General features: G+C 42.0%; 52 protein-coding genes (1 of these 52 running past the window's edge). 33 read left to right on the top strand and 19 right to left on the bottom strand.

Annotation, left to right across the window (positions count from 1 at the left end):
- Nucleotides 1-320: type VI secretion system tube protein TssD (gene tssD, locus BUC20_RS19360; protein WP_073232753.1), on the bottom strand; the 320-nt coding region annotated here is incomplete at its 3' end.
- A gap of 399 nt (nucleotides 321-719) precedes the next feature.
- Between tssD and BUC20_RS19365 the strand changes: the two genes are divergently transcribed.
- The gene (locus BUC20_RS19365) at nucleotides 720-1,298 is read left to right on the top strand and encodes a histidine phosphatase family protein (RefSeq protein WP_073232754.1); all 579 of its coding nucleotides are present in this window, start codon (nucleotides 720-722) and stop codon (nucleotides 1,296-1,298) included.
- Here BUC20_RS19365 and BUC20_RS19370 read toward each other — a convergent pair.
- Both BUC20_RS19370 and BUC20_RS19375 read right to left on the bottom strand, forming a co-directional pair.
- On the bottom strand, nucleotides 1,240-2,802 hold the full coding sequence (locus tag BUC20_RS19370) for an alpha-L-fucosidase (RefSeq protein WP_234994559.1): 1,563 nt from the start codon (nucleotides 2,800-2,802) through the stop codon (nucleotides 1,240-1,242). The two genes, BUC20_RS19365 and BUC20_RS19370, sit on opposite strands and share 59 nt — an antisense overlap.
- 232 nt (nucleotides 2,803-3,034) lie before the next feature.
- Nucleotides 3,035-3,664 carry a sterol desaturase family protein gene (locus tag BUC20_RS19375; RefSeq protein WP_073232756.1) on the bottom strand — a complete coding sequence of 210 codons (630 nt, stop codon included), beginning with the start codon at nucleotides 3,662-3,664 and terminating at the stop codon, nucleotides 3,035-3,037.
- 178 nt (nucleotides 3,665-3,842) lie between these two features.
- Between BUC20_RS19375 and BUC20_RS19380 the strand changes: the two genes are divergently transcribed.
- From BUC20_RS19380 to BUC20_RS19460, 17 genes are all read left to right on the top strand, one after another.
- A complete protein-coding gene (locus tag BUC20_RS19380; protein ID WP_073232757.1) occupies nucleotides 3,843-4,778 on the top strand; it encodes a ring-cleaving dioxygenase in 936 nt (311 codons plus the stop codon).
- Between the two features lies 1 nt (nucleotide 4,779).
- A complete protein-coding gene (locus BUC20_RS19385; RefSeq protein WP_073232758.1) occupies nucleotides 4,780-5,406 on the top strand; it encodes an alpha/beta hydrolase in 627 nt (208 codons plus the stop codon).
- Between the two features lie 21 nt (nucleotides 5,407-5,427).
- Nucleotides 5,428-6,144 carry a pirin family protein gene (locus BUC20_RS19390; RefSeq protein WP_073232759.1) on the top strand — a complete coding sequence of 239 codons (717 nt, stop codon included), beginning with the start codon at nucleotides 5,428-5,430 and terminating at the stop codon, nucleotides 6,142-6,144.
- 4 nt (nucleotides 6,145-6,148) lie between these two features.
- Nucleotides 6,149-6,454: a hypothetical protein gene (locus tag BUC20_RS19395; RefSeq protein WP_073232760.1), complete on the top strand. Its 306-nt coding sequence runs from the start codon at nucleotides 6,149-6,151 to the stop codon at nucleotides 6,452-6,454.
- 169 nt (nucleotides 6,455-6,623) lie between these two features.
- On the top strand, nucleotides 6,624-7,376 hold the full coding sequence (locus tag BUC20_RS19400) for an ROK family protein (RefSeq protein ID WP_073232761.1): 753 nt from the start codon (nucleotides 6,624-6,626) through the stop codon (nucleotides 7,374-7,376).
- A 10-nt stretch (nucleotides 7,377-7,386) separates the two neighbouring features.
- Nucleotides 7,387-8,799, top strand: a complete 1,413-nt coding sequence (gene gndA, locus BUC20_RS19405; protein ID WP_073232762.1) for an NADP-dependent phosphogluconate dehydrogenase — start codon at nucleotides 7,387-7,389, stop codon at nucleotides 8,797-8,799.
- Nucleotides 8,800-8,835: 36 nt separating this feature from the next.
- Nucleotides 8,836-10,347, top strand: coding sequence for a glucose-6-phosphate dehydrogenase (zwf, locus tag BUC20_RS19410; protein ID WP_073232763.1), 1,512 nt, complete (start codon nucleotides 8,836-8,838; stop codon nucleotides 10,345-10,347).
- Nucleotides 10,348-10,434: 87 nt separating this feature from the next.
- A complete protein-coding gene (pgl, locus tag BUC20_RS19415; RefSeq protein ID WP_073232764.1) occupies nucleotides 10,435-11,160 on the top strand; it encodes a 6-phosphogluconolactonase in 726 nt (241 codons plus the stop codon).
- A 254-nt stretch (nucleotides 11,161-11,414) separates the two neighbouring features.
- Nucleotides 11,415-13,013 carry a S8 family serine peptidase gene (locus BUC20_RS19420; protein ID WP_073232765.1) on the top strand — a complete coding sequence of 533 codons (1,599 nt, stop codon included), beginning with the start codon at nucleotides 11,415-11,417 and terminating at the stop codon, nucleotides 13,011-13,013.
- 49 nt (nucleotides 13,014-13,062) lie between these two features.
- Nucleotides 13,063-15,369 (top strand): S9 family peptidase, encoded by a 2,307-nt coding sequence (locus BUC20_RS19425; protein WP_084529081.1) that lies wholly within the window; start codon nucleotides 13,063-13,065, stop codon nucleotides 15,367-15,369.
- A 13-nt stretch (nucleotides 15,370-15,382) separates the two neighbouring features.
- Entirely contained in the window at nucleotides 15,383-18,763 is a 3,381-nt protein-coding gene (locus BUC20_RS19430; protein ID WP_200800978.1) for a SusC/RagA family TonB-linked outer membrane protein, read from the top strand.
- Nucleotides 18,764-18,772: 9 nt separating this feature from the next.
- Nucleotides 18,773-20,140, top strand: a complete 1,368-nt coding sequence (locus tag BUC20_RS19435; protein ID WP_073232767.1) for a RagB/SusD family nutrient uptake outer membrane protein — start codon at nucleotides 18,773-18,775, stop codon at nucleotides 20,138-20,140.
- Nucleotides 20,141-20,156: 16 nt separating this feature from the next.
- Nucleotides 20,157-20,348 (top strand): hypothetical protein, encoded by a 192-nt coding sequence (locus BUC20_RS19440; protein ID WP_143166857.1) that lies wholly within the window; start codon nucleotides 20,157-20,159, stop codon nucleotides 20,346-20,348.
- Nucleotides 20,349-20,355: 7 nt separating this feature from the next.
- Nucleotides 20,356-21,633, top strand: a complete 1,278-nt coding sequence (locus tag BUC20_RS19445; protein ID WP_143166858.1) for a hypothetical protein — start codon at nucleotides 20,356-20,358, stop codon at nucleotides 21,631-21,633.
- Nucleotides 21,634-22,017: 384 nt separating this feature from the next.
- A complete protein-coding gene (locus BUC20_RS19450; protein WP_143166859.1) occupies nucleotides 22,018-24,036 on the top strand; it encodes an Ig-like domain-containing protein in 2,019 nt (672 codons plus the stop codon).
- 28 nt (nucleotides 24,037-24,064) lie between these two features.
- On the top strand, nucleotides 24,065-24,832 hold the full coding sequence (locus BUC20_RS19455) for a hypothetical protein (RefSeq protein WP_073232771.1): 768 nt from the start codon (nucleotides 24,065-24,067) through the stop codon (nucleotides 24,830-24,832).
- An 18-nt stretch (nucleotides 24,833-24,850) separates the two neighbouring features.
- Nucleotides 24,851-25,792 carry a T9SS type B sorting domain-containing protein gene (locus tag BUC20_RS19460; RefSeq protein WP_073232772.1) on the top strand — a complete coding sequence of 314 codons (942 nt, stop codon included), beginning with the start codon at nucleotides 24,851-24,853 and terminating at the stop codon, nucleotides 25,790-25,792.
- Between the two features lie 69 nt (nucleotides 25,793-25,861).
- Here BUC20_RS19460 and BUC20_RS19465 read toward each other — a convergent pair whose 3' ends face one another.
- Together BUC20_RS19465 and BUC20_RS19470 are read right to left on the bottom strand one after the other, a co-directional pair.
- Entirely contained in the window at nucleotides 25,862-27,286 is a 1,425-nt protein-coding gene (locus BUC20_RS19465) for a RagB/SusD family nutrient uptake outer membrane protein (RefSeq protein ID WP_084529083.1), read from the bottom strand.
- Nucleotides 27,287-27,311: 25 nt separating this feature from the next.
- The gene (locus BUC20_RS19470) at nucleotides 27,312-30,368 is read right to left on the bottom strand and encodes a SusC/RagA family TonB-linked outer membrane protein (RefSeq protein ID WP_073232774.1); all 3,057 of its coding nucleotides are present in this window, start codon (nucleotides 30,366-30,368) and stop codon (nucleotides 27,312-27,314) included.
- A gap of 282 nt (nucleotides 30,369-30,650) precedes the next feature.
- On the opposite strand from BUC20_RS19470, the gene BUC20_RS19475 reads away from it, so the two are divergent.
- Genes BUC20_RS19475 through BUC20_RS19505 form a run of 7 tightly spaced genes read left to right on the top strand, consistent with a single transcriptional unit; the run spans nucleotide 30,651 to nucleotide 36,052 of the window.
- On the top strand, nucleotides 30,651-31,781 hold the full coding sequence (locus tag BUC20_RS19475) for an NAD(P)/FAD-dependent oxidoreductase (RefSeq protein WP_073233863.1): 1,131 nt from the start codon (nucleotides 30,651-30,653) through the stop codon (nucleotides 31,779-31,781).
- Nucleotides 31,781-32,491 carry a methyltransferase domain-containing protein gene (locus tag BUC20_RS19480; protein ID WP_073232775.1) on the top strand — a complete coding sequence of 237 codons (711 nt, stop codon included), beginning with the start codon at nucleotides 31,781-31,783 and terminating at the stop codon, nucleotides 32,489-32,491. Before BUC20_RS19475 ends, BUC20_RS19480 begins: the two co-directional genes overlap by 1 nt.
- The gene (locus BUC20_RS19485) at nucleotides 32,488-33,540 is read left to right on the top strand and encodes a type III polyketide synthase (protein ID WP_073232776.1); all 1,053 of its coding nucleotides are present in this window, start codon (nucleotides 32,488-32,490) and stop codon (nucleotides 33,538-33,540) included. Before BUC20_RS19480 ends, BUC20_RS19485 begins: the two co-directional genes overlap by 4 nt.
- 26 nt (nucleotides 33,541-33,566) lie before the next feature.
- Nucleotides 33,567-34,013 carry a 3-hydroxyacyl-ACP dehydratase FabZ family protein gene (locus tag BUC20_RS19490; protein ID WP_073232777.1) on the top strand — a complete coding sequence of 149 codons (447 nt, stop codon included), beginning with the start codon at nucleotides 33,567-33,569 and terminating at the stop codon, nucleotides 34,011-34,013.
- Nucleotides 34,006-35,283 carry a beta-ketoacyl-[acyl-carrier-protein] synthase family protein gene (locus BUC20_RS19495; protein WP_073232778.1) on the top strand — a complete coding sequence of 426 codons (1,278 nt, stop codon included), beginning with the start codon at nucleotides 34,006-34,008 and terminating at the stop codon, nucleotides 35,281-35,283. Before BUC20_RS19490 ends, BUC20_RS19495 begins: the two co-directional genes overlap by 8 nt.
- 51 nt (nucleotides 35,284-35,334) lie before the next feature.
- Nucleotides 35,335-35,598: an acyl carrier protein gene (locus BUC20_RS19500; RefSeq protein ID WP_073232779.1), complete on the top strand. Its 264-nt coding sequence runs from the start codon at nucleotides 35,335-35,337 to the stop codon at nucleotides 35,596-35,598.
- Nucleotides 35,585-36,052: a 4'-phosphopantetheinyl transferase family protein gene (locus tag BUC20_RS19505; RefSeq protein ID WP_073232780.1), complete on the top strand. Its 468-nt coding sequence runs from the start codon at nucleotides 35,585-35,587 to the stop codon at nucleotides 36,050-36,052. Before BUC20_RS19500 ends, BUC20_RS19505 begins: the two co-directional genes overlap by 14 nt.
- On the opposite strand, the gene BUC20_RS19510 is transcribed toward BUC20_RS19505, so the two are convergent.
- The 3 genes from BUC20_RS19510 to BUC20_RS33945 all read right to left on the bottom strand — a co-directional run bounded on the left by BUC20_RS19510 (nucleotide 36,043) and on the right by BUC20_RS33945 (nucleotide 39,908).
- Nucleotides 36,043-36,939, bottom strand: a complete 897-nt coding sequence (locus BUC20_RS19510) for a Ppx/GppA phosphatase family protein (protein ID WP_073232781.1) — start codon at nucleotides 36,937-36,939, stop codon at nucleotides 36,043-36,045. The two genes, BUC20_RS19505 and BUC20_RS19510, sit on opposite strands and share 10 nt — an antisense overlap.
- A gap of 5 nt (nucleotides 36,940-36,944) precedes the next feature.
- On the bottom strand, nucleotides 36,945-39,002 hold the full coding sequence (gene ppk1, locus BUC20_RS19515) for a polyphosphate kinase 1 (protein ID WP_073233865.1): 2,058 nt from the start codon (nucleotides 39,000-39,002) through the stop codon (nucleotides 36,945-36,947).
- A 111-nt stretch (nucleotides 39,003-39,113) separates the two neighbouring features.
- The gene (locus tag BUC20_RS33945; RefSeq protein ID WP_084529085.1) at nucleotides 39,114-39,908 is read right to left on the bottom strand and encodes a hypothetical protein; all 795 of its coding nucleotides are present in this window, start codon (nucleotides 39,906-39,908) and stop codon (nucleotides 39,114-39,116) included.
- A 127-nt stretch (nucleotides 39,909-40,035) separates the two neighbouring features.
- On the opposite strand from BUC20_RS33945, the gene BUC20_RS19525 reads away from it, so the two are divergent.
- Both BUC20_RS19525 and BUC20_RS19530 read left to right on the top strand, forming a co-directional pair.
- Nucleotides 40,036-40,527 carry a YajQ family cyclic di-GMP-binding protein gene (locus BUC20_RS19525; protein ID WP_073232782.1) on the top strand — a complete coding sequence of 164 codons (492 nt, stop codon included), beginning with the start codon at nucleotides 40,036-40,038 and terminating at the stop codon, nucleotides 40,525-40,527.
- A 77-nt stretch (nucleotides 40,528-40,604) separates the two neighbouring features.
- On the top strand, nucleotides 40,605-41,039 hold the full coding sequence (locus BUC20_RS19530; RefSeq protein WP_073232783.1) for a GNAT family N-acetyltransferase: 435 nt from the start codon (nucleotides 40,605-40,607) through the stop codon (nucleotides 41,037-41,039).
- On the opposite strand, the gene BUC20_RS19535 is transcribed toward BUC20_RS19530, so the two are convergent.
- Complete coding sequence (locus BUC20_RS19535; RefSeq protein WP_073232784.1) at nucleotides 41,036-42,349, bottom strand: nicotinamide mononucleotide adenylyltransferase; 1,314 nt, start codon at nucleotides 42,347-42,349, stop codon at nucleotides 41,036-41,038. The two genes, BUC20_RS19530 and BUC20_RS19535, sit on opposite strands and share 4 nt — an antisense overlap.
- Before the next feature lie 96 nt (nucleotides 42,350-42,445).
- Between BUC20_RS19535 and BUC20_RS19540 the strand changes: the two genes are divergently transcribed.
- A complete protein-coding gene (locus tag BUC20_RS19540; RefSeq protein WP_073232785.1) occupies nucleotides 42,446-44,155 on the top strand; it encodes an ABC transporter ATP-binding protein in 1,710 nt (569 codons plus the stop codon).
- On the opposite strand, the gene BUC20_RS19545 is transcribed toward BUC20_RS19540, so the two are convergent.
- Together BUC20_RS19545 and BUC20_RS19550 are read right to left on the bottom strand one after the other, a co-directional pair.
- Entirely contained in the window at nucleotides 44,152-45,039 is an 888-nt protein-coding gene (locus tag BUC20_RS19545) for a mechanosensitive ion channel family protein (protein ID WP_073232786.1), read from the bottom strand. The genes BUC20_RS19540 and BUC20_RS19545 overlap by 4 nt on opposite strands.
- A gap of 113 nt (nucleotides 45,040-45,152) precedes the next feature.
- Complete coding sequence (locus BUC20_RS19550; protein WP_073232787.1) at nucleotides 45,153-45,905, bottom strand: SDR family NAD(P)-dependent oxidoreductase; 753 nt, start codon at nucleotides 45,903-45,905, stop codon at nucleotides 45,153-45,155.
- A 141-nt stretch (nucleotides 45,906-46,046) separates the two neighbouring features.
- On the opposite strand from BUC20_RS19550, the gene BUC20_RS19555 reads away from it, so the two are divergent.
- The gene (locus tag BUC20_RS19555) at nucleotides 46,047-46,424 is read left to right on the top strand and encodes a winged helix-turn-helix transcriptional regulator (RefSeq protein WP_073232788.1); all 378 of its coding nucleotides are present in this window, start codon (nucleotides 46,047-46,049) and stop codon (nucleotides 46,422-46,424) included.
- A 28-nt stretch (nucleotides 46,425-46,452) separates the two neighbouring features.
- Here BUC20_RS19555 and BUC20_RS19560 read toward each other — a convergent pair whose 3' ends face one another.
- The 3 genes from BUC20_RS19560 to BUC20_RS19570 form a co-directional block, all read right to left on the bottom strand.
- On the bottom strand, nucleotides 46,453-48,822 hold the full coding sequence (locus BUC20_RS19560) for a TonB-dependent receptor domain-containing protein (protein ID WP_073232789.1): 2,370 nt from the start codon (nucleotides 48,820-48,822) through the stop codon (nucleotides 46,453-46,455).
- A gap of 117 nt (nucleotides 48,823-48,939) precedes the next feature.
- On the bottom strand, nucleotides 48,940-49,266 hold the full coding sequence (locus tag BUC20_RS19565; protein ID WP_073232790.1) for a LytR/AlgR family response regulator transcription factor: 327 nt from the start codon (nucleotides 49,264-49,266) through the stop codon (nucleotides 48,940-48,942).
- 113 nt (nucleotides 49,267-49,379) lie between these two features.
- Nucleotides 49,380-49,913: a GNAT family N-acetyltransferase gene (locus BUC20_RS19570; RefSeq protein ID WP_073232791.1), complete on the bottom strand. Its 534-nt coding sequence runs from the start codon at nucleotides 49,911-49,913 to the stop codon at nucleotides 49,380-49,382.
- Between the two features lie 123 nt (nucleotides 49,914-50,036).
- Here BUC20_RS19570 and BUC20_RS19575 point away from each other — a divergent pair, with 123 nt between their 5' ends.
- The 3 genes from BUC20_RS19575 to BUC20_RS19585 all read left to right on the top strand — a co-directional run bounded on the left by BUC20_RS19575 (nucleotide 50,037) and on the right by BUC20_RS19585 (nucleotide 53,649).
- Nucleotides 50,037-50,441, top strand: coding sequence for a VOC family protein (locus tag BUC20_RS19575; RefSeq protein ID WP_073232792.1), 405 nt, complete (start codon nucleotides 50,037-50,039; stop codon nucleotides 50,439-50,441).
- A gap of 71 nt (nucleotides 50,442-50,512) precedes the next feature.
- A complete protein-coding gene (gene rnr / locus BUC20_RS19580; RefSeq protein WP_073232793.1) occupies nucleotides 50,513-52,642 on the top strand; it encodes a ribonuclease R in 2,130 nt (709 codons plus the stop codon).
- Between the two features lie 38 nt (nucleotides 52,643-52,680).
- Nucleotides 52,681-53,649, top strand: coding sequence for a polyprenyl synthetase family protein (locus tag BUC20_RS19585; protein WP_073232794.1), 969 nt, complete (start codon nucleotides 52,681-52,683; stop codon nucleotides 53,647-53,649).
- Nucleotides 53,650-53,700: 51 nt separating this feature from the next.
- Here the strand turns inward: BUC20_RS19585 and BUC20_RS33585 are convergent, their stop codons facing one another.
- Nucleotides 53,701-54,663, bottom strand: coding sequence for a response regulator (locus BUC20_RS33585; RefSeq protein WP_084529087.1), 963 nt, complete (start codon nucleotides 54,661-54,663; stop codon nucleotides 53,701-53,703).
- 208 nt (nucleotides 54,664-54,871) lie between these two features.
- Between BUC20_RS33585 and BUC20_RS19595 the strand changes: the two genes are divergently transcribed.
- A complete protein-coding gene (locus BUC20_RS19595) occupies nucleotides 54,872-55,237 on the top strand; it encodes a helix-turn-helix domain-containing protein (protein WP_073232795.1) in 366 nt (121 codons plus the stop codon).
- Between the two features lie 57 nt (nucleotides 55,238-55,294).
- Here BUC20_RS19595 and rpmA read toward each other — a convergent pair whose 3' ends face one another.
- The 4 genes from rpmA to BUC20_RS19615 form a co-directional block, all read right to left on the bottom strand.
- A complete protein-coding gene (gene rpmA, locus BUC20_RS19600; RefSeq protein ID WP_073232796.1) occupies nucleotides 55,295-55,717 on the bottom strand; it encodes a 50S ribosomal protein L27 in 423 nt (140 codons plus the stop codon).
- Nucleotides 55,718-55,776: 59 nt separating this feature from the next.
- Nucleotides 55,777-56,088 carry a 50S ribosomal protein L21 gene (gene rplU / locus BUC20_RS19605; RefSeq protein ID WP_069377509.1) on the bottom strand — a complete coding sequence of 104 codons (312 nt, stop codon included), beginning with the start codon at nucleotides 56,086-56,088 and terminating at the stop codon, nucleotides 55,777-55,779.
- An 84-nt stretch (nucleotides 56,089-56,172) separates the two neighbouring features.
- Nucleotides 56,173-56,685 carry a hypothetical protein gene (locus BUC20_RS19610; protein WP_084529089.1) on the bottom strand — a complete coding sequence of 171 codons (513 nt, stop codon included), beginning with the start codon at nucleotides 56,683-56,685 and terminating at the stop codon, nucleotides 56,173-56,175.
- 37 nt (nucleotides 56,686-56,722) lie between these two features.
- A protein-coding gene (locus BUC20_RS19615) for a dicarboxylate/amino acid:cation symporter (RefSeq protein WP_073232797.1) crosses the window boundary here: on the bottom strand, nucleotides 56,723-57,671 show its 3' portion. 437 nt of this gene lie beyond the right edge of the window; the window shows 949 of its 1,386 coding nt (coding positions 438-1,386); the start codon falls outside the window, past its right edge — the gene reads right to left on this strand; the stop codon is at nucleotides 56,723-56,725.

Here is a 57,671-nt window from a genome sequence, read left to right on the forward strand (position 1 = left end):
GTCATTGGGTTATCGCCAACGATATTGATTCCTTCGGAATATTTCACAATATATCCGTCTTCAAAATGAACTTCCTTCATCTTGGCATCTTCTTCTGATTTTTTGATCAGTAAAGTACCGGTTAAAGGTTTGTACTGGTTGTTTACCATCGCTTCGATGACAGAGGTATCTTCAGTTGATTCGATCTCAATATCGATCGTTCCACCATACACTCCGGAAGAAGGTCTTCCTTTTGCATCTACATCACGGTTTAGGGAATAGGCACAGTGAAGTACATCGTACTCCTTGCCCGAAAAGTCTAATCTTGCTTTGAAAGCCATAACTTTTGGTTTAAAGGTTGAAATTTAATTATCCAGAAATCAAGCCACAAAAAGTTTGCCATTTTTACGTCACAATAAATACAGTATACGTTAAGAAGAAAAACCCTCAGAACACGCATTCAGCAAGATTAGTTTTTAAATTAAAGCTAATTTATTCACCTGAGTAATCACTCAGGTGTAGGGATTAATAAACAAAGCTATCACCGCGCAAAAGGGCAAATAAAGAATAAAAAAAGCCAATTCCAGTTTGTCCGTTTCTTTTTTAAGACATAAAAACCAGGCAATGTCTCATTTAGAAAACGATTTACTAGCTAAACGAATTTTCCTTCCTGATGCATTGCTGAGAAAACCTCAGGGTGTATCTTTTTTTTCAAAGCGCTATCAATTACCTTTGCAGATATGAAAATCACATTCATCAGGCACTCAAAAGTTGATTTTAACTGGAAAACATTTTATGATTCAGAATCTTTTGATCTGGCCTGCAGGGATTATGATAACGCTCCTGTGCTCGTCTCAGGAAGTAAAGCGCTGAGCCAAAGAAGGACCTACATCAGTGGACTGAAAAGAGCTGAAGAAACTGCTCATGGTTTTCTGACCGGAGAAAAAGCGCTGATTAAGACTACATTATTAGATGAAATCCCGCTCCACTCCTTTACAAGTACAAAAGTGAAATTACCCACCTTATTCTGGATGATTGCCGGCAGGTTGCAGTGGTATTTTAATTCTTCCAGACAAGCAGAAAGCCGTAAGCGATCCAAAGTCCGGATCAATCAATTTCTTGACCTGCTGGAAGAGACCCAAATGGATTGTACCATTATTGGACATGGCTTTTATTTCACACAAATGACAGGCGAAATGAAGAAAAGAGGCATCATCGGAGCCACAAAAAAAAGACTGCGCAATGAGGAGTGCAGGATCTTTATTTCAAATTCCCTTCCGGACGCAGGTACAGGCCAATCTCCGCAATCGCAGGGTTAAGCCTGGAAGAAAGTATTTTCAACCTGATTTCTCTTGCTGTTACTTCAGGAAAACGCAACAAACGTTTATAACCAATTGTAGTTCCGTCAATGATTTTTTTCCAGGTTGCTCCGTCTTTATATTCCAGAACAAATTGTTCTACCCTTTGTCCGATCTGTAAATTCTCCTGAAGCAGTAACAGGTTAAACTTCCCGGCTTTATCCATTTTGAATTCCATGACCAGATCCTCTCCTTCTTTCTTTACGCTCTTCCAGTAGGAACTGTCTTTTCCATCCAGCAATACCGCGGTTTTACCGGCATTACTTCCTTTAAGCACCGCTGATTTCAACAGGTTATGCTCAAATGTTTCGTCCAGGTGTTTTCGGAATCCTTTTAAAGCATTCACATCGCTATCACTGATTAATCCTCTTTTATCAGGAGGAATATTCAGCAATAACACCCCGTTTCTACCTACTGAACTATAATAGATGTCCATCAATTTTTCCGGTGTTTTCACCTGAGTATCTTCTGCCGGATGATGGAACCATCCCGGACGGATAGACACATCGATTTCTGCAGGATACCAGACCAGGCTTTTTGCTTTGGCTATTTTGGCCCTGCTGCCCAGGTCATTTGCCATAAGGTCACGCGGGGCAAAGTCGGCATCTTTCTGAGAGTTTGCAGCAATGGCTTCAGGGATCATCTGATCAGCCGGAACAACACTCCACTCCGTCTCCCTTCCATATCCGGTTTCTGTACCTACCCATCTTACATCCGGGCCAGACACTGCAATTGTAGCCAAAGGTTGTAATTTACGGATCAGGTTGTACCATCGGCTATATTCATATACCTGTTTCTTTCCGGTTGGTCCTTCACCATTTGCACCATCAAACCAGACCTCATCAATCTGTCCGTATTGGGTAAGTAATTCTGTCAGCTGGTTGATGAAATAATCATTGTATTGCATGCTTCCGAAATAGGAAGAATTACGGTCCCAGGGCGACAGGTAAATCCCGAAGCCGATCCCAAATTCTTTACAGGCATCAGCAACCTCCTTTACAACATCCCCTTTCCCATTTTTCCATGGGCTGTTTTTAACCGAATGCTCAGTAAATTTACTTGGCCACAGACAGAAACCATCGTGATGTTTTGCAGTCAGGATAATTTGTTTAAAACCTCCCTCTTTACAAACCTTTACCCATTGACGGGCATCGAGGTCCTGAGGGTTAAATATTTTAGGATCTTCTGTGCCATCCCCCCACTCTTTATTGGTGAAGGTATTGATCCCAAAGTGAATAAAAGCCGTCAGCTCCAGTTGTTGCCACCTCAATTGTCGCGGAGAAGGAACCACATTTGCCGCTTTTCTGATGACATCTGCTTCCTTGTCTACCGGACTGATTTTTACATAATTTTTGTCCGTAAAAATCTGGGCTACTCCCTTTTGAGGAAAGCCAAGCACCATAGAACAACCAAAAATCAACATCATGCGATGGCAAACTTTGCCTTTTAAAAACTTTATCTCCATTTTCTGTATGGTATATGCACCTTAAATAAGCAAAATCATGCCCTATTCAAAGAAAGGCCGAATTTCATTTATAAAGTTCGCGTTAATTGCCAAAATGTTAAGCTTTTTTGGCATTCACCATAAGTTCAGCTGCTACCTCTCAAAGATATTGGTAAAACAAAACCGGCATCGATACTTAAGCTCAAAGGAAGAAAATGGCAGGAAGGCTAGTCAGAAAAAATAAAAACCCGGATCAGGATTTTTTTTGTTCTCTTTTGGAAAGTTCGGAACCAAAAACTTTATCCCACATATCAGAGGTTACCCCATAACCTTTGGTCGCATCATCATAATGATGTAACATATGGTGTTGTTTTAGTTTTTTCCAGAAAGGAGCTGTAAACTTTGCATGGTGCAACATATAATGCGTCATATCATAAACAAGATAGCCCAGTATAAATCCTCCGAAGAAACCATCCAGCATAGTTACCGGAACAAAGAGCTTATACAGAAAGAAAAAAGCAGTTGCCAAAGGAATGCTTGCAGATGGCGGCATCACCAGGCGATGCGCATCATTCGGATAATCATGGTGTACCCCATGAAAAATGAAATGTATCCTTTGCCCCCATTTTGATTTCGGGTAAAAATGAAATACAAAACGGTGCATCACATATTCAATTAATGTCCAGATAAAAAGCCCCAGTAAAATCTGTCCGATCGCAATCATCGGACTATTAATCACAAAGGATTGATAAAAGAAATATCCGATTACCGGAATGAAAACAATTAAGGGGACAAAATAAGGAACCTTAGACAGGCTCTCTAAAAATGTACTCTTAAACATTCTGACAGATTCAGACGAATTGGAGATATAATTCTTTTTCATTGGGACGAACTTTTACGAACGACAAACTTATGCAGGATTCATTAAAATTTAATTCACCATTAATAGTTATGAAATTATGATGACATTTTTAAAGATACAAAAAAAGTATTTCTTACGATATGGTAAGATTTCGCAACAACACAGGTCGTAATTTTGTGGTGTAATTAATAATTGAGATATGAAAAATGAAATTTTAGGTATTCACCACATCACTGCCATCGCAGGAAATGCTAAAAAGAATTATGATTTTTACACCCGGATACTGGGATTACGTTTGGTTAAAAAAACAGTTAATTTTGATGATCCGCATACTTACCATTTCTATTACGGGGATGAGCATGGAACTCCGGGGAGTATCTTGACCTTTTTTCCATGGGAAGGAATCGGAACCGGCAGAAGGGGTACAAAACAAGTTACAGAAATTGGTTACAGTGTACCCGCAGGAAGTCTTGATTTCTGGCAGAACAGGTTAGAGAAAAATAACGTCATCTATAATAAACCCGCATTAAAATTCGGAGAAAGGTATTTAACCTTCCTTGACCCTGATGGTTTAAAATTTGAATTAACAGAAGCAAAAACTCCGGACAGCAGACCTCAATGGGAAACCACCGAAGTCAGCAAGGAAAATGCAGTACATGGTTTCCACCACATCACCATTACCACCAATAAAATGGAAGCTACAGCAGCAATATTAACCCATGTATTGGGCTATCGTTTACAGGAAACAGAAGTGAACCGTTCCCGTTTCACTACCGATACTGTTGCCCATGCGGCAATCGTAGATCTGGTGGAAGCACCGGGAGAAGCAATCGGTCATGTTGCAGGCGGATCAGTACACCATGTGGCTTTCCGGGTAAAAGACGAGGAGACACTCATGTATTTCAGAGATAAAATTGTAGCAATGGGCTTAAATATTACGGAAAAGATAGACCGCAACTACTTCTATTCTCTATATTTCCGTGAGCCAGGAGGTGTACTTTTTGAACTGGCAACAGACAATCCGGGTTTCACCGTTGATGAATCTTTAGAAGAATTGGGTACCAACCTGAAATTACCTGCACAATACGAAAGTAACAGAACAGTAATTGAAGGCATTTTACCAAAATTAAGTTAATATGTATACACATCAGAAAAACATCATCACCGCTGGTGTTCCAATTGAAACTGCAGATAAAGCCATTGTCTTTTTACACGGACGAGGCGCTACGGCATCGGATATCATCAACTTAAACCAACATTTCAAAGTTGATGATGCGGCTTTATTTGCACCACAGGCGACCAACCACAGCTGGTATCCATACAGCTTTATGGCTCCCGAAAAGGAAAACCAACCTTCCTTAAATTCTGCCCTAACCTTGATTCAGGAGCTGGTTTCGGAGATTACTACAGGAGGTATTCCTTTGAGCAAGATCTATTTTGCAGGATTTTCTCAGGGAGCCTGTCTGACCTTGGAATACATTGCAAGGAATGCAGGTCAATATGGTGGAGCGATAGCCTTCACGGGTGGTCTGATTGGGGAAACCATTAACAGGGCAAATTATACAGGAGATTTTATGCAAACCCCTGTATTCATCAGCACCGGCAACCCGGACCCTCATGTTCCGGTCTCCAGAGTGGAAGAGAGCGCTGGTATCCTCAAAGAAATGAAAGCAGATGTACAGGTAAAAATTTACCCGGGAAGGGTACATACGATCGGTAAAGAAGAGATCGACCTTGCCCGGAAAATGGTATTTCATTTGTAAATTTAACAGCACAATAAAATTATGGCAAGCACAATATTACATAAAGCCAATACCCGTGGTCTTGCAGATCATGGCTGGTTAAAAAGCTATCAAACCTTTAGCTTCGGAGCAAACTACAATCCTGAACGCATACAGTTTGGTGCGTTAAGGGTTTTAAATGATGATGTTGTAGATGGAGGAATGGGTTTTGGAGAACATCCTCACGACAATATGGAGATCATCTCTATCGCACTGGAAGGATCCCTGCAGCATGAAGACAGCATGCACAATGTAGCTGTTATTGAACCTGGTGAGATACAGGTCATGAGTGCGGGGACAGGAATCTACCATAAAGAGTACAACAAAAATCCTGCTCAACCCGTAAAATTCCTTCAGATCTGGTTGTTTCCGAATCAAAGGAATGTGAGCCCGAGGTATCAGCAGGAACGGTATGACACCTTATTGAAACCGAATGAGTTCAGCCAGATTTTATCTCCGGAAAAGGACGACAGTGGTGTCTGGATTTATCAGGATGCCTGGTTTCATATCGGAAAATTTGAAGCAGGGATCAAACAGACACATCTGTTGAAAAACAAAGAGAATGGTATATATGTCTTTGTGATCAAAGGATCAGTAAACGTAAATGGGCAGCAATTGGATGAAAGAGATGGATACGGATTATGGGAAACCGGTTCAATTGATCTTGAAACCCTGACCGAAGCGGAGGTTTTATTAATGGAAGTTCCGATGAATTACTAGGCTTATGAAAAAGATAGAAATTTTGGTGGTGTGTTGTCATGAGGAAATCTCAGCAACCATGATCAGATTGATCAATAAAGAAGAAGAAATGCTGGGCACTGCAGTCGCTTCCCCGGAAGATGCAATGGCCAGCTTCTCTTCCAAAGCTTATGACCTGGTGCTTATCGGTGCTGGTTTAGCCCCGGAAGCAGAGCAACAACTGGAGGCTGAACTAAAAAAGCAGCAGCCCGGAATTCCTGTGGTTTATCATTTTGGAGGTGGAAGCGGTTTACTTTATACAGAGATCAAACAGGCATTACGCAAAAGCTAACCCTTCTGCCGGATCAGCAGGCAGCTCTGCCTCACCCGCTTGAGGTGCCGATAAACAAGGAGTAATGTTTTTTTATTGTATTATCTTGAGGTTTAGCATCTTTAAATGAGCGATTTTTTGTTATTTTGAGTGTTATTAATACACCTGGTTATCTTTATACAAATTCTACATGCCTGAAGAACAGAAAAACAACAACATATTATCCATCGATATAGGTGGAACGAGTATCAAAGCATGTATTTTAGACCCTAAGGGTGACCTGCTTTCTGAATTTAAAAAACTTCCCACTCCCAAAAACTCCAATCCGGAGGAAGTCATCAAGTCGATCAAAGAATTGGTGGCCACATTAGATCTGCCTTTCGAGAAAATTTCTATTGGATTTCCTGGTTATGTTAAATGTGGCGTGGTGCAGAGTGCGCCAAACCTGGCAAAAAACAAGTGGACAAATGTAGACCTTGCCCAACAGATCAGTGATACTTTTGGTAAGCCTGTCCGCCTGATCAATGATGCGGATCAGCAGGCACTGGGAATTGTAGCCGGAAAAGGCTTTGAGATCGTCTTTACAGTAGGAACCGGCTTCGGTACCGCACTGGTATTTGACGGAGACCTGCTTCCACATCTGGAGCTGGCACATCTTCCCATCACCAAAACCAAGGATTACGACGACTATCTGGGCAATAAAGCTTTTGAAAAACGCGGAAAGAAAGAATGGAATGAGCGCCTGGAACGCGTGATTGAAATCTATAAAACAGTATTTAACTACGATACCCTATATATAGGTGGTGGCAACTCCAAAGAGATTACTTTTCCATTAGACCATAACATCAAACTGGTTTCCAATAAAGACGGAATCAAGGGTGGTGCAAAATTATGGGACCTGGAAGAGAAGTTTCATGTATTCACCACACACCCAAAAAAATAAATAGCAGATAATGAACAAGTACACTTTAGGAATGATTGGCCTGGGCACAATGGGCCGCAATTTATTGCTTAATATGGCCGACCAAGGCTACTCAGTAACAGGTTATGACAAGAGTCAGGACATGTTAAAGAAGCTGGAAGAGGATGGAAAAGCACATCAATTGAAGGGTTTTGCAGTCCTTGAAGATTTCATCCAAAGCCTGGAATTACCAAGAAGAATCGTTCTTCTGGTTCCGGCAGGTCCGATTGTAGACAGTGTGATCCAGGAGCTTCTTCCTTTATTGGATAAAGGTGACCTGATCATTGACAGTGGAAACTCACATTTTACAGATACCACCAGAAGGTCACTGGAACTTGCTGATCAGGGCATCCACTTCTTTGGAATGGGCATCTCAGGTGGTGAAGAAGGGGCCAGATTCGGACCTAGTATGATGCCAGGTGGTGATAAAGCAGCTTATAATGCCGTAAAACCAATTCTTGAAGCGGTTTCCGCAAAAGTAAACGGCGATCCTTGTGTGGCTTATATTGGTCCCGGAGCTTCCGGACATTTTGTAAAAATGGTACACAACGGTATTGAATATAGCATGATGCAAATCCTTGCAGAAACTTATGACTTGTTGAAAAACAGCCTGGGTTACAACAATGAGCAGATTTATGCGGTATTTGAAAAATGGAACAACGGCCGTTTAAAATCATTTTTATTAGAAGTAACAAGAGATATTTTCAAGGTTAAAGATGAAAAATCAGGAGGTTACCTGATTGATGTGATCAAAGATCAGGCAAAATCCAAAGGAACCGGGAAATGGACTTCTCAGGTATCTATGGACCTTCAATTGCCGATCCCAACGATCAATGAGTCGGTAAGTGCAAGGGATCTTTCTAAATTCAAAGACCTGAGGGTAGCGCTTGATAAAGCTTTACCTCATCCTCCGGTAAAAATCAACAATCCGGAAGAATTTATCGTTCATTTAGAGCAGGCGCTTTATTTTGCAATGATTACTTCTTATGCACAGGGTTTACATTTATTAACTCAGGCCTCTATAGAATATAAATATGAGCTGAACCTGCAGGAGATCTCTCAGATCTGGCGTGGCGGATGTATCATCAGGGCAGTATTGCTGGAAGATATTTATCAGGCTTATAAAAAACAACCACAGCTTCCACACCTTTATTCGGATGAAGGCATTCAGCAACAGTTGAAAGACATCATTCCGGGAACAAGAAATGTGGTCGTTACTGCAATTAACCATGGTATTGCCGTACCATGTTTCGCTTCTGCCCTTACCTATTATGATTCGTTAAGAACAGCAAATTCACCACTGAACTTAACACAGGCACAGCGTGACTTTTTTGGCGCTCATACTTTTGAACGCACAGACAGTGAAGGAATATTTCACGCTGACTGGAATTCAGATAATTTATAAATAACCCCAGTGAACTAAAGACACAAATTCACAACAATGAAAACAAGCATCAACCTCAATCCAACCATAATCGTCATTTTTGGTGGTACCGGTGATTTAAATTTGCGCAAACTTGCGCCTGCACTTTACAATCTATATTCTGATGGCTATATGCCGGCAAAATATGCGATCATTGGTACAGCCCGAAAGAAGCTTACTGATGATGACTTCAGAAAAACATTGATGGGAGGCGTAAACAGCTTCTCCAGATCCGGTAAGGTGAAGGAAGAAAAATGGAGCAAATTTGCAGAAAATATTCATTACAGCCCGGTTGATGTAGAAGCTCCGGAAACTTTTGGAGTTCTAAAAACCAATATTGAGAAGTATCAGAAAGAATTTGGTCCGGACACACAGATCCTGTACTACCTTGCGGTAGCACCTAACCTGTTTCCACTAATTGCCAAATGTCTTTCAGAATATAACCTGGCAGGGGAAGAAGACAATTGCAGAATTGTGATCGAGAAACCTTTTGGAAGAGATCTGGAAACTGCAAGAGAGCTAAACAGTATCCTGACCAGCATCTTTACAGAAAAACAGATCTATCGTATTGATCATTACCTTGGTAAAGAAACGGTTCAGAACATTATGGCTTTCCGTTTTGCCAACTCTTTCCTGGAGCCACTTTGGAACAGGACCTATATTGACCACGTACAGATTTCTGTAACGGAGCAATTGGGAGTGGGCGACAGAGGTGGTTACTATGAAGGCGCTGGTGCATTGAGAGATATGATCCAGAATCACCTGCTTCAACTGCTTTGTCTGATCGGAATGGAAACACCGATTAACTTCGATGCCGATGAGATCAGAAATAAAAAAGTAGATGTATTGAAAGCGATGCGCCCTTTCAGTCCGGAAGACATCAGGTTTAGTACAGTCCGCGGACAATATACCAAAGGATGGGTGGAAGGAAAAGAAGTACCAGGATACCGTCATGAGAATGGGGTGGATCCGGATTCAAATACCGAAACTTTTGCCGCAATTAAATTCTTTGTGGACAACTGGAGATGGCAGGGCATTCCTTTCTATGTGCGTACAGGAAAACGCTTATTCCAAACTTCGTCGTTGATTACCATTCAGTTTAAAGATGTGCCACATCAGGTTTTCCCTTCAGGAGTAACTGAACACTGGCAACAAAACAGGCTGATCATCAGCATCCAGCCGGAAATGAGTATCCGTTTACAGGTTCAGGCAAAAAGACCTGGATTGGACATGGTATTAAATCCGGTAGACATGGTTTTCGATTACAAAGGAACCTATACTGCTCAGGCACCAGAGGCTTACGAAACATTGTTACTGGATGTGATGACGGGTGATCAGACACAATTTATGCGTGCAGATCAGGTAGAAAGTGCATGGGAACTGCTGATGCCAATCGTGAATGCATGGGAAACCAAAAAATCATTGAGCTTCCCTAACTATACGGCTGATTCATGGGGACCGGAAGATGCGGAAGCCTTAATCGCAAGAGATGGCTTCCATTGGTTTACGTTACCATTGAATAAAGATTAAAAGAATAAATATCATTTTTAAGAGGCCAACCACTTGCATCCGCATGGCTGCTTGCGGTTGGCCTTTTGACAATAAAAACAATTAGCAATGAACTTATTGATTTATAAAACTCAGGAAGAATTACAGGAAGACCTTGTTGATTACATTGTGGCAATTGCCAATAAAGCAATTGAAGAGCAAGGCTGTTTCAACTTTGTATTAACCGGAGGAAATTCCCCGAAAGCCCTGTATCATTCCCTTGCAACCAGCTATAAGGACAAAATCGACTGGACAAAAGTATATTTCTTCTTTGGGGATGAGCGGAATGTGATGCCAACTCATGAGAGTTATAACGGCCTGATGGCGAAAACGGCGATGCTTGACCTCTTGGAAATCCCTGAAAATCAGATTTTCTATGTGGACACCACTTTGGCTCCTGAAAAAGCAGCAATTGAGTATACAAAAGCAATAAACGCACATTTTAAAGGTGCAGACCTCAGCTTCGACCTGATCCTTTTAGGAATGGGTGATGATGCACATACGGCTTCATTATTCCCAGGCACCACAATTCTGAACAGTAAAGAAGTAGAAGTTGATTCTGTATTTGTAGAGAAGCTTTCTACTTATCGCATTAGTTTTACTGCCCCACTAATCAATAAAGCAAAAAACATTGCGTTCCTGGTTTTCGGAGAGAACAAGGCCGATGCAGTAAAACATGTCATTGAGGACAAGAAAAAGAACACTAAATTATACCCTACACAATTGATCGATCCGATTGATGGAAGTGTAACCTGGTTTTTAGATGATGCCGCAGCAGCATTGCTGGACAACTAAGATCCCGGCATAAATCCTGATTTCTCAGATCATGGATAGAAAAAAGGTATCCCATTTTCGGATACCTTTTTTCATATGAGCAGAATTTTATATTTGTTTTTTTTAACAGGAAAATCATGGTTGGATAACAATGAGGTTACATTGATTACAAAAAAAATTATTAAACATAAAATTATTTGGTATTTTTTGTAATATTGGCCTGCTATTGACTTCCTTCCTGCCAGCAAACCATTTTTTTTCTTTTACTAATTTCAATGTATCCTAACAGATTTATTCCGTTCGCATTTTTATGTCTTGCCCCTTCCCTTTATAGTCAGGCTCAGGAAGTTCCTGCTAAAAAACAGGAATTACCACAAAACTGGCACCTCCTTTCTCCTGCAAAATCAGGTTTCTATGGGGTATCCAACAACGAGGCTTATCAATTTCTTGACAGCCTCAACATCAAACCAACAAAGATTACCGTCGCAGTTATTGACGCAGATTTAAACGTCAACCATGAAGACTTGAAAGCCAGAGTATGGAAAAACCCTAAACCTGGCTCAAAAGGATATCCCAACGACCTCAACGGATGGAATTTCCTTGGCAATAAAGACGGAAGAAACCTCTTAAAAACAGGAACTGAAGCTTTCAGAGAATACAAACGATTGAGGCCACGTTTTGAAAAAGTACAAGCTTCTTCCCTTAAAACCGCAGCTGAACAACAGGAATATGCTTATTTCCTGAAGTTGCGCAAAGAAGTTAAAATTGGTGCCTATATAAAGTTTGGTGCTTACCTGCAACAAATATCCGATGCTTTTGTCGCTGTTGATTCCTTTGTCCGCGCTTCGAAACCGGCAAATGAGCCTCGCACTTCAGACATCCTGGCCTTAAAAATTGAAGATCCCAAATTAAGCGATGCCTACAAAATTGTACAGGGTAGTATGCTCAAATTCAAAGAAGAATCTTTATGGAAGGAGGCTCTGGCTGCTACGGTCAAAGAGTCTGAAGTTGCAAACGAAAGGATTAAGAGTCTGGATGACAAAGCAGTACCAAGAGATCTGATCGGAGATACTTATACCCTGAAAGACAAATATTATGGGAATGCCAATCTTTATGAAGCGGAAGTTTATCATGGAACTTTTGTTGCCGGCCTAATCGGGGCGGTGAGAAATAACGGGATTGGGATCGATGGAATTGCAGATTCTGTAGCCATAATGGGCGTAAGGGCAGTTCCAGACGGAGATGAGTACGACAAAGACGTTGCTCTGGCCATTCGTTATGCCGTAGACAATGGCGCTAAATTGATCAATATGAGTTTCGGCAAATACATTTCACCCAACAGTGAATGGGTAAATGATGCCGTTAAATACGCAGATAAAAAGGGTGTTCTGCTCTTTCATGCCGCTGGTAATGAAGGACTGAATGTGGACAGTGTGTCCATTTATCCTTCCGGTATGGAATCGGCGACAAAACGTGCAGCAAACCTGATCAGAGTAGGTGCTTCCGATGCTTCCGGAACCGCAGCCTCCATCAGTAATTATGGTGCTACCCAGGTAGATCTTTTCGCACCAGGCATCAACATCACCTCTACCGGTTTAAATAACGGTTATCAAACCGCCAATGGAACCAGCTTATCCACTCCTATCGTTACCGGGGTTGCTGCATTGATCTGGTCGTATTTTCCGAAACTATCCGCCCGGGAGGTGAGGAGAATTATTCTTGCTTCTGTCACTTCCTTAAAGGACAATGTTGGTCCTGTTCCCGGAAAAGGAAAAAGACAGGTATCCTTTGGACAGCTTTCGGTAACCGGTGGTATTGTGAATGCTTATCAAGCTGTAAAGATGGCTCAGAAAAGCAGTCAGTCTAAAAAATAAAATCTTGCTTAAAAATTTTACGGAGCCTCATTTAAGGGGGTAAATTGTTATGAATAAACTTAGGTTATCCATCCTGGCCTGCTTGCTTGCCGGCCGGCTTAGTGCGCAGACAGCAGTTCTGGAACTTGCAGAAAAATACAGCGGTGATCAGCTGGGTAAATATGTAAAAAGCGGGTCTGTAAGTCTCAATTGGGTTGATAAAAGTGCCGTTTTCTATTATACAGACAGTTCCGGTCCAGTTCCTGTGTGTTACCTCGGTGATGCAAAAAAAGGCAGTTTGAAACCACTTTACGACACCCGCGATCTTGCAAAGGAACTCAGCAAAATCAGGGGCGAAAATACAGACCCCAAAGAGCTGTCTTTCTACAACCTGGAGATCAATCCTAAAAATCCCGAAAACTTCAATTTTCTATATAAAGGCAAACGTTACCAATACCTGGCTAAAGGCAGGTCAGCCAAAGAGATTCCCAAGATTAGCCCTCCACAAAATACAGCTGCGGCCGGAAGAGCAGAATACTGGAAAAAGTTTTCCCCGGATAGCAACTGGTTCACCTACGGTTATCAACACAACGTTTATCTGCAGAAACGCAGCACAGATACAGCTTTGCGTTTAACTCTGGATGGCGCGCCTTATTATTCCTTTACCTCTTCCAATAGTGCCATTACCGACGATAAGAAAAGCAGTCCTTCTGTTTACTGGTTTAAGGGCAGCAACAAATTTTTCGCCTTGCGGGAAGACAAGAGAAGGGTTCAGGAGATGAGCATCATCAATAGTCTGGCCACCCCCCGTCCTCAGGTCAACACCTATAAATTCCCTATGCCGGGAGATAAAGAAGTGGTGCAATACGAATTGTTTCTATTCGATGCTGCTGCAGGTAAAGCAACAAAGCTGGACATCTCAAAATACCCGGATCAAAAGATCATCATGCAATCCACCATCACTAACGGCCGCACAATGCTTCATGGTGGTGGGCTTAGCGAGAATGAGCGTTATGTTTACTTTTTGCGGAGAAGCAGAACCAACGAACAAATGGACCTATGCCGTTTAGATAGCGAAACAGGTAAAGTGACTGAGCTCATTACCGAGACTTCCAAACCGCATTTTAATGACCAGTTGTTTAACTGTCGGATTCTAAACAATGGAAACGATATCCTCTGGTGGTCGGAAAGAACCGGATATGGACAATACTACCTCTACGACCGCAATGGAAAACTGAAGAACGCCATCACTTCCGGAAAGTTTGTAAGCGGAGAAATCCTCAAAATAGATACTGCCGGGCGCAGTCTTATATTTGAAGGATATGGACGGGAAAAAGGCATAGATCCTTATTACCGTATGTTTTACAAAGTAAAATTTGACGGTAGTGATTTCCGCCTGCTTAGTCCTGGAAACGGGCATCATGACATCAGTCTTTCTTCCAATGCGCAATACTTAACAGACACCTATTCCAGGATGGACCAACCGGCTGTTACTGTACTGAGGGACATGAAAGGTAGGCAACTGATGGAGCTGGCTAAAGAAGACATTTCAGCGCTTTTAAAAACAGGATGGAAGAAACCTGAATTGCTGAAAGTAAAAGCTGCAGATGGTATAACCGATCTTTACGGGGTCATTTACAAGCCCTTTAACCTCGATACCAATAAGAAATATCCCATTATCACCAATGTTTATCCTGGTCCGCAGGAAGACTTTATCCCCAGAAAATTCACCTTGGATGACAACTATAACCAGTCGCTCGCACAGATGGGTTTTATCGTGATCAATGTTGGGTACAGAGGCAGCAGTCCACTGAGGGGCCGTGACTTCTATACTTTCGGTTATGGCAACCTGAGGGATTACGCGCTTGCAGATGATAAGTATGTGATTGAAAACCTGGCGAAAACACATGCTTATATCGATCTGAATAAAGTAGGTATTTATGGCCATTCAGGAGGAGGTTTTATGACCGCAACCGCTATACTTACCTATCCTGATTTCTACAAAGTTGCTGTTGCTGCTTCAGGAAATTACGACAGCAATATTTACACCCAATGGTGGGGAGAAACCTATCATGGCGTATGGCAACAAAAAGATGGATTTGAAAGCAATATCCCCGTTACTGCTGCTCTGGCAGGAAACCTCAAAGGCAAGCTCTTTCTGATCACTGGCGATGTGGACAAGAATGTTCATCCGGCCAATACTTTCAGACTTGCAGACGCATTGATCAAAAAGAACAAGCGCTTTGACATGATGGTCCTTCCCGGAAAAGACCATGGCCTTGGGGATAAATACTATACCAATCTTATCCGTTATTATTTTCTTGAAAACCTTTTGAAGATCAAAAATGACGACACCGACATCGTATCACACCAATAAACTAAACACATATATGGATAAAAAATCTACGCTAAAGCACTTACCTATGCTGAGCATTACGGTTTTTACAGGGTTGCTGCTCAGCATGCCCTGTACGAACCTGAAAGCACAGCAGGTAAAAAAGACAGACACAGGTAGTGTCTCTATTCCGGTGATTACGATCAGCGGACAGGTCAGGGATGAACACGGGAATCCCCTTCCCGGTGCGTCTGTACTGGCCAAAGAAATCCGTAAGGGAACCATGACCGACGTTAACGGCCATTTTTCCATGATGGTTAACAAGGGGGCAACTTTACAAATCAGCTATGTGTCTATGGTCACACAGGTCATTAAAGTGGAGAAAAGCAGTGTGCTAAACATTGAATTGAAATCAACAGATGCCTCTCTCGGAGAAGTAGTGGTAACGGGTTATAACCAGACCACCACCCGCAGAACCACAGGTTCCATTGCAATTGTTGATGGCTCAGAGCTAAAAAACAAGCCCCTTCAAAATGTAGACAAACTGCTTCAGGGAAAAGTAGCCGGATTGGTGGTCACTTCTGTCAGCGGCCGGCCGGGAGAATCTTCCAGCATCCGCATACGCGGAACGAATACGCTTACCGGAAATGCAGAACCGCTATGGGTGGTAGATGGGGTTCCTTTGCAAAAGGACATTCCAAAGATCAGCTCCAGTCAGGTGAAGGCAAATGATTTCAATACCATTTTCTCCGGAGGTCTGGCAGGGATTAACCCGAATGACATTGCATCGATTACGGTATTAAAAGACGCTTCTGCTGCTGCAATTTACGGATCAAGAGCGGCAGGCGGAGTAATCGTGGTGACCACGAAAAGAGGAGTTTCGGGAAACATGCAAGTCTCCTACTCCACCAATGCTACGGTAAGCATGGCTCCGCAGCGTGACGCAGGCCTGATGAATTCCAGAGAGAAACTGGCCTGGGAACAGCAGTTATGGGACGATTTTTCGGCGCCCGGATTTGCAGCAAAAGGATATTATCCTTCGATCGGTTTGGTAGGGATGGTCCGTTCCGGAAAAGGCAAATATGCAGGCTTAAGTCCTGCACAGCAAGACCAGGTTATTCAGGATGCTGGAAATCATACCACAGACTGGTTCAATGAGCTTTTCAGTAATTCCTTTTCCCAAAGTCATTACCTTTCATTTTCCGGAGGTAATGATAAGAGCACTTATTATTTATCGACCGGCTATAGCAACAACAATGGCCTTGTTCAAAAAACAAGTGCCGATCGCTATAATGTGAATGCAAAGGTCAACCTGACCCCGAACAGCAAGCTTTCTATCGGTCTCATTACGGATCTTTCCTATCAAACGGCAAAGAGCCCCGGAGCTACGCTTGATCTTTTTAAATACGCTTATTTTGCCAATCCATACGAAAGACCGTACGACGCAGATGGGAGTTATAAATCCGATGAGACTTTTTTTAACCTGAAAGCAGTAAATGGAGGTGGATTTGACGTTTATACTCCTCCAAACGGGATCAATGTATTCCGTGAGATCAATGAGAGCAGCCAACTGGCAAAGAATTTTTCAGGAACAGTAACAATGGACCTTTCCTATAAATTCAATAATGACTTCAAGTTTGTAGGAATTGGTTCTTACTCCTATACGGACAATAGAAACGACAACATCAACGGGCGTTACACTTATAATGCTTTTAAAGACAGGCTTTACTTTGATGGGGTCTCTTCTAAAAGGACTTACGGCTCTATCACACAATCGAATGCCAATAACAGCAGTTACCTTTTACGTGGACAATTTCAGTACGACAAAACCATTGGCAACAAGCATAGCATCAGTGCCCTGGCAGGAACAGAGATCAGGAAACAGCAACTAAAAAGCGTTTTTGCTAAACGTTATGGCTATGATGAAATTACAGGAAATTCTTCTATGCCCGTAAAACCTAAACCAGAAAACACCAATGAGGTAGATTACAATGAACTCATTAACTACGCAAATATGGTGGATGGTCTTTCCGGTCAGACGATTTCTGATGAGGCTTTTGCTTCGTTCTATGGAGCGGTAGATTACGCTTATGACAGAAAATATATTGCCAGCTTCACTGCCCGAACGGATGGTTCCAACAACTTTGGAAGCAAACAGCAGTTTAACCCGGTGTGGTCTTTTGGTTTATCCTGGAATGCCGATCAGGAAACTTTCTTTGAAAGTCTGAAACCTGTATTGAGTTCTTTATCCTTAAAACTTGCTACCGGATACACTGGAAATATCAACAAAGGTGTATATCCTCAGCTCGTGATGGATTACATGAACAATTTCCGCAAAACTGAGGAAGAATATTACCGCATGGGACGTATCGCAAATGCCCCGAATCCGAACCTTCGATGGGAGAAAACACAGGATTTAAAAGGTGGGATCGATTTTGGATTCTTAAAGAACCGGATACGTGGTTCCATTGAAGCTTACTACCGCAAAAGCACGGATCTGGTTACTGAATTAAAAGTTCCTACGACGACAGGATTCTCTTCACAAAAATTCAATACCTCGGAAACTACCAATAAAGGTTTGGAATTCAGCCTGAGCACCTTAAATGTAAAAACTGCAAAATTTAGCTGGAGTACTTCCATCAATGCGGCATATAACATGAATACACTGACCAAATACACCAATCCAAACGGCACGCTTAATGTATCTGGCGGACAACAAGCTGTAGGCTACCCTATCGGCTCCATTTTTTCCGGAAAGGTGATCGGAATTGATCCGGAAACCGGGATCTACAAATACCAGTTACGTCCAGATGCCGCAATTACCGACCGCACCGGCTTAAGAAACGACAAGAATTACACTCATTATCTGGGCACTTCTATTGCTCCGCTTACGGGAGGATTCTCCACTACAGCGAGTTATAAAGATTTCTCTCTGAGTGTTAGCGGAAACTACTCTATTGGTGGAAAGATCATTGAGCAGATCGCCCCTATTCTATCCTCCAATGAACTTGACGGAATGACCAGGACTGAGGGACTGCCGACTTTCCAGAATGACCTGTACGTAAATCATGTTAATGTGCCTAAAGAATGGGCAAACAGATGGACTCCTTCCAATCCTATTACTTCCGGATACCCAAGGATAATCGATCCTTTTGCTGCTCCGCTTTTACTGGATATGAACAACCCTATTTTCGGCTCCACGACCAAGGCAAGCATGATGCAAAATGTTTCTTACCTGCGGATTGGTTCGGTTACCGCCAGTTACTCGATCCCCACTATTTTAGCGAAACGCATGAAACTACAGTCGCTGGGCTTTTCTATGTCTGTTACTAATTTATTCACCATTACCAACTATAAAGGAATTGATCCGGAGACTCCGGGAGCAGTATATCCGCTAACCAGGTCCGTTTCTTTTGGTTTAAACGTAGGCCTTTAATTCATCATTATGAAAAGAATTCATATCCTTATACTATTCGCCTTCCTGACTGTTTTTTCGGCATGTAAGCGCTTTCTGGACATCAAACCCAATGGCAAAACCATTCCTAAAACCGGAGAAGAATTTGCCGCTTTACTTCATTCCAGACTGAATGATCTGGACTATGGCTCTGGTTCCGGTTTGATTGGAAATGTCAGCACGGTTTCAGCTCTGGAATATTATTCAGACAACCTGGATGCCAATCTGACGCAATATCCCGGAGGTTCAAGTATTCCGGTTTACATAGGTGCTCATCTGAATAGCAAGCAAACCCGTTACTCAGAGTTGTACGCCATAATCAGAGACTGTAATATCATCATTGACAACCTCAAATCAAAAGGGACACCTGCCGACAATGATGTGATGGGTACTGCTTATGCCATTCGCGGATTTTCTTATTATTCGCTTTTGAGAGAGTTTTGCGAACCTTTTAGAGGAGATCAGCAAGTTGGACTGGCCCTGGTAACAGAGTTCAACATGGAAGAAAAACCACTACGCAGCACTTACGGACAAACAGTAGCCCTGATTGAAGATGACCTGAACAAATCCATCTCTTATAATGTGAAAGATAAGTTGTTCCGTTTTACAGCAGATGTAGCCAGGGCTTACCTTGCGAGGCTTCATTTCTGGACCAGGAACTGGGACAAAACCATTGTTCATGCCGCTGCGCTGCTGCAGGCTCACCCAATGCTGGATACCGCAGCTTATCATAAAATGATCCAGAGTAAAAATGCTCAGCAGGGGAATACCTTACTGCGCTCTTACATTTTTAGCGACGTTTCCTCAGATCTGGCCTATAAGAGCGAAATGGGAACGCTTAAATCCCGACCGGCATCAAAGGAATTTTTCGACTTATTTACAGAGAAAGAAAATGACATTAGGTTTCAACTCAGTTTCGGTCCAAAGCGGGTTAATGAGAAGAACTTTTTTGCCAATGTGCGGACGGATGAAATGTGCCTCATGTTGGCCGAAGCTTATGCCCATAAAGGGGATGAATCCAATGCCCTCAATTATTTGAATCAGATCCGTAGTAAAAGGATTGCCAAATATCAACCTTATACTATGGTAAACTTACCTGAAGTTAAAGCCGGTACTATTTCGCAAGATGCAAATGGCAAACCGCTTAGCCCATTGATTCAGGCCATTTTAAACGAGAGAAGAAAAGAACTATACGGTGAAGGAGACCGCTGGTTTGAACTGAAAAGAAATGGCTGCCCTTCTTTCTGGGTGGCAGCAAACGGAAGAAAATACACCACATTACCATACATGTACACTTTTCCTATTTCTGGGGTAGATGTACAAATTATCAACGGCCTGGAACAAAATCCAGGTTACTAAAATTAACGCAACTGATATGAAAAATAAATTTATCCTGGCAGTTTTTGCAGTGGTGATCATGACCACTTCTGCCTGTAAAAAAGACAACGAAATCCCTCCAAGACAGGAAGGCTATATCATCGAATATCTGGTTCCTCCCCCTACTTTTCTGACGGATAGCGAAAGGGCATTATTAGATGCGAAACGAGATGAATGGGATAATTCTTAACAAAAAAATGAATAAAGATATGCACAACAGGTTAACTGGATGGGGAGTGCTATTGCTCTCTCTTTTCCTCAGTGTTCTTACTTCATGTAGTAAGAAAGACAACAACTCACCGGTAATCAGCGTAGCATTTGAAAGTTTCTCTCATGGTATTCCCCCTTCGGGAGAAGTGATCATGAAGATTGTAGCCAGTGCTCCTGTACCTAATGAAACGATCATCCCTTTCAGCTTAATTGGAAGCGCTATGGTTGGAACAGACTATGAAATTAAAGCGACGTCTTTTGTTTTTGCTGCCGGAACGAATGTAGCAGAGGTAAAAGTGATCACGAAACCTTCATTTGATAAAACGAAATCTCTAAAGGTGACGCTTCGTGATATGCCTGCAGGAATAAAACCGGGGAATTTATTATTCACAGAAATTGGCATCGCGCTAAAAGATATATTGATATATAGCTTTGAATCTAAGAGTGTAACCATGACCGAATCCGCAGACATCAACCTGACCCTTCAAACTGGTGCAGGGACTTTTGTTGCGGAAAAAGAACTGAGAATTCCGGTTGAATTTATGGAGGGAACCACCGCTATTGAAGGCCGTAACTTCAGTTTTGATGGTCCTAAAGAGTTTGTCATTCCTGCGGGGAAATCAAAAGGAACAGTAAAATTGAAACTCATCAAACAGGAAGCTGGAAAAGATGTGATCATGATGAAACTTACAGGATTAAATCAATATTATGCAGCTGGCAACTTTGACAAGACCAAAATCACCATTTTTGGCGGTGCTTATGAAAAGCTCAAAGGCAGCTGGAAGTATAAAGGTTTTACCAACAGGGAATGGCTCGCTCAAAGCACAGAACACTTAAATGATTCACCTGCAGCACTTCCGGGAAAAAATACAGATAAAGACCTGTTGATTTTTGGAGACAATGGGATGAAAATAGAAATGACCGGAGATGTTAAGAATTACTTCAAAGATGCGACACTGCTCAATATGGGTGAAGTAACGGAAGTATTGCAGGAAACAGCAGGTTTTCCTTTAAGGGTAAAAATGATGCTGGTAAAGGTCTCTGCAATGAACGTTAATTTTTCTGCGACAAAATCTAAGATCCGACCAGGAGAACTGGGATTAAGGATTTTTAAAGAGGGTCCAAAAGAAATACTGGAAGTAACCATACGGGATTATGAACCTACAGATTTCCTTGCCAACACTTACAAGGAATATCAATCTTATGGAGATACACCTGTCATGAAAACGATGCCGATACGATATCATTTCGAAAGGGCAAATTAAGTACTCTGAGCGCAGCTGCACCATTCCGGTGCAGCTTTTTTTTGACCAATAAAATCTCTAACGTTCTTCTATAATTTGTAGTATTCCATTCCTTCCAATTTTAAACAGCCTCGCTTTGACTAGCTTTTTTTGATCAAAACCATGAACAAAATGAACAGATTTATTCCAAAAAGATAAAGAATATTGATTAGCAAGCTGTTGAAACTACAAATAGAAAGGAATCACTTTATTTCTAATAAAAACAGCCAAAAATAAGACTTTAAAAAATGAACAAGATGAACAGAAATTAAGCCCTGTTTGTGACCTAAGTTTGAGGTAACGAAAAACAAATAGTTGTCCTGCTCAGCCTGAGGGCATAAAACAGCTATAAATTCCTCTCTTGTTATGCTGCTCTTCAGACTAAAAAACATAAGTATCAGTTGTTTTTGTCTGCTACTGACTTTAGTGTTTGTGGTTGGAGGAGGAGATGTGGCAAAGGGGCAGAAGATGTATGCAACACAGAGCAGCCAAAGTGGAACAGGAACAATCACGGGTCTAGCAAATGTCAGAGGAGCAAGCACAACGACTCCACCTGCCGGATCGACTCCGGCCAATATTACCGTCACAGGAACTACCGGGGCACTGGGAGGATCTGCGGTTTCGGCGTATATCAATCTGCAATTCGCATCCAATGTTCCTTTAAATACAGTCGTATTTATCAAGGTCTCTGCGATTACGCTTCCTTCGATAGCAAGTTCTATTAGTGCAGCAGCCTACAACAACACAACCATAGCTGCAGGTTCGGCCTTTTATGAATTAGTAGCTGGAGACGGTACTCAATACATCGGTGTATATGCAACTGGAACCTTCAATACTGCCCGGCTTATTGTAACCGGTGGTGGTGGCGGACTTTTAGGCGCTCCCGCAGAAACCGCAAGTGCAAATGTATTTTACGCCTATTATAACACGTCAAATATCGCCGACTGCGGATTGTCTTTAGGGACCTCATGGTCTGGCAACGGAACTGTGAGTAACTCTTTGAATGCAATAGATGGCAACATGTCTACATTCTCTAATATTACCCCTTCGGTTCTCCTAAGCACAGTGGAACAAAGTTTTCATTTTTCAGGTCCATCCGTTACAAATGATGAGGTGAAAGCAACTCTTTCCATTCCACCTAGCGCATTGAGCCTCGGCTTACTTAGCAACATTGCAGTGAATGCTTATAATGGTAGCAGTACCACTCCCGTCTGGTCATCCAATCTTGGCGCGGTCTTAAGTCTTGATTTGCTGGGTCTTTTCAACACTGGAGCGCCAATTACGGTTTCGGTTAAGCCCACATTACCTTTTGACCGGCTTTCTATCAATTACGCCGCAGTATTAGGTCTTTTAGTTACCCTACGTGTACATGAAGTTCAAAGGACAACTGCCAGTCCGGTGTTTACTGTACAAAATCTGACCATATGTGCGAATAATACAGCTACATTAATTGCAACGGCACCTGCAGGCAACGTAACCAAGTGGTATGATGCAGCAGGAACACTTCTTTTTACTGGAAACAGCTTTACTACCCCTGCACTAAGTACAACAACAACCTATTACGCTGCCACAGCAAAAAATAGTTGCAGCGGGGAATCACTGAGGTTGCCAGCTGTAGTCACAGTTAATCCTTTACCAACAGTAGCCGCCATTACCGGAACAACCACCCTTTGCGTAGGCAGTACTACGCCATTAGCTAACGCCACCGCCGGAGGTACATGGGGTACAAGTGATCCACTAAAAGCAACAGTTTCTACCAGTGGTGTAGTTTCGGCTATTGCTTCGGGAACTGTGACGATTACATATACTGTTACGGGAGCCAATGGTTGCACCAACACTGCTTCAGCTTTGGTTACTATTAATGCGCTCCCTGTTGTCCCGTCTATTACTGGTACAACGACTCTTTGTATGGGTGGCAACACCACTTTAAGCAATGCAACTCCCGGAGGAACATGGGTTACCAGCGATCCTCTAAAAGCCACCGTTTCTGCAGGTGGAGTAGTTTCAGGTATAGCGATTGGAACAGCAACGATTACTTACACAGTTACCGGAGCTAACGGATGTGTGAATAGCGCTTCAACACCAGTCACCATTAATTTACAACCGTCCCTCCCAGCAATCAGTGCAAGGTCCATTTGTCTGGGACAAACGGTTAACCTGAGCACTTTAAATCCTGCTGATGCAAACGGAAGTACTGCAGGCAGCTATGTATGGTCTGCTACTGCGGGCGGGACAGCCCTACCTTCAACCACCGTGACTCCTCCACTTGGAAATACCACCTACTATGTAAGATATACCATAAACGGTTGCTTTAGCGACAGCAATGTGCTCGTTGTTGTTCACCCTAAACCTCCAACTCCACACGTCACTTTAAATTTAAATTAACCTATATAAACTCTTAAACTTTAAAATTATGAAAACGAAATTCACAAACTTAAGATTAATCGCAGTAGCATTCTTCTTATTCGCATTGCCATTCAGTGTACTTGCTGACTCTTACCCATTATACCTTTGTGGTGGTGCTACAGCCAATTTAAAGCCAGATGCAACAGTTGAAGCAGGGCTTGTTGTTGGCGACCAGGTGGTTTGGCAGGAATGGAGTACAGCAGATGCTCCTATGGGCTCAGCAACACCGCTTTCGGTAACTGTTGCAGGTACTGCTCCTGTATTTACCGTAAGTAATGCATTAAGCACAGGAGAACACCGCTTTAAAGTTTTCATTATTTCGGCTTCACCAAACACCTGTTCGGGGGATGTGTCGCCTGCATTCAGTCTTTATGTCTTGCCGGAAGCAACATTAGCTCTTGGAGCACCATCAAATGCCAGTTTCTGTCAGGGCGCCTCTAACCCAACCACTCAGTCTTCTGTCATCCCTGCAAACGCAACTGCTATCGCTCCTGCACTTACAGATGTAAGTTATGCTTATACCTGGACTGCAACAAAAGGTGGTGTGGCTGTTGGTGATGTAAGTACCATTGGTGTGGCTTCAGGAAATACCTTCACACTAAACAATACTGCCGGAGCCGGAGCATACATATTCACAGCATCGATTAAATATGTGGTTGCTGCCGGAGTCTTAAAATCAGGGGATACAAATGGATGTGTTAAAACATCAGCACCTTCATCAACCATCACGGTTACGCCTAAACCAGCTACACCAACAATCTTGATTGCGCCATAATTACTTATAACTATTTAAATGTTTAACAGGAAAAAAGGTTTTGTGTCAGGTATGCTGTTGCTCAGTGCAACGGCATGCTTTGCGCAATCTAATGCTCCGCCTACAGCGAATATCCCGAATGGTTCTTCGCTAAAATTGCGGGCAAGTTCTGTTAATGCAAATACTTACCAATGGATCAGAGATGATGTAGCTATTCCAAACGCCACTCAGGAAGAGTATGTCGCCTTCTTGCCGGGTACTTATACCGTTATTTCGTTCAATACTGAGGGCTGTGCCTCCGATATATCACAGCCTTTAATCCTGACTGCTGGTCCTGTTACCTCGGTCAGCGCTGATGTGATGATAAAAAAACAGTCAGAATCAAAAGCCGTAAGCATCAGTAATACCTTTGAATACAACATTCAGATCAAAAACAATGGAGCAGGCACGGCTAGTATGATTAAGGTTCTGGATGTTCTTCCAAAGGAATTGAGTATGGAAGAACTCGGCCGGCCGACACTTGGGTTCGCCGATTACAGTTTGGGTAGTAAAACTGTGGTATGGGAAATTGCAAAGCTGGAAAACGGGCAGACTGCAGATCTTAAGATCAAAGTCAAAGCCCTGAATCCGGGGATGATCAGCAATACCGCTACAGTAAGCGCCAAAGAAGAAGATCCAAATCTCGCCAACAACACCTCTACAGATGTTAAATCTGTTGCCAATCTCGCTATTCCCAATGTATTTACACCAAATGGAGATGGGCGTAATGATACATTTACGATCCCCGGACTGGAACTGTACGAAGCCAATGAGCTGACTTTCTTTAACCGTTGGGGATCTACTGTGTATGATAAAAAAGGATATAAGAATGATTGGGATGGTAGTCAGCTAAATGAAGGCACCTATTTCTACTTATTAAAAATCAAGATTGCTTCCAATAAATGGGAGGTTTATAAAGGTTTCATTACGATCATCCGTTGATGACCAGCTCATTCATTAATACATAAAAAATCCGGCTGCAAAGCGCCGGATTCTATATTCTTATTCTATTTAAAAACCTGTATTCTGACTCAGGTTTGGATTCAATGTTCTTTCTGTTTCCGGAACCGGCATCAGGAGATACTTATCATCCAGCACAATGTTATGTAATTTCAGCTGTTGCTGTTTCATTCTTCCCAGCCTTAGCAAATCATACCTTCTTTGCCCCTCTGCCGCAAATTCCCAACCTCTTTCGTCTACAAGGGCGGTAATAAACTCTTCCTTACCAGGAGTAGTGACCATGCTCAAAGGCAATAATCCTGCCCTGTTTCTAACCGCATTGATGCCATTAAATTTATTGAGATCAGCGCTGTTGATCTGGTTCATGGCCTCCGACTGCATCAGCAAAACATCTGCATAACGCAGGATCACCCAATTGTTTCTCGCACTGTTTCCCTGTCTGGAAGGATCGGTGAATTTGAGGTAATAAAAGTTAGCCGTATTGGGTACTGCCCCTATTGTAGCAGCTTTTCTAAGGTCTGTTGCTGCATAAGATAAGGCAAAAGCATTTTCTACGTAAAACGCTTCATTCCCATCAAAAGGTGCAACAGCCTTTGGCAAATGCATTCTTGGCGTAATCGTTCCAACGCTTGGTGCCAGACCAAACTGAACGGTAAAAATCTCCTCTTTATTGGCGGCTTTTTTATCCGGATTAAACACATCCGCAAAAGGCAATAAGGTGTATACTGCGGGACTTACCGCAATGACCCTATTACAAGCCGTCAGCGCATCCTGATAATCCGTAGCAACTGCCGCAGCACCGGATGCCCTGGTTAAATAGACTTTAGCCAGTAAAGCACTTGCCGCTCCACTGGAAACCCTTCCTTTGGAAGCCGCAGGAATCTTATCTTCGGTCACACAGTTTGCTTCCGCAAACTTTAAGTCCAGCACAATCTGGTCATAGACTGATTTAAGCGGACTCCTTGAAGGTCTTAAATCATCCGTTCCTTCGGTTGCTTTCAGCAAAAGAGGCACTTCACCAAAGCTCCTTACCAAATCAAAATAGGCCAGGGCACGCAGGAACCTGGCATTGCCAAGGAGGTTATTTTTTGCGGCTTCAGCGATTGGGCCTCCTTCTACATTTCCGATCACATCGTTTGCCCGGTTGATCAGTACATAAGAATTGTTCCACCAGTTACTGATCTCTCCATTGGTAGAAGTATAGGTTTGGCTATACAATTCCGGCCGGTTGGTTTGTGGTAAGCCGACCTTCATCTGATCTCCCGTCAGGTCGTTTACTACCCAGACGGTCCGGCCATAGTATTGCTGCAACTGCATAATGCTGATCACTCCATTCAATGCCGCATTGGCATCTGCTTCCGTTTTATAAAACTTATCCTTGGAAATAAAATCATAAGGATCCTCCTGGAGAAATTTCTTACAGGATACGGTTGTCATTAAAACCATAACCGCTAATAATATCGTTATTTTCTTCATCGTCGTTTTCTTAATAAATGATCAATTAAAACCCAAATCTTACGCCTGCAGTATAAGTTTTCACCGTAGGGTAGGCATTGTAATCCGTATTCATGCTCAGGCCATTGCTCAATGCAAAGGAGTTAACTTCAGGATCATATCCACTGTATTTTGTGATCGTCAGCAAATTCGTTCCCGTTGCATACACATTAATGGATTTGATCGTTTTGCCCAGTACTTTACCAATAGGAATATTGTAAGACAGCGATACGGTTTTCAGGCGAAGGAAACTGCCATTCTCTACCACATCACTTGTGATTCCCGTTCTTCTGCGCAAGGTGCTGTTCGCTTTTGGAATAGTATTGCTGGTATTCGGGCCGGTCCAACGGTCATTTACACTCGCCAGTTTATTGGTGGTAAAATCACCGGATTCCATTTCATAGCGGTTTAAGTTGAGCACTTCCGCTCCCTGAACACCTTGAATGAACACATTCAGGTTTAGCCTTCCATAGCTGAAATTGTTGGTGATTCCGTAGATAAAATCAGGTTGAGCATGGCCAATAATCTCCCGGTCTTTGGCATCGATCACTTTGTCGTTGGTCAGGTCTGCATATCTCGGATCGCCCGGAAGCACGCCTTTAATTCCACTGGCATCGATCTCTGCCTGTGTTTGCCAGATCCCCAGGAAGCGGTAACCATAAAATGAGCCGATAGACTCCCCTACTCTCAGGACATTTGTTCCTCCTGTTCCTGAAGGGAAAAGACTGGAACTTGCATCACCCACGAAACGTTCTTTTTCTCCTGCCAGATCGGTCACCTTATTGCGGTTCATAGAGAAATTCAGGTTTGTGCTCCATTGGAAGGTTTTCCCGTTGATATTTTCGGTATTCAGCGCGATTTCAAAACCTTTATTGTCTACACCTCCGGCATTGAGCAGAATACTTCCAAACCCGGTACTACGCGGCACAGAGACATTCAACAAAAGGTCTTTGGTATGTTTACTATAATAATCGGCAGTTAAGGTGATTCTGTTTTTAAAGAGCGCCACATCCACTCCGATGTCAAAGGAAGAAGTGGATTCCCAGGCCAGGTTTGGATTGGGGATGTTATTTGGAGATACACCAACCACACGGCCATTCCCTAATGTCGCCCCATTGTTGAGGTAACGTGCCATGGATTGATATGGATCAATTTCCTGATTTCCGGAAACACCCAGACTTGCGCGAAGTTTTAAGTCGCTGATAAACGTTAAGGACTTCATAAAATCTTCTTCAATGACGCGCCAGGCAACTGCTCCTGAGGGGAAGTACCCCCATTTGTTATTCACTCCGAACTTAGAAGAACCGTCAGCACGCATGGTAAAGGTAAACAGGTATTTGTCCATCAGTCTGTAGTTCGCACGTCCGAAAAAGGAAGCCAGCGAATTTTTCACCCTTCCCGAGCCAGGAACCAGTACATTGGAACCAATTCCGATGTTATCCGGACCAAGCACATTGGTGAAGAAATTGGTGCTTGCCGCAAAGAAATCACTCGTATTAAATTCCTGCATACTGAAACCACCAACGATATTCAGCGCATGGTTTTTATTGATCTGTTTATCATAGGTCAGGGTATTTTCATTCACCCATCCCAGGTTATCTGAATACTCTTTTCTTGCAGATCCAAGGGTATTGCTTCCCAGAAACAAATCTGAAGGCACAAACATATTTCTCGTTTCGAGGTTAAAGTCTGTACCCAGGGTGGTCTTAAATTTCAATCCTTTAATGAGCTCATACTCCCCATAAAAGTTGACCAGGCCACGTATATTTTTGTATTGGTTCTTTGATTTTTCAGCATAGGCTACAGGATTACCCAAGGCAAAAGCATAACCCGTAGGGCCGTTCTGATAGGTATAATCACCATTGGTAAAAACAGGTACAGCAGGGTTTATCCTTAAGGCATCCAGTAATACGCCTCCTGCTGAACCGCCTCCGGTATTGACCAATGCTCTTTTATCGATCGCTCCGGTGAGCTGGGAAGTAAAACCGAAGTTCAGTTTCTCTCCAGCTTTTTTATCCAGGTTAAACCTTACTGAAGCTTTTTTGTAGCCGGAATTGAGGATGATGCCCTGCTGATCAAAATAGTTCATGCTCAGGTTGTATTTTGTTTCTGCTGTTCCTCCAATAAAGTTCAACTGGTAATTGCTGATCGGGGCAGTTCTGAACAGCTCGTCCTGCCAGTCTGTTCCTTTACCCAATGCAGCAATCTGTGCATCAGTATAAGGTAAAGCCTTTGCAGAACCAGGTGTTTCAATATTCGTAAGTCTTTGCGCATCATTAAGGTAATTTGCAAACTCAGTTGCATTCATCATTTCATAAGGGTTCCGGACCTTCTGCAAGCCATAATAGGCTTCAAAATTAATGGCCGATTGCCCGGCTGCGCCTTTTTTGGTGGTCACGATGACTACCCCATTTGCACCCCTGCTACCATAAATGGCAATGGAAGAAGCATCTTTCAGGATGTCTATAGATTGAATGTCGTTAGGATTGAGCGAACTTAAATTTCCCGCTCCCGGAAAGCCATCAATTACAAATAGTGGTTCATTGCTGGAATTGATGGAGTTGGTACCACGGATTCTTAAACTTACTGTTCCTCCGGGTTGCGACTGTGTCTGGCTCACCTGTACACCGGCTGCCCGCCCCTGAATGATCTGATCCAGACGCGCAATAGGTACATTTTCTACACTCTTGGCGGAAATGGAAGAAACCGCACCGGTCAGGTCTTTCTTGCGTTGAGTACCATAACCCACCACAACTACTTCCTCTAACCTCGCATTTTCCTCTTCGAGGATCACATTAAGAGGTCCTGTTCCCGGTTTCAGTTCCTGGCTCTGAAAGCCGATGCTGCTAAAGACAAGCAGGTCGCCAGGCTTAGCAGCGATAGAAAATTTACCATCCGAATTGGTGGACGTTGCTATTGCGGAGTTCTTAACCCGTACAGAGACACCCGGTAAGGGGCTGTTTAGTTTATCTTTTACAACACCATTAACCGGCGTTGTTTGCGCAAATACGAAGGTACTGCAACAATAGAATAAAGCAATAAGAAGGGGGATTCTTTTCATCATATCAGATTTGGTTTAGTTAATTAACTTCTCAGGGAGAAGCGGTTAGGGGTATAACCGGAAACATTAAGCAGATGAGCTTTGCTGGGATTGATCCAGCGCAAGGCGATGCCTCTGGAAAAGGCAGGGGTTCATTGATTAAATATTCGGTCAGGCCTAAAGTAGGCAACAATGAACCCCTGAAGGGGTGAAATTCTTAAAGTAATGGGATGAAAATTATAAAATAAGTTAATAAACAAATCATTTGCTATCTTGTTGTTAAAGCATAAAGCCCGGCTGCCGGTTATGGAAACCAAAATGGATATACTTATCGCAGGAGGAGGATTGGCAGGATTAACCGCAGCCATTCATCTTTTAAAATCAGGATTCCCCGTTACACTTATCGAGAAAAATACTTATCCGCAGCACAAGGTATGTGGTGAATATATTTCCAATGAGGTGGTTCCTTACCTGGAATGGCTCGGTCTGGACATCAGCTCCCTCTCTCCTGCAAGAATAAACAGATTTCAGCTTTCCACGATAGCAGGGAAACAACTGGAAGCAGTGCTGCCATTGGGAGGATTCGGAATCAGCAGGTATGTACTGGATGCTTTTCTTTATGAGCATGCCCTGGAAAGGGGATGTCAGTTTATTTGTGAAACAGTAACAGACATCAGCTTTGCTCAGGAAGAGTTTCAGGTAAAACTGGGAAACAAACAGGTACTCCGGGCAAAGATTGTCATTGGTGCCTATGGAAAAAGAGATGCCCTGGATCAGAAATTATCCCGGAGTTTTATTCAAAGGAAGTCGCCATGGCTGGCCATAAAAGCGCATTACGAAGGTGCTTTCCCTGATGACCTGGTTGCACTCCATAATTTTGATGGTGGTTATTGTGGGGTATCTAAAGTGGAAAACAACCGGATCAACATCTGTTACCTGGTAGATTATGCTTCTTTTAAACGGTACAAAAGTATTCCCGAACACCGGATGCAGGTGCTTTACAAAAACGAGCATTTAAGGAAACTCTTTGAAAATTCCAGGATATTGTTTGAGGATCCGCTCGTGATCAGTCAGATTTCATTTGAGCGGAAAACTGCAGTCTGGAATAACATTTTAATGATTGGAGATACCGCAGGACTGATCCATCCGCTCTGTGGAAATGGGATGGCGATGGCAATCCATAGTGCCAAGATTTGCGCAGAATCGGTGATTGATTACCTGGAAGGAAGGACCATTTCCCGTCATAAGATGGAAAGCAATTATCAGAATTTATGGGAATTACATTTTAATAAGAGGCTTCGTGCCGGAAAAATAATCTCCGGAATTCTGAGGAAGAGGCAACTCTCTGACAAATTACTGCGTATATTAATGAAGTTACCTTCTTTATTACGCCTGCTGATTAAGCAAACCCATGGAAAACCTATAATGCCAACGTAATGGTCGACACTTCTCAACGTAGCAATGCTCCTGAGGTCATGGATGATTTTTCCATGGAAGGAGAAGTATTGAGGGATGCTTTGGATAAAATAGCGGGAATTAACAGATTGTTAGGTGGGAACAAGATCACCTTACAGGGGGTAAAACAGTTACTCAGCAGTGATGATGCTCAAAAAACAATCAGGATTCTTGATGTGGGTTGTGGCAATGGAGATATGCTGAGGACACTTGCTGGTTTTGCCCGTAAAAAGCATTTGACATTCCAGCTGACCGGTATAGATGCCAATGCATTTACCATCAGCCATGCCCGGCAGCTTTCGGAAAGTTACGAGAATATCGATTTTTTATGCGCAGATATCTTTGAGGAGATCCTTTTGGAAAAGGAATACGACCTGATCCTTTGTACCCTCACACTACATCATTTTAAAGATGAAGAGATTTTGAGGTTATTGAAGGGTTTTAAAGAAAAAGCCAGGCTGGGCATTGTGATCAATGATTTACAACGGAGCGCCCTTCCCTATTACCTGTTTATCGCTTTGTGTTTTGTGTTTCGGCTCAACAGCATGTCGAAAGAGGATGGCCTCGTTTCGATTTTAAGAGGGTTTAAAAAAGAGGATTTGCAAGGTTACTCCGATCAATTAAATTTTAAAAACACCAGTATCCGATGGAAATGGGCTTTCCGTTACCAATGGATTATTCCTTCAATATGAGTGTAAAAATCAAAACCGTAGCCAAATCTCTGCCTGAATACTCGAGAAGTACTCCGGAGATCCTTCCATTTCTGGACATCTGGCTCTCCGGGCAAGAGGACCGGCTGATCAGAAAAGCCAGGAAGATCTTCGAAAATGCAATGGTAGACCGAAGGTACTCGATCATGTCGCCGGAAGAAGTTTTCAGTAACATGTCTTTTGAGGAAAGGAATGACATTTACATCCGGGAAAGTATCCGGCTGGGGACCGATTGTTTAAAGCAGGCTTTAGAAAAAGCATCCTGGAAAGGAGAAGATCTGGATTACATCATTACGGTGAGTTGTACGGGGATGATGATTCCCTCGATGGATGCTTACATCATCAATAATTTAAGATTAAGACAAGACATTATCCGTTTGCCAGTCACCGAAATGGGCTGTGCTGCCGGGATTTCCGGATTGATTTATGCGAAGAACTTCTTACAGGCCAATCCTGGAAAACGTGCTGCTGTAATTGCGGTAGAATCGCCTACGGCAACATTTCAATTGAATGATTTCTCTATGGCCAACATTGTAAGTACCGCTATTTTTGGGGACGGGGCTGCTTGTGTGTTGCTCTCTTCTGCTCCTGAAGACGAAGGTCCCGAAATCGTTGCAGAAGAAATGTACCATTTCTATGATGCAGAGCAACTCATGGGTTTTCACATGGGCAATTCGGGTTTAGAAATGGTGTTAGACGTTGAGGTTCCGGAAGAGATTGAATTGCATTTCCCTAAGATCATCCATCCTTTCCTGGCCAAACATGGATTGAAAGTTTCGGAGATCAGTCATTTGATCTTTCATCCCGGAGGCAAAAAAATCATTCAGACGGTAGAAGCATTTTTTAACCAGTCGGGTCAGAACATCAATGAAACCAGGGAGGTCCTCCGGCAATATGGAAATATGTCCAGTGCAACGGTGTTCTATGTATTGATGCGTTACCTTGATTTAAACCCTAAGAAGGGGGACCTTGGATTGATGCTAAGCTTCGGACCTGGTTTTTCTGCACAGAGAATATTATTAAAATGGTAAATTAGCCGACTAATTTGAATAAAAAAATGAATAAAGAAGAGATACTCAGCCACTTACCATACACAAAACCTTTTTTGTTTGTTGATGAACTGGAGCACATCGATGAGAACGGGGTAAAAGGATATTATACTTTTTCAAAAGATCTTGATTTTTATAAAGGCCATTTCAAGGATCATCCGGTAACTCCGGGAGTGATTTTAACAGAAACCATGGCACAGATTGGTTTGGTTTGCCTGGGCATTTACTTAACTGCAACAGCAGCTGCCGGTGTTCCTGGACACGTAATGCTGACTTCCACAGCGATCGATTTCATGAAACCAGTTTTCCCCGGAGAAAAGGTAACCGTCACTGCAGAGAAGGTTTATTTCCGTTTTAAGAAGCTAAACTGTACTGTTCAGATGACAAATGAAGCAGGTGAAGTGGTTTGTAAAGGAACTATCGCGGGAATGGTAACCAATAAAATGAATGCCTAACAGGGTTGTCATAACGGGTATGGGTGTGGTTGCACCAAACGGAGTTGGTTTGAAACCATTTCTGGAAGCCATACAACTGGGCCGTTCAGGGATTGTGAAGGACGCTCAACTTGAGGCACTTCAGTTTTCCTGTCAGATTGCAGGGAAACCTGTACTTCCTGAAGCCTTGATTGCCCGTTATTTCTCGGAACTGGAATGGAGAAATTTCAACAGTTCCGGAATTCTTTATGGGGTAATTGCCGCTATGGATGCCTGGCAGGATGCCGGATTGTCTGTTGCAGCAACTGAAGAGCCCGATTGGGACAGTGGAACCATTTTTGGAACCGGCACTTCCGGAGTGGATAAATTCCGGGAAGCCATTTATAAGATTGATGAATTGCAGGCCAGGAAACTGGGCAGCACCGTAGTTGCACAGACCATGGCCAGCGGCATCAGTGCTTATATTGGTGGAAAGCTTGGGCTGGGAAACCAGGTGAGCACCAACTCTTCGGCTTGTACAACTGGCACAGAAAGCATTTTAATGGCTTATGAGCGCATCAAATCTGGTCAGGCGGTAAGAATGCTTGCCGGAAGTACCAGCGACAGTGGCCCATATATATGGGCCGGATTTGATGCCATGCGGGTATGTACTTTTAAACACAACGGTGCTCCCGAACAGGGCTCCAGGCCGATGAGTGCAAGTGCCAGTGGTTTTGTTCCCGGCAGCGGAGCAGGAGCGCTGGTGCTCGAATCTTTGGAAAGTGCAGTTTCCAGAGGTGCAAGGATTTATGCAGAGGTGCTTGGGGGAAACATCAACTCCGGCGGACAAAGAGGCACAGGAACCATGACAGCCCCAAATGCAATGGCTGTTCAGCGTTGTATTGCCACAGCGGTTTCGGATTCCGGGATTAATGCAGCCGACATTGACCTGATCAATGGTCACCTCACTGCCACCTCAAAAGACGCATTGGAAGTAGAAAACTGGAGTATCGCCCTGCAGAGAACAGGTAAAGATTTTCCTGCGATCAATTCCTTAAAATCTATGGTCGGGCATTGCTTAAGTGCAGCGGGAAGCATTGAATCTGTTGCTGCCGTGCTACAGCTTTATCATGGTTTTATTGCGCCCAACCTGAATTGTGAAGATTTACATCCGGAGATTACCGGACTAATAGATGCATCCTGTATCCCGCAGCAAATGACTACTGAAGATCTCCGTGTTGTGGCCAAGGCGAGCTTTGGATTCGGGGATGTAAACGCTTGTATAATTTTTAAAAAACTTATTGCTTCCTGATCTGTTTGATAAGGAAAGTAATGGGGATCGACTACCATTTCAAAAGAAAACATGGACAGACAATTATTACTCTCAAAGTTAAAAACCATTGTTGCCAGCTACAGTCATGACAAGGATGCCTTAGAGTACCTTAGCGAAACCACAGATTTCACGAAAGACCTGAAAATCAATTCGGCCAACCTGGTGGATGTAGTGCTGGACGTGGAAGAAGAGTTTGACATTGAAATAGATAACCTTTCTATGGAGCGCATGCTCAATGTCAGCGCAGCAATAGAGATTATAGAAAGTAAATTGAAAGAGATTGATCGGAAATGATATTGTTGACCTGCATCAGGCTGATGCAGACAGTAACTGGCGCAGAAAAGGATACCTTCAAAAGGTGTTTTCCAGGGAAGAGCAACAGCTCATACTAAGTGCTTCTAATCCTTGTCAGATGGTCTGGCTCTTATGGAGCATGAAAGAAGCTGTTTATAAGATTCATTCGAGAAGGAAGAACTGGCATGTATTTGCGCCGGTAAAATTGGTTTGTACGGAAGTGAAGCTACATGGAACCTGTGCTACAGGAGTAGTGGTTTGCCAGCGGTTAAAGTATTTCACCCAGAGCGCAGTCAACCCGGAGTTTATTCATACCATGGCGGGCGAAAGTTTTCCTCTTGAGGCGGCACGGATTGACATCAGCTGCTATGATCCTTCTGATGAAAGTTACAGAAACACGGCTCCGGCCACGGTGAGTCACCATGGCCGATACCTTGCATTGGCTTATTTGTAGTTTGGCTGAACCAGATTTTCTTCAATCAGCAGATTGATGATCCCATCGGCCATTCCTACTTTAGGCACATAAATTTGTTTGATTCCTGTCCATTTTAAGAGGGTGATGTAAATTTCACAGGCAGGAATGATCACGTCTGCGCGATCCGGGTTTAGTCCGAATACCTGGATTCTTTCTTTCAAAGAATGTGCATTCAGGTTGTTATAAAGACCTTTTAGCTTTAAGAAAGACATCGGCATTCCCTCTTTCTCATCAGACATGCGGTACAGCTTGTTGATGTTTCCACCCGTTCCGATTGCGGCCAGGTTTTTCAGGGTTTTAGTGTTCTCTTTTACCCAGAGTTTCATCTCTTCCCAGGTTTCTTCCCGATCCTGATTGTCAAGGATCCTGATCGTTCCGATGTCAAAAGATTTAGAAGCGATTGGAATGCGGTTTACAAATACAGAAAGTTCTGTGCTTCCTCCACCTACGTCTATGTACAGGTAACTTTTCTTGTTATCCAGGTTCTCTTCGATGTGATTGGAATAGATGATATTTGCTTCCCTCTGCCCTTCGATGATTTCCAGGTTAAGGTCTGTCAGTTTCTTTACTTTTTTAATGATGTCGGCACCATTGTCTGCCTCGCGCATAGCTGAAGTTGCACATGCCAGGTATTTAGACACCTGATATACGTCCATCAGGTTTTTGAAGGCAGCCATTGTTTTCAGCAGGTCTTCTGTTTTACGTTCTGAGATGCGGTGATCTAAGAAAGCATCATCTCCCAGCCTTAAGGGAACCCTGATTAACGTGTTTTTTTTGAAGCCGAATCCTTCGTCGTTTTTTGTGATATCAGCAATTAATAACCTAACGGCATTTGACCCTATATCTATAGCAGCATATCTAAGCATTGGCTTTATTGATGTTTATTTTTTAAGTAATTGTAGGTCTGCACCTGCGCCCTAACTTTGGTATTGATTCTGTTTTTATGGTATTTATTGTTGTTCAGTCTGGTGATGTCACGGGCCTTTACATTGTCCTGCAGCTGGAACTCGATGATGTCCCTGATTTCCTGTCTCACTTCCTTATCGAGCACCGGAAAGCCCACCTCTACGCGGTGTTCGAAATTCCTGCTCATTAAATCTGCAGAGGAAAGGAACATTTCTTCCTTGCCATTATTTCCAAAGATGAATACCCTGGCATGTTCCAGGAATTTATCGATGATACTGATCACGGTAATGTTTTCGCTAAAGCCTGCAATGCCCGGCACCAGGGTGCAAATCCCCCTTACGATCATCTTTATTTTCACTCCCGCATTGCTTGCTTCGTATAGTTTTTCAACCACACCTTCATCGGCCAGACTGTTTACTTTCAGGATCATGTAAGCAGGTTTACCCTGTTTGGCAATCTTGATTTCGCGGTCAATCAGCCCATAGAATTTCGTTCTCGATTCTAAAGGAGAAACGATTAGGTGTTTGAATCCACTGGCCACTGTCTTTTTATTGAGTGCTGTAAAAAGCTTCAACAGGTCCTGGGTGATTTCTTTTTTGGAAGTAAAGATGCTGTGGTCACAATAAATTCTGGCTGTTTTCTCGTTGAAATTCCCGGTGGCCAGGTTGGCATAATATACTGCCCTACCCTTTTCCATTCTTTTCACCAGACAGATCTTGGAATGCACCTTATAATCGGTCAGTCCGTAGTTTACATTTACACCTTCTTCTTTCAGTCTTGTGCTCCAGAAAATATTGGCCTGTTCATCGAACCTTGCTTTTAATTCTACAAGGCAGTTTACTTTTTTACCATTTTTTGCCGCATTGATCAGGGCATTGACCACCCTTGAATTTTCCGCAAGGCGATATAAAGTGATGTTGATTTCTGTTACTTTCGGATCAATCGCTGCTTCCCTCAGGAAGAGAATGATGTAATCATAAGACTGATAAGGCAGGTTGATCAGGTAATCACGCGTTGCCAGTTTATTGAAGATACTTTCAGTACGGTGTAATCCGGCCACTTTAATTGGCGGATTGGAGGGGTATTCCAATTCCTTGCCACCCACATTTGGGAAGGCAATAAAATCTCCGAAACGATGGTACCTGTTTCCCGGGATCAGGCTTTCGGCTTCTATTTTCATCTTATTTACGAGCACGGTCAGCATTTCGAAAGGCATTTCCGTATCGTACAATAAGCGCATTGGCTTTCCTTTTTTACGTTTATCAAGGCTGCTTCTCAGCTCTTCAATAAACTTATCACTTACATTTTTATCGATGTCCAGTTCCGCATCTCTGGTGAGCTGGATGGAATAAGCATCAAGCTCATCATAATTAAAAACATAAAATATATCGTCCAGACAGTATTTGATGATGTCTTCTGCCAGGATAATGAATTTAAGTCCGTTGGTTTCCGGTAAGACCAGGAAACGTGGAAGGTCCGGTGGCAACTCTATCAGGGCATACCTTGCACCCGTTTTTGAAGATTTTTTCGAAAGCCTCACAAAGAAGTACAGGTAACGGTCTTTAAGTTCTGGAAAAGGTTTCTCCAGATCAACCATGATGGGTACCAGATTGGAAAGGATCTTATCGCGGAAATGGTTTCTTACAAACTCTCCCCTGGCTACGTTTAGCTGGGTTTCATTGAGGATAAAGATCCTGTTTTGTGCCAGTTCATTGATCAGTGTGGCCTGAAACAACTGTTCGAACTTACGTTCCTGTTTGACTACAATGTTTTTTATCTCATTTAAGATCTTCTTGGGATTGAAGCCCAGCAAGGCTTTTGCTTTCTCGTTCAGGTTGGCTAAACGCGTCATGGTGGCTACCCTCACCCTATAAAACTCTTCCAGGTTGGAAGAGAATATAGACAGGAACTTGATCCGCTCAATAAGGGGAACCGTTTCATCTGCAGCTTCCTGCAGGACCCGTTCGTTAAAATATAACCAACTGATCTCTCTATTTAGAAATGGTGCCTTTTTTCTCGTCATGTATAAAATAAAAAAATCCCTGTAAGAAACAGGGATGCTCAAAACTGCAAATTCTATTGTTAAGTAATTGTTAATTATCACTTAACCATAGAATTAAAACTTAACCTCCCGCTATTTGCTCTCTGCAGCGTCCTTGACAGGTGCTGCAGGCGCAGCAGCTGCTTCAGTTTTTGCCGGGGCAACTTCTGGTTTTGCCGGAGTGGCTTTTGGCGCTTCAGCTTTTGGGGCTGCTGGTTTAGCGGCGGCTGGCTTAGCGGTAACAGTCTTAGCTGCAGCAGGTTTCGGAGCAGTAGCTTTAGCTACAGCTGGTTTCTTAGCTACAGCAGGTTTCTTAGCTGCAGCTGGTTTTGCTGGTGCTTTAACTGCAGCAACCACTTCTTTTTTCGCTTCAGCTGCACCCGCAGCTACTGCTTTAGCCACAGTTTTTGTTTTAGCAACTACTTTCTGAGCTGTTTTAGCAATGGCATCAGCTGCTTTTTCTTCGGTAGCAATTGCCGCAACTTTCACGCTTTGCACTACCGGTTTCGCTTTTGCAACGGCTTTCTTAACTACTTTCTTTGCATTTTTAACGTCTTTGGAAACTTCTTTCTTCACCTCTTTCTTTACAGATTTGGCTTTCTTCTCTGCTTTCTTTCCAGCTTTTTCTGCTTTCTTTTTAACTGCATCGCTTGCTGCCGCAGCTTCTTCCAGCTTCTCGTTTACTGCTTTCCTTACTTCAAGGAATTTCTTAGACAGTTTACCCGCAACTACTTTACTTGCTTTGGCAATGTCATCACCTATTTTCTCGGCATCGTGGCCTAAATGTTTTACTACTTCAAAGAACTTATCACTAAGACTCTTTTCCAATTGTTTTTTGGCTGCTTTTTTATCAGCTTTCTTCTGTACTCTTGATTTATTGCCTTTCATATTCTTTATTTATAAGTTTTATTGTTGATCGTATTCTTTGTTTAATGTTTTATATTTGTGTGAAGAACCCTCAATGGGTTAATTACTACGTTAAATCTAATATATTTTTTATTCTAAAGCTATAATCATGCCCACTTTTGATATTGTAAGTAAAGTTGACGCGCAAACCTTTGATAATGCGATGAACAATGCAAAAAAAGAAATCCTGAATCGTTATGATTTCAACACTTCTAAAAGTACAATAGACCATGATAAGAAGACCAATCAGATCACTATTGTAACTGAGGACGATATGCGTTTAAAGGCAATTCAGGACGCTATTATCTCCAGAATGGTGAAACAAGGGCTGGATTCTAACAGTCTGGACTTCGGTAAAGAGACCTACGCTTCAGGAAATATGATCAGAAAAGAGATCTCTATTAAAGAAGGTATTGACAAAGAAACCGCTAAAAAAATTGTTGCAAAAATAAAAGCAAGCGGACTGAAAGTACAGGCTTCGATGATGGATGACCAGGTTCGTGTACAGAGCAAAAGCATTGATGACCTTCAGGGTGTCATTGCACTTTGCAAAGGCGAAGACTTCGGACAGCCTTTGCAATACATCAATATGCGTAACTAATTCTTGGTTACCTCATCTTATCCTCCTGGTTTTCTGAAGATAAGATGAGGTAATTTTATAGGTATAAACCGACACTCATGGAAATTATTGATAGTGGTTTTATTTATTCAGACGACCCACAGAAAATAGATACTGTTGCGGTCCACCATTACCTGAGCACCCAATCTTACTGGGCTCAGAACATCCCTTTAAAAACTGTTCAGAAGTCTATAGACAATTCGCTGTGTTTTGGAATCTACAAAGATGCCGAACAGGTTGGATTCGCCCGATGGATCACCGATAAAGCAACCTTTGCTTATCTGGCAGATGTCTATGTTTCGGAAATCTACCGCGGACAAGGCCTTTCAAAGAAACTCATGTCGCTCATGCTCTTCCACCACGATCTGCAGGGTCTGAGAAGGTATATGCTGGCCACCATGGATGCCCATGGATTATACGAACAATTCGGTTTTAAACACATCGACCATCCCGAAAGACTGATGGCCGTTGTCATCAAAGATGCCTATCTCTAAACCGTTTTCACATCTCCTTCACTGTAATCTTTGATATCGGCAATATACCCGTTCAGGATCAGGAAGTCGAACAATGGTTTTGCATCTGGTGTAACCGGCATATTGGCACTTGTAATTACCGTATTGGTCTTTTTATCCAGGAAAGGATAAGCAAATAAGCGGACGTTCTTACTGAACATATCACTCACATAGCTCAACAACTGGCTGGAATAGTTCTCTCCAAAATTGCTCGAGTTGAACACAAACTTAAGGTTGTTGATATTTGTAGAGATCCCTACACTTTTTGGCTTACAACGGTCTAAATATTTAGCGAGTTTGTTATGTCTGGTAAAATTCGAGACCATCACAAGGTTGCCCGTTTTACACATGTCTTCGGCACGTTTGGCTACCGCTTCCAGATCGAAACTTTCCGGTTCTTCTTCTCCCGAACTCAACACATTAGACATCAGTACCTCAATCAATACACTTAAGTTCTCTTTGCTTACATTTTCGGAGTGTACAAACTGATCTACAGCTTTGTTTAACATGCTGAAGTTTGGATTGGATTTCTGCGCGTACTTGGTCCGCAAAATCATGATATCCTTTTTATATAAAAGGTCTTTAGGCAAACAAGGTTTACCCAGGGAATCAAATATAGCCGCATCCGAGAAGTCCTTTACAATCAGGTAAAGGTTCAAAAGGATGTTATTGATGTTTTTAAATACAGGTCCGTTTACCGAGATTAAATCGATCTCTACAGAGCCTACAGTCAGGTTATCTGCAAGGGATTCGATCATGGTTTTCGGATCCTGGTTATAATAGAAAGCAGCGTAAACCAGGTTTACCCCGATAATTCCCAATACATTTTGCTGCAAAGCAGCATCAGTATCCAGTAACCTGACATGGAAAAAGATCTCATTGGGTTCGCCATCCGGCTCTGCCTGGAAACGGAGTCCGATCCAGCCATGAGGATCATTTGATTTGTTATAATTTAAAGTCGTTACCGTATCTGCAAAGGCAAAGAAAGTACGGTCGTCGTACTTCTCTCCGTGTAACCTTTCATTGAGTAAGCTAAACTCATGGCTCAGCATTTTCAATAACCTGGACTGACTCACATATCTCCCCGATTCTTCGACACCATAGATTGCATCACTAAAGGTCATATCGTAAGCCGACATGGTTTTAGCAACTGTTCCTGAAGCAGCCCCTGCGGTAAAAAAGTTACGGGCCACTTCCTGTCCTGCACCGATCTCTGCAAAAGTTCCGTAAATCTTAGGGTTTAAGTTAATCTTCAAAGCTTTACGCTTGGTATCCAGAATTTCTCTTTCCATTTTGCAAAAATAACACAATAACGCGGATTTCAGGCCATAAAATTGCCTATCTTGATTTCAATTTTTTTAAGATCAAAACACTACCTTGGTTGTCAGATGCTAAACGTTAAAAACCTCGACATAGAATTCCTCAATAAAGAAGATAAATCCTGGCTAAAAGCTGTGAATGATATCAGTTTCAGAGTGGAAAAAGGAAAAGTTCTGGGTATTGTCGGGGAATCGGGATCCGGAAAATCGGTGACTTCATTTTCCATTATGAGGTTACATGATCCGGAAAGCACAAAGATTACCGGAGATATCGAGTTTGATAAGATTGACCTGCTTGGACTATCTGCTGCAGAGATCAGAAAATACAGGGGCAATAAAATTGCAATGATTTTTCAGGAACCCATGACCTCACTGAATCCTGTTTTTACCTGCGGGTATCAGGTTCAGGAAGCCATCATACTACATCAGCACAGCGATAAAAACGAAGCCCGTGAACGGACCATAGCCTTGTTTAAAGAGGTGCAACTCCCCCGCCCTGAGCAGATCTTTGAAAGTTATCCCCATCAGCTGTCCGGCGGACAAAAGCAAAGGGTAATGATCGCCATGGCACTGAGCTGTAATCCTGAGTTGTTAATTGCCGATGAGCCCACAACAGCATTGGATGTTACCGTGCAAAAAACAATCCTGGAGCTATTGCTGAGGTTAAAGGAAGAACGACAAATGGCCATGATTTTCATTTCCCATGATCTCGCAGTGATCCGGGAGATTGCAGATGAGGTTGCGGTGATGTATAAAGGGAATATCGTGGAACAGGGTCCGGCAAAATATGTGTTTGAATCGCCGGAACACCCTTATACCAAAGGATTACTCGCCTGCAGACCCGACCCTAAACATTTATTAAAGAAACTACCCGTTGTTGCAGATTTCTTAAACGAAAACAAAGAAATGGCGGTTGCCCATTTACTGGAAAGCAATGCTTACACCTTTTCAGAAATTGCAGCACGGAGAAAAACATTATATGCGCAAGCGCCCATCCTTCAGGTCAAAAACCTATGTACCTGGTATCCGATAAAGAAAGGGATGTTTGGCAAACCTACAGCCTTTGTGAAGGCGGTGGATGATATTTCCTTTGATATCTTTCCCGGTGAAACACTTGGCTTAGTCGGGGAATCTGGTTGTGGCAAGACCACATTGGGCAGAAGTATACTCAGACTTGTAGAACCAACTTCAGGAGAATTGTTATTTGAAGGCACAGATATCCTTTCCCTGAGCAAAACTGCCCTAAGGAAAATGAGAAGAGAAGTACAGATCATCTTTCAGGACCCTTACTCTTCTTTAAATCCCCGGCTGACTGTAGGTAATGCCTTGATGGAACCTTTGCAGGTCCATGGGGTCTTTGATAACGATCAGCAACGAAAAGCACATGTACTGGAATTACTGGAACGGGTGGATTTGAAAAAGGAATATTTTAACAGGTATCCGCATGAGTTTTCCGGTGGTCAACGTCAGCGGATTGTGATTGCAAGAGCATTGGCACTTCAGCCTAAATTTATCATATGTGATGAATCTGTATCTGCCCTGGACGTTTCTGTGCAGGCACAGGTATTGAATTTGTTGCGCCAGTTGCAGCTGGATTTCGGGCTGACCTATATTTTCATCTCACATGATCTTTCCGTAGTGAAACACATATCTGACCGGATGATTGTGATGAATAAGGGAAAAGTTGAAGAAACTGGTTTTCCGGAAGACATTTATAACCATCCTAAAGCGGAGTATACCAAGAAATTAATTACCGCGATTCCTGGTGCTAACCGCTAATGAATCTCCAGTTCATCCTGCCCTGCTGCAAGACGTAACAGAGCCGTATTGAGCAAACGCCTGACCACTCTTTCTTTCACTTTATCATAATGTTTTAACAGCACCATTACTTTAAATATGGCGGCATCTTTATTGATGGCAATGGTCTTTACCGACAAGCCTCCTTCCATCACGTTTTCCGTATTATTGGCAATGGCATTATTCAGGTATTCTTCGAGAAAAGCAGGCGTATATCCATTTTTCAAAGGCATATCAAATTCAATGCTGAGCTTCTTCGTATTTTGCTTAGACTGATTGATGATGACAGAACTGAAAGCCACAGAATTTGGGATGATCACCATATCACTATCTTCATTTTGAAGGATCATATTGATCAGGGTGATGTCCAGAATTTTTCCTTCATGATCTCCCAAACGAATGTGATCGCCCAAAGAAAGCCTATCGGAAAACATAATGATCAGTCCATTGATCATATTGCCAATGTAATCTTTAAAAGTTACAGCGAGAGCCGCAGCAACAATGGAAACGCTAAAGATCAGATCTTTTGGGTTGACATCGAAAAAAGAGGTAAACGCGATCGCAAAAAAGACAGTATTCAGGATAGACACGACCCTGTTGATTCCAAGAATAAAGTTATCCTTTATGTTCTTTTTTAACTTGTGTTTTTTAACATACCAATAAATAACAATTAACCGGATGATAGAAATGATCAGACTTGGACCTAAAAAGAGGATGGCAGTATCTGCAAATTTATCCAGCGTGGGAAACTCCTTATAAATCTCCGGACTGATGACATAAAAATAGATTAATACGAAGCATATGAATGCTTTTACCAGGATCATCAAGATCTCCTTACCTGTTTGTCTTTCTTTGTCTTCTATCATTTTTAACTGGAGTTTTTAATTAAAAGGGGTTCATTTTCTCCGGTAAAAACAAAGGTACAAAATTCATGGTGTGATTTTATTCAGGTAAAAAAACTGCGGTATAGTATAAATGATCAAAAAGCGTAATGGCGTCCTCCCCCATCAACAATTGCCACCGTACCGGTGATGTATTTCGCCCTTGGGGAGACCAGGAAAGTAGCCATATTGGCAATATCCTGGGCCTCGCCAAAATCTCCCAGGGGAATTTCCCGCTCTGCATGTTCTTTACGTTGTTCATCGGTAAAAAACCGACGGATATTTTCTGTGTCGATCAAGCCTGGCTGCAAAGAATTGACCCTGATATTGTATTTTCCCAATTGCCCTGATAATTGTTTGGACCAGACCACGATTGCTGCTTTGGCAACCGCAGAAGCATTGACCATTCTCAACTCATAAGTGCTGGTCACATTCAGGATGGAACCCTGCTTACGTTCCATAAACTGCGGCAAAAGTTGTTGCGTCAGCTGACGGTGGCGATCGAAATCCAGTGTCATAGATGCAGCCCATTCTTCTTCTGGCCCGATCACATCCAATGGCCGACTGCGCCCGGCATTGTTCACCAGAATATCAACATGTCCGAGGCTCGACAATGCAGCAGCGGCTATCCTTTCAGGTGCATCCACAGCAACGAAATCCTGAACAAAGGGAACTGGCTCGATCCCACCCGCTTTTCCGATTTCTTCTCTCAGACTATTTAGCAAATCTTCGTTTCTTCCTGTTGCAAAAACCTTCACGCCCTCGGCAGCCAACTCTTTTGCGATTGCCCGTCCGAGTCCCTGACTAGCACCTGTCACTACCGCTGTTTTACCGTTTAAATAGAGATCCATAATTTTATATTTAAGATGACCGCATTTTCTATGGTCAGATTATAAAAATGATTTTCGTAAATTCCATTGTAAAAGTAGCTTGCAGTAGCTAATTTTACATCAGCTACAGCCAATTGTGCGGTACGAACAAACATGTAAGTAATGGCAGAGAGAAAGAAAAATTCGACTTATACCCGAAACGAACAATGTATCATTGAATGTGATCTTACTTATGCCGTGAACAAAATCAATGGCAGGTGGAAAATACTGATATTAAGTAAACTGGAATCAGGAAAGATGAGGTTCGGAGAGTTGAGAAAAGAGTTTTCTTATATTACAGAGCGTATGCTAACCCTGCAACTACGTGCGATGGAAAAAGATGGCCTTGTTAAACGTACTGTCTATCCTGAAATCCCTCCGAGAGTGGAGTATGAACTCACTGAGATGGCCATGGCGTTCGGGCCTATTTTCAAGCAACTGAGTGAATGGGGAGGCAAATACCGGTTTCCGGTTAAGGAAGATCTGGAAGAGAAATTATAAGATTTCAGCATTTTACATCCCCATGCTTTTACCTTCTATCCTCTTCAGAGTTCGAAGGATTTAGTTTTTCATGTTTGATTTTTTTGTTTCCAAACTTATATTGTAAAGCCAATCTAAAAAATCTGGGTTCCCAATAGTTGTAAAAATTCTGATGAATCGCATTCACCCGGGTGGAAAACCTCTGCGAATTAGATTTTAAGAGATCCGAAACATTCAGCCCTACACTAAGATCCTTTTTAAACAGTAAAAATTTCAGGCCCAGATCCAGGTTATATTGTTTCCTGTAAACTGCTTCTAACGCTATGTTTGAAGATTGGTACCAGAAATTCAGTTCTGCCGAGATGGTTTTCGCCTCATTAAACATAATCTGGTTATTAATCATGAAATACCATCCTTTAAGCTTCGTGTCTGATATAGCGCTAATTTTAGCCAGGTTTTCCTTATAAAACCCTTGTAATTGCACATTGCTTTCCAGCCATCCTGCCGTTCGGATCGACTTGGTTAACATTAACTGATACAAACTAGTATTCATATAATTTAATGCCTGATGAGCAACAACGTTATCTGGCTGGAAAACGGCAATCTGTTCAAAATTATCTTTGGTATTTGAATAAGAAAAAGTAGTAATGAATGTTTGATGAAAAGTATGGGAAATATCCAGGTTATTGGTCAATGATGGCCTCAGGAAAGGGTTACCTTCCCAATAATCATAGGCATTAACATATACCCTGAATGGATTCAGCAACCTAAAACCAGGCCTGTCTATTCGCCTTCCATAAGTCAGATCAAAATTGTTATTTTCATTCAGACTGTACCCTATCCCCAATGAAGGGAAAAGCTGCAAATAATCCTTTTGGAAAGAAGTTTGCTGAATGGCTTCAGACAGTCCCCTGGTCTGTGTATATTCCATTCTCAAACCCAGTTGAAACTTCCATTTGTCAAATGTCTTTTTAAGATCTGAAAACACGGCCTGTCTGTTCTCTTTATAGGTAGAAACAGGTGATTGTGAGGCATTAAAAACATATTGACCATTCATTCCTTCAAATATTTGAGAATTATTCCTCAAATTAATAAAGGTAGCTTTACCTCCAACAGACAGTTCATACCCGTCAAAAGGAAGTTTTAGCTCCGTATTGATCGTGAATACACCTAAACCTGCTTTGTTTTCGCTTCTTGCCTCAGACCGGCTACCTAACTGATTTTCAGCAAAATTCAGGTAATTCTGACTCCACAAATTCTGGTTTCTATTTTCAGCTCTGTCTAACCATTCTGCCACTACAGCCAGTGATTTCCCATCGGAATCAAAGTTATGTTTCAATTGAAACCCAAAGAGGGACTGCCTGTTTTTTCGGTCCAGGGCAGTGATACCGTTACTTATTGAGTCCAGATGCTGGTTAATATTAAAAATATTAGTCGTGTAATTCGTCTTTTTATCAGATTTTTTATTTGCACTTGAATAGCTAAAGTTAACCTGTGTCTGATTTGAAAGCCGGTATTGAATATCCAGATTTGAATTGAAACTATTGTTCTTATCGATGCCGGTTCCCTGGAGATACCAGGTTTGGCCAGGATAATAAGTATCAATTCCATTTCTTTCCAGATCTGTCCCCGAGGCAAGAGATAGCCCCCCATTGAAACTCCACCTTCCTTTATTGACAACTAAACTGGCATTCTCATTAAAGCTTGCGTAGCGGTGTTGCTTATAGCTCAGGTTCACAGTTGCATTATAGCCTTCCTGACTGTTTTTCTTCGTCAGTATATTTAGTATCCCACTACTCCCCTGCGCTTCGTAACTTGCCGATGGATTGGTGATCACTTCAATTTTTGCAATATCACTGGAGGGAATAGTTTTCAGAAAACTCACCAAATCCTCTCCGGATAACTGCAGTACTTTGTCGTCAATTGTCACAATAACCCCGCTTTTCCCAACCAGACCGATTTCTCTCGATGAGGTCCTTATACCAGGTGTTTTTCCAAGCAAGGTAAAGGCATCTCCTCCCATCGCTGTGACACTACTGGCAACATCTATCACATATTTATCCGCCTTTCTTTCGATGAGGTTTTTCCTTGAACTAATCATGACTTCATTTAATTTATTGCTGATCTCTTCAAGCTCGACATTCACTATGGTATCTTTAGAAATCAACAATGATAACCTTTGCCTTTTAAAATTGATATCCTGAAAGAAGAGATCATGCGAAACGGCCTTATTAATTTTCAATCTATAATTTCCCAAAGTATCTGTTGTCGTTTGGGCAATAAGTGAGGAATCCTGCTTAATCACGACGTTAACAAATGGAATAGGCATTTTATTCCGGTCTGAGACTTTACCGGAAATGAAGATCTGGGCAGCCCCGGTTAGGGGAAACAGGAACATGATGTAAAAAAGCAATTTCATTTAATTATGGTTTAGTATTTCGATTCCGAGCAAACTAAACCATAATTAAATATGCCTTAAAATTTTTTATGCTGATGTACAGTGCTATTATCCGGACGGTTGTTTTTCTGATGTAGGTTACAATAAAAACTTATTGAAAGTAGATTGTAAGCAATCTCTATAGCTTTTCCCAACCGCAACTTTCTGCCCTTTTAAAAAAATATGATTGTCCTCAAACAAATCTATATTAGTCATATTCACAATGTAAGAATTATGAACCCTCATGAATTCATCAGGTAAATTGTCTATCAAATCTCTGAGTGATTTGTAATACACATATTTCTTTTCACTTAGTGTTGAAATTTCCACGTAGTTTCCTAAACCCCTGATCACTGTGACATCATCAAAATATAATTTTATTAGCTTTTTATCCGTTTTAATGAATGTAAATTGTTCTTTGTTCATAAAGAGGTCAGACCGTTTTTAGATATGGCATTCAAATCTGGTCGCTGATAAATGTATAAAAAAATGTCGAAACAGTTTAATTCCTTGATTTCAGCAAACAGAATGCTTAAAATTTAACGTATTTTAGAAGGAAACCAGGCCATAGGAATATCCGCTTCAAATGAATTGTTGCCATTATTAATTCTGTTTTCAAACCTTCCTTCTATTTTAAAGCCAAGATTTTCATATAACTGAATCGCCTTAATATTTGATTCCCTGGCAATCAGTTCGACCCTTAATATATCTGGTCTGTTCAACTGAACATCACCCAGTAAAGCTTGAAAAAGTTGTTTTCCTAAACCCTTGCCCTGATACTCAGGATGAACAGCAACGGTCAATTCTGATAAAATATGTTTAAAGACTCCTGGTTCCAATTGATAACAATGAATTTCGGCTATAATTTCCTGTTCATTTAATGGATCAATAACAACAAACTGCAATCCGTTTTCAAAGGATTTATTGCTAAAATTTTCAACGTAAGCCCTGGTAATTTCGTTTTCTGTCCGGGCAAGACCGCCAATGTTTTTACTAACCGTTTTATAGAGTTCAAAAATTTGACTTGCGTCTTCGGGAGTAGCTTTTCGTATGATAGATTGAGTAACGTTCATTTGCGACAGTTCCTGATTTTACTAAAGATATTTTATAGAAATACGTCATAAATATCCTAATATTAAACAACAATCAAAATCCAATTCTCCATTTGAGACGGTGCTTAATTAAAAACTTTTACAATGAAACTAAATTTTGAAACGCTGATCATCTTTGTTCAGGATATTGATAAACTAAAACCCTTTTATGTTGATGTTTTAAAACTTGAGATTATGGAAGAATTCAAATCTGAATGGCTGCTTTTGGGTTCAGGCAATTGCAAAATTGGATTACACAAAATCGGAGATCAATATCTGGAGGAGGGTGCAGCACCCTTTAAATTTGACAACAATACCAAGGTTGTTTTTGAAATAGATGAAGACATCCATCGGGTCAGAACCACCCTACTTAGTGAGGGGGTATCTATGAAAGAGGTCACCACCTTTGAAGGTTATGATTATTTACTCTGTGATGGAGAAGATCCTGAAGGAAATGTCTTCCAAATCAAACAAAGAAAGCCCAGAACTGTCATTTCAAATCCCTCTTAAACACATTTCACCAGCGCTTCGGCCGCTTTTTCAGTTCAAATTGTTACCTTCGAAAGATTCATATCTATACTATGGCAAAAAATAAATCATCTCACTTAGAACTCGTTCTGATACAATTAATCAGCGATGTTCTGGAGAAAAGCAATAAAGAGGCTTTAAATTACAAACAAGTCTCTGCAAAATTAAACATTACGGATACCGCTTCGAAAGAAACAATCTTAGACATACTAAAACAACAGACACGTAAAGGGGTGTTTTCGGAACCTGAAAGAGGAAAGTTCCGTTTAAAAGACCTTAAGGTTTACCTCACAGGTAAAGTAGACATGACCGCTGATGGTTCAGCGTTTATTGTTCCTGATGATGAGTTTGAGAAAGACGTTTTCGTCTCTTCGAGAAAGCTTCACAATGCCCTGCATGCCGATAAGGTAAAGGTTTACATTTACGCCAAGAAAAGCGGCCGTAAAAATGAAGGCGAAGTGGTTGAGATCATTGAGCGAGCAAAAACCGATTTCATTGGGGTCATCAAGATTTCTGACCGTTTCGCTTTTGTAAATATCGACGACCGTAAAATGATGCAGGACATCTTTGTTCCTCTGAGCGACCTTAACGGAGCTAAAAACGGACAAAAGGTACAAGTCAGCATTACAGACTGGCCTGATGGCGCAAAGAATCCTATTGGTAAAATCATTGCGATCCTTGGTGAACAGGGAGAGAACAATACCGAAATGAATGCGATTCTGGCGCAATACGGTTTCCCGCTCAGCTTCCCTCCGGAGGTTGAAAAAGAAGCCAATGCGATTCCTGAACAGGTAACCGAAGCAGAGATCAAAGACCGTAAGGACTTCAGGGATACGGTAACCTTTACCATTGACCCCGCAGATGCTAAAGATTTCGATGATGCGATTTCCTTCAAAAAACTGGAAAACGGGAATTATGAGATCGGTGTACACATTGCAGATGTTTCTCACTATGTGAAGCCAAATTCTCCGCTGGACAAAGAAGCTTATGGAAGAGCAACCTCGGTATACCTGGTAGACCGTGTGATTCCTATGCTTCCTGAGCGCTTAAGTAATGGGGTATGCTCTCTTCGTCCCCACGAAGATAAACTGTGCTTTGCAGCAGTCTTTGAACTGGACGACAAAGCAAACATCATCACAGAATGGTTCGGCAGAACAGTGATTCACTCCAACAGGCGCTTCAGCTATGAAGAAGCCCAGGAAGTGATTGAAACGAAGACTGGCGACCATGCAGAAGAAATTCTTAAACTAAATGAACTTGCCTATATATTAAGGGACAAGAAGTTTAAAAACGGAGCCATCAGCTTTGAGAGCACTGAAGTTAAATTCAAACTGGATGAAACCGGAAAACCGATCGGTGTATTCGTTAAAGAACGTAAAGATGCACATAAACTAATCGAAGATTATATGCTGCTGGCCAATAAAAAGGTGGCAGAGTTTATCGCCAAAAAGGGAAAAGGAAAGCAAAAATATACCTTTATCTACCGTTCGCACGATTCACCAAACCTGGAAAACCTGGGCAACTTCGCACTCTTTGCCGCACGTTTCGGCTATAAGATCAATATGAAATCGGATAAGGACATTGCGAAATCACTGAATTACCTGATGGAAGATGTGGAAGGTAAAAAGGAACAGAATGTGCTGACACAACTGGCGATCCGTTCCATGGCAAAAGCGGTTTATACCACTAAGAAAACAAGCCATTACGGATTGGCATTTGACCATTATACCCACTTTACTTCGCCAATCAGGCGATACCCTGATGTAATGGTTCACCGCTTGCTTGCAGCATACCTGAACAACGAAAAATCGGCAAATGCCGAAGAATATGAAGTAGCTGCCTCTCACTCCTCTTCTATGGAAAAACGTGCTGCAGATGCAGAACGCGCTTCGATCAAATACAAACAGGCAGAATACCTGGAAGAGAACATTGGCAATACCTTCCTGGGGATCATCTCTGGTGTGACTGAATGGGGAATGTATGTGGAGCTGGTAGACAACAAATGTGAAGGCATGATCCGCCTGAGGGACTTATCAGACGATTTCTACGTCCTTGACGAAAAGAACTACTGTATCATCGGTCAGCGTAAAAAGAAAACTTACCAGCTGGGTGATGAAGTACAGGTAAAAGTCAAAAAAGTAGACCTCTCAAAAAGACAGATAGATTTTTCTCTAATCCAATAATATTAAAACAGATACTTCGGTAAATTCCTTTGCAAAAAATGTATACTCCTGCCCAATTACAAGAAATAATAGAAAACGCTATTCAAAACATTCAATATCCTTCACATCCTGATCGGCTTTATCAGCCCATTAGTTATATCATGAGCCTGGGGGGCAAAAGAATACGGCCAGCATTGGTATTGATGGCAGCTGATTTATTCGGGGCGGACCTGGAAAAGGCCATTCCTGCAGCATTGGCCATTGAAACTTTTCATAATTTCACGTTAATCCATGACGACATCATGGACAATGCCCCGTTGCGCAGGGGGAAACAAAGCGTACATGAAAAGTGGGGCGTAAACAATGCGATCCTGAGTGGGGATGTGATGATGGTAGAATCGAACAAACACCTTTCCATGTTGGATACTGCGGTACTTAAAGACGCGCTGAACACCTTTAATGCCACTGCACAAGGCGTATGTGAAGGCCAGCAGCTGGATATGGAATTTGAGGAACGTGAATTCGTGAGCATTGAAGAATACATCAATATGATCCGCCTGAAGACTGCAGTATTGCTTGGAGGTGCCATGAAATTAGGTGCCCAGGTTGCCGGTGCCAGTCCGGCAGATGCTGAGCAGCTGTATCAGTTTGGAGAAAACATCGGCATTGCTTTTCAATTGCAGGACGACATTCTGGACGTATATGGTGATCCTGAAAAATTCGGAAAGCAGGTTGGTGGAGACATCATCGCCAATAAAAAGACCTTACTCCTGCTGAAACTGAAAGAACTTGCCGGCGATTCGGACCTGGTAGAACTGGAAAAACAAAGTTTAAATCAGGATTTTGACGATAAGATCAGTAATACCACCCTCTTGTATAACAAATACAACATCAGGGAACTGGCCAGCGTGGAGATGAAAGCCTATTCAGAGAAAGCATTCAATGCGTTGAGCGCATTAGCGGTCCCTGAGGAGCGTAAAAAAGAATTGATACTATTATCTAATCAATTGATGAACAGAGAGCACTAGTCGCTTTAAAACGTTGTCAAAATATTTCTAAAGCAGTTGTTGGAAGCCTCATTAATCTTCTAACAGCTGCTTTACTTTTTCTGAGGTCAGCGGTTTTACATAAAAGTCTTTTACGCACATAAAGGATTTAGCCCTGAGGCGTTCTCTGGGGTCGATGGAGGAAGATACGATCACCACATCGATAAATACATTATGCTCTTCCATCATGTGAAGGAATTTCCAGCCATCAATTTCCGGCATATGCAGGTCCAGAAGGATCAGATCCGGATGGTGTGTTTTAATATACCCCAATGCAATTTGCGGATCATCAAATAGTGCTATTTTTTTATCGCTATGGTGTTTTTTGATCAGCATCTGATGTAACCTGTTTGTGATGACATCATCATCTACCAGGACAATATGCTTATGCTCTCCCTTATCATTTAAAGTATCAAAGAAATCGGTATGCTCCTGCTGATGAAGGATAGAATTGAGCATTTTAATGATTTCATCCAGCTTTAATGCCTGCAGGTTAATGTCACTGAGCAGCTGATTGATTTTAAGGATATCATAAGATTCCAGAGGCTGGTAATTGGTGATGGTGGAAAGGCTTAAGATATTGGTGATCGGTGCCCTTAACTCATGGGAGGTCAGGTGTGAATACTCCGTCAGCATTTTCATAGGCCCCAATACATGCGTATTATTGATCAGGGTACAAATGACCTGATCCTCCTCCCCATCTTTTGACAATGGAGTAAAGATAATCTGCAGAAAAAGATCATTTGATTTCTCAATAGCGAAGCGCTGTTCAATGCTGAAACTTAGCCCTCCGAAGCACCTGTCCAGCAGGTTTTGAAAATTCTTCCTGTATTTCTGAGCAATCATTTCCACAGCAGAATCCCCAATTGAGGGACTTTTAGCAAGAAAGCTTCCCAGATCCTGCTGAGGCTCCATCTTAAAAAATGTGACCTTATAATTTTTATCAATTAAGAAAAATGAACTGTTTGCACTTTCGCAAATCCTTCTAGTTGGCATGTTTGACCTCTTTTATACCATTAAATGAACATAAATAGGTATAAATACATACTACCTGACATTCATTTCCTAGCTTTAGCATTAACATAATTAAACCGTATTTATGATCATCTGATACTTTGACGAACTTTATGGAGCTATAATTGCCTTACAATCAAGAACAATTAAGCCTCGTACATACCACAAATCAACGAAATATATATTACTTATGCAAGAAATTCTATCAAAGAAGGATATTGGGGAAAGGATAAAGGATTTAAGACTAAAGAATGGCCTTTCCCAGTCATTTATAGCGGAAATACTGAATTTATCCAGAAGCAATTACTCCCAAATAGAACTTGGAAATCAATATCCTTCTTTTCATACTTTACATAGTATTGCCAGATATTATAGCAAGAGTTATGAATGGCTTTTACATGGTCCTGAGGGGACGCAAACAGAGGAACCCACCAGAAGAGTTGACCTGTTAATTAAAGACCTGGAAGTCACCTTAAAAGGCTTTAGCAGCTCACTGGCTAAACTGGAGCAGGAACTGATACAGATTAAAAATAAAAGAACAGAACACAGCACATAAGTTCAAAAAAAAGGCCACAACGTGATGTTGTGGCCTTTTTTATATTGTAATATTTGACTATTCTGCCGGAGCTGCTTCTTCAGTAGCTTCAGATTTAGTTTCTTCTGCTTTAACTGCTTTCTTAGCTGGTGCTTTTTTAGCCGGTGCTTCTTCTTTAGCTGGAGCAGCAGCCTTTGCAGCTTTCGCTACTGGTGCTTTTTTCTCTGCTACTTCTTCAGTAACTACCGGTAAAGGCAAGATAGAAACGTATGATTTGTTATCTTGTTTCTTTTTGAAGATTACGGTACCATCAACCAAAGCGAATAAAGTATGGTCTTTACCAATACCTACTCCTTTATCAGGATGATGTTTAGTACCACGCTGACGTACCAGAATGTTTCCAGCGATAGCTACCTGACCACCAAAAATTTTAATACCTAAGCGTTTACTATGCGATTCACGTCCGTTTCTCGAACTACCGGCTCCTTTTTTGTGTGCCATCTTGTTTTATATTTTACAAATCACCTGATATTCCGGTAATTTTTTTGTTTAACAACTAATTATAAACTGATACCAGAGATCTGGATTTTAGTGAAGTACTGGCGGTGACCATTTTTCTTTTTGTAACCTTTTCTACGTTTCTTTTTGAAAACGATTACTTTATCACCTTTTAAATGAGACACGATCTTAGCTGAAACAGAAGCACCTTTCAAAGTAGGAGCTCCTACTGTGATTTTACCACCATCTTCAACCAACAATACATTGTCAAATTCAATACTAGCGCCTTCATCTCCTTGCAAACGGTGTACAAAAAGGTGCTGGTCTTTTGCAACTTTGAATTGCTGTCCTGCTATATTTACTATTGCGTACATTGTTAAATAATTATTATTTTAAACTGTTTATTTTTTTTATCGAGGTGCAAATATAGAATTAATTATTCTAAATCCATAACAGATTTATTTTTTCTTTCCATACCTTTCTTCTGCGTCGTTGATACTCTGTGACACAAGGGTTTTCATTTGTTCTGCAAGGCCCTTCAATTTAGGGATTTCTGCGTAATCAGTCAGATAGACCACCTTTTTAGATTTCTTCTTATAATTGAACTGGATCACATAACGCAGTACTTTTGACGAATCCAGGTTCGTTCCCTGGTTTGCAATGACCTCAGGAAAATTCCAGAAGCCAATTTCTGCAGCTTTGCTGTGTAAGTACAGCATGTCATTCGGACGCAGCTTTACATTTGTTTTGATCACCGAGTCTTTCCCATCCACATACTGATAATCCCCTGTTTTAGAATTATAAGTGTTCTCCAGATTATTTCCTAAACCCCAGCTGAAATCAATAGATTCGAATTCTGTTGACTTAAACGGCGCATTACGAAACATTGGCGTATAATAAATGACACAATAGGCCAGGAAAGGGACGACAATGGTTAATAATAAGAAGATTTTCTTCGCTTTGCTACTCATGTTGTTTTATTGTTGTTAGTATATTTTGTTTTAAAGGCTAATCAAGGGGCTCTGACAGCTCTCCCTCCCACTTACTGACCACTGCGGTAGCGATACTGTTTCCGATCACGTTGGTTGCTGATCTTCCCATATCCAATAGTGGATCTATACCGATCAGCAAAGCCAGGCCTGCTTCCGGAATATTGAAAGAAGCGATCGTTCCTGCGATCACCACCAGGGATGCTCTTGGCACACCTGCAATTCCTTTACTTGTTAGCATCAGGATCAGCAACATCGAAATCTGTTGCTCAAAAGACAAATGAATGCCATAAGACTGTGCAATAAATAAGGAAGCAAAGGTCATATATAACATAGAACCATCCAGGTTAAAAGAATAGCCCAGGGGCAATACAAAACTTACAATTTTCTCTTTACAACCGAAACGTTCCAGCTGAAGCATCGTTTTCGGATAAGCAGCTTCGCTACTTGCTGTACTGAAAGCAACCAATACCGGTTCTTTCATCCTGTTCATCAGGTTAAACACCCTCTTTTTGAGAATGGCAAAACCGATAAAAATCAGCAGGATCCAGAGCAGTAACATACTGGAATAAAACTCCCCGATAAACAGTGCATAGGTAGAGAGGACACTCAGTCCCTGTTTGGCTACAATGGCAGCCATCGCCCCAAACACGGCAAATGGTGCAAAATTCATCACATATCCCGTTACTTTTAAGATCACATGTGCTACCGCATCAAAGAATTTAATGATCAGTTGCCCTTTTTCCCCTATTGCGGCTGTTGCAACCCCAAAGAATAAAGAGAATACTACGATTTGCAGAATCTCGTTGGTGGCCATCGCCTCCGTCATACTTTTAGGAACAATATGGGAGATGAAATCTTTAAGGGATACGGCTACTTTATGGATTCCTGTATCTGCATTGCTCGGAGGCAAAGGCAGGTTCATCGCTTCACCCGGTTTAAAGATATTGACCATGATCATACCCAGT

The organism is Pedobacter caeni (genome assembly GCF_900129215.1).
Lineage (GTDB): Bacteria > Bacteroidota > Bacteroidia > Sphingobacteriales > Sphingobacteriaceae > Pedobacter > Pedobacter caeni.

Coding starts and splice junctions, on each gene's coding strand:
- BUC20_RS19490 (WP_073232777.1), top strand. CDS start 33,567: ATGAATAAAGAAGAGATACTCAGCCACTTACCATACACAAAACCTTTT.
- BUC20_RS19445 (WP_143166858.1), top strand. CDS start 20,356: ATGAATAAAGATATGCACAACAGGTTAACTGGATGGGGAGTGCTATTG.
- rpmA (WP_073232796.1), bottom strand. CDS start 55,717: ATGGCACACAAAAAAGGAGCCGGTAGTTCGAGAAACGGACGTGAATCG.
- BUC20_RS19610 (WP_084529089.1), bottom strand. CDS start 56,685: ATGAGTAGCAAAGCGAAGAAAATCTTCTTATTATTAACCATTGTCGTC.
- BUC20_RS19425 (WP_084529081.1), top strand. CDS start 13,063: ATGAATAAACTTAGGTTATCCATCCTGGCCTGCTTGCTTGCCGGCCGG.
- ppk1 (WP_073233865.1), bottom strand. CDS start 39,002: ATGACGAGAAAAAAGGCACCATTTCTAAATAGAGAGATCAGTTGGTTA.
- BUC20_RS19420 (WP_073232765.1), top strand. CDS start 11,415: ATGTATCCTAACAGATTTATTCCGTTCGCATTTTTATGTCTTGCCCCT.
- BUC20_RS19460 (WP_073232772.1), top strand. CDS start 24,851: ATGTTTAACAGGAAAAAAGGTTTTGTGTCAGGTATGCTGTTGCTCAGT.
- BUC20_RS19430 (WP_200800978.1), top strand. CDS start 15,383: ATGGATAAAAAATCTACGCTAAAGCACTTACCTATGCTGAGCATTACG.
- BUC20_RS19395 (WP_073232760.1), top strand. CDS start 6,149: ATGAAAAAGATAGAAATTTTGGTGGTGTGTTGTCATGAGGAAATCTCA.
- BUC20_RS19530 (WP_073232783.1), top strand. CDS start 40,605: ATGGAAATTATTGATAGTGGTTTTATTTATTCAGACGACCCACAGAAA.
- BUC20_RS19555 (WP_073232788.1), top strand. CDS start 46,047: ATGGCAGAGAGAAAGAAAAATTCGACTTATACCCGAAACGAACAATGT.
- rnr (WP_073232793.1), top strand. CDS start 50,513: ATGGCAAAAAATAAATCATCTCACTTAGAACTCGTTCTGATACAATTA.
- BUC20_RS19440 (WP_143166857.1), top strand. CDS start 20,157: ATGAAAAATAAATTTATCCTGGCAGTTTTTGCAGTGGTGATCATGACC.
- BUC20_RS19570 (WP_073232791.1), bottom strand. CDS start 49,913: ATGAACGTTACTCAATCTATCATACGAAAAGCTACTCCCGAAGACGCA.
- BUC20_RS19535 (WP_073232784.1), bottom strand. CDS start 42,349: ATGGAAAGAGAAATTCTGGATACCAAGCGTAAAGCTTTGAAGATTAAC.
- BUC20_RS19370 (WP_234994559.1), bottom strand. CDS start 2,802: ATGGAGATAAAGTTTTTAAAAGGCAAAGTTTGCCATCGCATGATGTTG.
- BUC20_RS19595 (WP_073232795.1), top strand. CDS start 54,872: ATGCAAGAAATTCTATCAAAGAAGGATATTGGGGAAAGGATAAAGGAT.
- BUC20_RS19465 (WP_084529083.1), bottom strand. CDS start 27,286: ATGAAGAAAATAACGATATTATTAGCGGTTATGGTTTTAATGACAACC.
- gndA (WP_073232762.1), top strand. CDS start 7,387: ATGAACAAGTACACTTTAGGAATGATTGGCCTGGGCACAATGGGCCGC.
- BUC20_RS19495 (WP_073232778.1), top strand. CDS start 34,006: ATGCCTAACAGGGTTGTCATAACGGGTATGGGTGTGGTTGCACCAAAC.
- BUC20_RS19575 (WP_073232792.1), top strand. CDS start 50,037: ATGAAACTAAATTTTGAAACGCTGATCATCTTTGTTCAGGATATTGAT.
- BUC20_RS19450 (WP_143166859.1), top strand. CDS start 22,018: ATGCTGCTCTTCAGACTAAAAAACATAAGTATCAGTTGTTTTTGTCTG.
- BUC20_RS19540 (WP_073232785.1), top strand. CDS start 42,446: ATGCTAAACGTTAAAAACCTCGACATAGAATTCCTCAATAAAGAAGAT.
- BUC20_RS33585 (WP_084529087.1), bottom strand. CDS start 54,663: ATGCCAACTAGAAGGATTTGCGAAAGTGCAAACAGTTCATTTTTCTTA.
- BUC20_RS19380 (WP_073232757.1), top strand. CDS start 3,843: ATGAAAAATGAAATTTTAGGTATTCACCACATCACTGCCATCGCAGGA.
- BUC20_RS19390 (WP_073232759.1), top strand. CDS start 5,428: ATGGCAAGCACAATATTACATAAAGCCAATACCCGTGGTCTTGCAGAT.
- BUC20_RS19510 (WP_073232781.1), bottom strand. CDS start 36,939: ATGCTTAGATATGCTGCTATAGATATAGGGTCAAATGCCGTTAGGTTA.
- BUC20_RS19455 (WP_073232771.1), top strand. CDS start 24,065: ATGAAAACGAAATTCACAAACTTAAGATTAATCGCAGTAGCATTCTTC.
- rplU (WP_069377509.1), bottom strand. CDS start 56,088: ATGTACGCAATAGTAAATATAGCAGGACAGCAATTCAAAGTTGCAAAA.
- BUC20_RS19435 (WP_073232767.1), top strand. CDS start 18,773: ATGAAAAGAATTCATATCCTTATACTATTCGCCTTCCTGACTGTTTTT.
- BUC20_RS19485 (WP_073232776.1), top strand. CDS start 32,488: ATGAGTGTAAAAATCAAAACCGTAGCCAAATCTCTGCCTGAATACTCG.
- BUC20_RS19550 (WP_073232787.1), bottom strand. CDS start 45,905: ATGGATCTCTATTTAAACGGTAAAACAGCGGTAGTGACAGGTGCTAGT.
- BUC20_RS19375 (WP_073232756.1), bottom strand. CDS start 3,664: ATGAAAAAGAATTATATCTCCAATTCGTCTGAATCTGTCAGAATGTTT.
- BUC20_RS19385 (WP_073232758.1), top strand. CDS start 4,780: ATGTATACACATCAGAAAAACATCATCACCGCTGGTGTTCCAATTGAA.
- pgl (WP_073232764.1), top strand. CDS start 10,435: ATGAACTTATTGATTTATAAAACTCAGGAAGAATTACAGGAAGACCTT.
- BUC20_RS19560 (WP_073232789.1), bottom strand. CDS start 48,822: ATGAAATTGCTTTTTTACATCATGTTCCTGTTTCCCCTAACCGGGGCT.
- BUC20_RS19565 (WP_073232790.1), bottom strand. CDS start 49,266: ATGAACAAAGAACAATTTACATTCATTAAAACGGATAAAAAGCTAATA.
- BUC20_RS19480 (WP_073232775.1), top strand. CDS start 31,781: ATGGTCGACACTTCTCAACGTAGCAATGCTCCTGAGGTCATGGATGAT.
- BUC20_RS19545 (WP_073232786.1), bottom strand. CDS start 45,039: ATGATAGAAGACAAAGAAAGACAAACAGGTAAGGAGATCTTGATGATC.
- BUC20_RS19400 (WP_073232761.1), top strand. CDS start 6,624: ATGCCTGAAGAACAGAAAAACAACAACATATTATCCATCGATATAGGT.
- BUC20_RS19585 (WP_073232794.1), top strand. CDS start 52,681: ATGTATACTCCTGCCCAATTACAAGAAATAATAGAAAACGCTATTCAA.
- BUC20_RS33945 (WP_084529085.1), bottom strand. CDS start 39,908: ATGAAAGGCAATAAATCAAGAGTACAGAAGAAAGCTGATAAAAAAGCA.
- zwf (WP_073232763.1), top strand. CDS start 8,836: ATGAAAACAAGCATCAACCTCAATCCAACCATAATCGTCATTTTTGGT.
- BUC20_RS19500 (WP_073232779.1), top strand. CDS start 35,335: ATGGACAGACAATTATTACTCTCAAAGTTAAAAACCATTGTTGCCAGC.
- BUC20_RS19365 (WP_073232754.1), top strand. CDS start 720: ATGAAAATCACATTCATCAGGCACTCAAAAGTTGATTTTAACTGGAAA.
- BUC20_RS19525 (WP_073232782.1), top strand. CDS start 40,036: ATGCCCACTTTTGATATTGTAAGTAAAGTTGACGCGCAAACCTTTGAT.
- BUC20_RS19470 (WP_073232774.1), bottom strand. CDS start 30,368: ATGATGAAAAGAATCCCCCTTCTTATTGCTTTATTCTATTGTTGCAGT.
- BUC20_RS19475 (WP_073233863.1), top strand. CDS start 30,651: ATGGAAACCAAAATGGATATACTTATCGCAGGAGGAGGATTGGCAGGA.